Raw genomic sequence first — 57,671 nt, 5'->3', positions numbered from 1 at the left:
GTCATCTCTGTCAGATGAATAATACGGTATATCTGCTAAATTGAACATATTCAATATATTTGTGAATGACATTTCGTATTGCAATGTGAAGCCTAAAAAATCGAACTCGTGCATATTTGAGCGACTTTCAATGGAGAAGAGTTTGATGTTTTGTTTCCTCATCTCTTGTTCAAAGTCATCATTAGGTGCAAAAACTCTTTCGCACCAAGCATAGTCAAGTGAGTTTATCAGATTGTAAAGTATTTGCATACCCAAGTGGCTCATACCTATTTCGTATGTGTCTGGAAAAGCGAATGCAAATCTCACGTCAACGGAGTTTTTGTCCTTTATTACGGAGTTTTTTTCCTTGCCTATATATCTTCCGGGCTTTTCAACTTTGTTTAATATTTTATAAAATTGTTTATCCGTCATATTTATCCTTTCGGGTTAATACTATTATTTAATCCAACACGATACGGTATTTTAACTATAAATGCTGTTTAAATAAGGTATGTTAAAACATATTTATTCTTCTATATAGTGTTTTGCGTCTTCTAATTTTAAGCTGACTATATCAGATATACCTTTTTCCTGCATGGTTACACCATATATATAATCAGATGCTTCCATTGTTCCTCGTCTGTGGGTTATGGTTACGAACTGAGTTGTGTCTATGAGGGTGAGCAGGTATGAGATATATCTGTATATATTTGCGTCATCAAGCGGTGCATCTATTTCGTCAAGTATGCAAAAAGGTACTGGTTTTCTTGCTATTATTGCAAACAGTAATGCTATTGCAGACAGTGCCTTTTCTCCGCCTGAGAGCATGGATATACCTCTCAATTTTTTGCCGGGAGGCTGTACGGATATATCTATGTTTGTATTTAATATATCATCTTCATTTTCCAATATGAGCTTACCGCTTCCGCCACCAAACAAAATTTTGAATATATCGTCAAAGTTTTTGTTTATGATTTCAAAATTGGTTTTAAAATCTTCAATCATGCTCTTTTCCAAGCTCTTTATTACGGAGTTTATCTTTGATATGGATTGCTCTAAATCCTCTTTTTGTGATTTGTAAAAAATATATCTTTCGTTTACTTTGGCAAATTCTTCTATTGAGTCTATGTTTACATTGCCTAAGGCTGAAATTTGCTCTTTTAAAGCTTTGATAGTATTTTGGCTTATAATTACGGTTTTATCTTCATAGGCTTTTGCATCTTGCAGGCTCATAGAATATGATTGTTCCAAACTCTCTGATAGAAGTTGTATCTTGTAATTTACCTTGCTTTCTTCACTTTCAATCTTGATTATCTGTGCGTTTATATTGTTTTGTGAAGACAGTAGTTGTTCCTTTTTTTCTCTGAGCTTTTTCAAATTTTCAGATTTCTCTTTTTCTCCTGATGAAATTTTGCCAAGTTTCTCGATATTTTCAGATATTTTATTTTGTATATCGACATTTGCATTTTCAATAGAGTTTATGAGTTCTTTGTATTTGTCTATTTGAGATAGGTTGGATGTGATTTTGTTTTTGGATTGCTCTGTTTTTTTGCTATGTGATTTGATGGTTTCGCTTAATTCGTCTATTTGGAGCTTTGTATTTGATAAAGATTGCTCTATGAGGCTTTTTTTAAGCTCAAGTTCGTTTATGCTGTTTTGCAATTTATCAAGTTTTTCATTTTCTTGTCTTAATTTTTCATTTTGAAATGTCAATTTTGAATTCATTTCATTTTGTGTCTGATTTAGATTTTCTAATGTCTGTATGTCATTTTCGTAAGATTCGGTAGCTTTTTTATTTGTATATTCTACTGTTTTTCTTTCTTCGTTCAGATTTTCGAGCATTTGCTGTTGGTGTTCAAGCTTGGTTTTTAGAGTTGCAGTTTCGTTTTGTAAAGATATGTATACATCTTTACTTGACGATAGGGAGCAGTTATTTTTTTCGTTTTCTTGATTTAATACATCTACAGCTTTTTTATTGTCTTCAAATTCTGTTTTCAAATTTTGAACAGCTTGATTTAATTTTGCTATGTCTTCTTTATTTTGATTTATTGTGTTTCGTCTTGTGAATATCTCTTTTGAAAAATTACTTGAACCGCCTGTGATTGAACCGCCTATGTTGAATATTTCGCCTGTTTTCGTAGCTATTTTAAATGAGTTTGAATATTTTTTTGAAATTTTCAGCCCTGTGTCCATATCGTCTACTATGACCATTCTTCCGAGTAAATTGGATATGATATTTGCAAATTTGTTGTCATATTCTACAACGTCTATTGCTTTTACGCCTTCATCGTTGTAAGCGAATTGTGACGGTTTTATAGTATCTAATGGTAAAAATGTCGCTCTTCCCAGATTTTCTCTTTTTAAATAATCTATTGCGTCTTTGCTTTGGTGAGCTTTGTCTATTATGATGTTTTCAAGACGTCCTGCTAAGAGCTGTTCGATTGCTTTTTCATAGCCTTTTTTTACAGTAATCACATTTGCAACTACGTTTTGTATGCCTGTTAAGTTTTTGCTTCTAAGCAGAAATTTTACACCTTTTGAAAATCCTTGCATATCATTTTCCAAGTTTTCAAGCAGGTTTGTCTTTGCTGTAAGGTCTTTTATATGCAGGTTATTTTCGTTTATTTTATTTAACAACAAATTATTTTCTTTTTGGTATTTTTGCAGAGTTTCTTCATTTTTTGAAATCTTATCTTCTATACTTTTTAAGGTCTCGTTTATTTCATCAATTTTCTGATTTTTTTCTTGCAGTTTTGAATTAAGATTTTCGATTATATCATTATGATTTTTGAATTCTTGTTCATATTCTAAAAATTTTTGAGCAAAACTGTCTATATTTGTCTTTTGAAATTCTATTTTTGTTTCGATTTTGGCTATTTCATTTTCGGTATCTCTTGTTTTTTGCTCATAAGTTCGTATATTTAAAGATATTTCGTTTATTTGTGCATTTATATTATTTTTATCTTCAAGGTGAGCTGTGATTGAATTTGCTATATCGCTTTTTTGATGAGTTGTGTTATCAAATTCATTTTTTAAGTGTTCATATTTTTGTTTTATATTTTCAAGTTCTTCATCAGCGTCATCTATTTGACTTTTTAAAAGTTCGTTGGTGTCCAACATATTTTTAATATTTTCATTTTTTATTGATATTTCGGAGCTGTTTTTTGCAAGATTTGATTTGTTTTCGGATATTTCTGCGTTCAATTCTTCTTTTTTTCTTGTTATATAGTCGAGTTCGTCTTGTGTTGAAGATAATATATCGCTTGTATTTTTTAGCTCCAGTTCATTTTTTGAAAGTTCATCTTTTATTTGAGAGCTTTGAATTTGTATTTTTTCTATGTCTTTTTTCAACTCTTGCTCATTTTTCAGTATCTTATTGATTTCTTGTACTTTAAGCTCTTTTGAGTATTGAAGATATTTTTCGGCCTTTTCTTTTTGGAGTTTAAGTGGTTTTATTTGATTTTCTATCTCAATAAATATATCATTTATTCTTTCCAAGTTTTCTGTTGCTGAGGCTAAGTTTTTTTCGCCTTCTTCTTTTTTATAGCGATATTTTGTAATGCCGGATGCTTCTTCAAGCAGTGCTCTTTTTTGATTGCCTGTGGAATTTATTATTTCATCTACTCTGCCTTGTGAAATTATGGAGTAGCCTTCTTTGCCTATGCCGGTATCGAGCAGAATTTCTTTGATGTCTTTTAATCGGCATTTTTTTCCGTTTATGAAAAACTGGCTTTCTCCTGAACGATAGGCTTTTCTTTTTATGGAGAGCTCTGTGTAATCTATATCCACTTTTTTGTCTTCGTTGTCCAAGATGAGAGTAACTTCACAATATCCGAGCGCATTTCTGGTCTGTGTGCCTGAAAATATTACGTCTTCAAGCTTGTCGCCACGAAGCGATTTGATACTTTGTTCTCCGAGTACCCATCTTATGGCATCGAGGATATTGCTTTTACCGCTTCCGTTAGGTCCTACTATGGATATCATACCTTTTGGGAAGGTTATTGAAGTTTTATCAAGAAAGGATTTAAAACCTTTTATTTCTATACCTTTTAAATACATGATTATTCCTTAAAATTAAATTGTGTATCAGCTTATAATAATCTCAAATTAAATAATTTTACCAAAAAAAACTTTACTGTAAATAAATATATTTTAAATAAAAATTATACTGTTATTTGATGGAGTATATCTTATTATTAAATCTTAATATAACAATAGATAATTTATATGATAAATATATAAATTTTATTAAGTTTACGCAATACTGTTTTTGTACAGTGCTATTCAGTTTTAGTATTAATTTAAATATTGTAGTATTGCTATAATATTTTTTTATTCTGAAATTATGTGTAATCATAAATATAGATTTCTCTATAATATTCAGCATTAATTATAAAGAAATCTATATTTAAAATCAAGTTCATATATTATGCTTTTAATTTAAAACATTTTTTATAAATAAAATTGTATTTTAAAAGCCGTGCATAAACATTGCTTCTAAAACACCGCCTGCTATGGATTTTGCTTTGTCTGAAATAGTAAAACAGTTTTCATATTCATCTAAACGTGGGTCTATATCTGCTATTTTCATACCTTTAAATACTTCGTATCCGTCTCTTATAAGTCCTCTTAATAGACCGTCTATACTTGCTCTTATATTGAAGTTGTTTACGGTTGCGATTATATCATCAGCTTTTACTATATCGCCTATTTGTTTTATATTTTTTATTACTCCGCTTTCAGGAGAATGTATCACTCTTTCACCGCTTTTTCCTGCAATAAGTCCGGGAACTCCTGTGTTTTTCAATGCAAAGCCTTTTTCTATAACTCGTCCGAGATTATGTCCACGCATAGTTTCTATTACATAATCTACATCAACTCCGGCCTCAAAACCGGGACCAAGAGCTATTGTTAGCTTTGACATAGACATATTTGTGCCAAGATTTTTTTTTTGCAATTATTGCATCAATAAGCACATCTTGAGTGAGGGATTTTAATATGTCGCATTTTTCATCTACCATTACAGGAATAAGTCCGTTTTTATGTGCATTGTTCATTTCATCTATACAAGATACTTTTACGGCAGTGGTATTTTCTATGGTAGTTTTTCCGCTGTATACAGCCTCGCTATATGCAACGGTCCTTCTTATTGCAGACGGCTTTGCAGTTTCAAGGCATAATACTTTAAAATGGCATTTATATAATCTGTTTATAGTGCCTGTAGCTATATCGCCGGCACCACGAATTATTATAAGTTTATCTTCAAACATAACAAACTCCTAAATAAAAAATAATATGGCAAATTTATGTTGAACACTGTTCAAAAATATCTATGTTTAATAATACATACAAACAAAATATTTTATTATATATATGAAGACAATGAAGGTTTAAATTTTGTTCATAAAACACAGATAAAATGTTTTATTGTATAATTTTTTGTCGCATTTATACAAGCTTTACTTAAAACGTAGGCGATATAAGTGTAAATTGTCATAAAATTATATCATTGTGATAAAAAATCTTCAAGTATTATAAAAATGGATATAAAAAATAGCTTATTACAATAATTGCGCTATATGAAAAACTTATATATCATTAAACTGAATATAATATTAAAACTAAAACAATAATGTTTAAAATAAAACTCCAAAAAAATAAAATAAAATAAAATAAAATTTCAAAAATATATTGATTTATTTTTTTTATATGATATAATGAGCTTGTATCAGACAGATACATATATACTTTAGGGAGGCAGTGATTATGAATTATAATATGCTCATTGACTCTTATTATCCTTCCCTTTCTAAAAGTGAGAAAAAAGTTGCAAACCTCATAAAAAAGCAGGGAGAAAAATTCATATATCAAAGTATACAGGAAGTAGCACAGGATGCTAAAGTAGGAGAGGCTACCGTACTGAGATTTTGCAGAACCATAGGTTTTGACGGTTTTAGAGATATGAAGCTTCATATTGCAAAAGAAAATACTCCCATTCGTGCAAAGAGGAAAGACAACTATGTGGAAGAAATAGTTAGAAATTTTGAAGATAGTATACAAGAAACTTATTCTGCAATAGTTCAGGAAAATCTTGAAAAAGTGGCATCTTTAATCAAAAAATCAGACAGAGTATTTTTATTCGGTATAGGTGCAAGTGCAAATGCTGTTTTTGATATGTGCTCAAGGTTGCTTAGATATGGCAAGACGGTATATACGGTTACAGATTCACACTATCAGATGATGAATTCGGCTATACTCGATGAAAAAGATCTTGTTATTGCATTTTCTATATCAGGTGTAACCGAGGATATAATCGATTCTATAGAGCTTGCCAAGAAAAATAATGCGAGTTTGGTGGTCATAACCAATCATATTTTGTCTCCTTTGGCATCGCTCGGAGATATATGCTTGCTTACAGCGGGCAAGGAGTCTCCAATAGACGGAGGCAGTCTTACGGGCAGGGTATCACAAATGTTGGTGACAGATTTGTTGTGTACAACATATGCACTTATAGATGAGGATATGTCTGAATTAATGAGAGAAAAGACAGCAAACTCCGTGCTTAGAAAAAGCGTTGAGTATAAGAAAAAGAAAAAATGATTGTGTAGTTTAGGCAAACGATATTTTTAAATGAAAAACATTTTCAATGTAAGAATACAACTATGATTAATTAGATATTGGGTTTAATATTCGTTAATCAATAATTAATCGGTTTTCAAAAACTTTAATGTTTTGAATAAATTTTTAATTAACTTTAAAATTATTTAGGAGGGCAAAATGAAGAAAAAATCATTAATAGCATCACTTGTTTCATGTATGCTTTTATTGACTGCTTGTGGTGGCGGCACAGAAAAACCTGCTGATACGGACAAGAAAAATGAAACTACATCTGCTCAAAATACAGATGAAAAAGCGTTGTACACAATATTCAGTAAACAAGGTGAAGGTACTAATTTTGACACACCTTGGTGGAATCGTGGCGACTTATACAAGGTTATAACATTCAGAAGCTTATTTAAAGCAAATAACACTCTTACAGAGTTCAATCCTGATCTTATATCTGAATATAAGCCTGCTGATGACGGCTTATCTTATGAATTTACATTAAAAGACGGGCTTAAATGGTCAGACGGTAAAGATTTAACAGCTGATGACGTTAAATTTTCTATCGAAGGAGCTTTAAGAGGAGCAAAAGTAAACGGTATATACTCAGCAACATTCTCTAAAATAGAAGGTGCAAAAGAGTATAAAGAAAAAACTGCAGAAACAGTTAGCGGACTTACAGTAGACGGCAATAAAATAACTATGAAATTAACTCAACCTGTAGGAAATTTAATTCCAATATTATCACAATTTGCCATACTTCCAAAACATGGTTTTGAAGGCGTTGATATGCTACAATACAACACAGCAGATTTCTGGAAAAATCCTATAACAAACGGAATGTATAAAGTAGAAGAAATAGTAACAGATTCTTATATAACATTGGTACCTAATGAAAATTATGAAGGTACAGCACCTAAAATACAAAAAGTTGTTGTAAACATAGTTCCTTCAGAAAGTATATTGACAGCAGTTGCAGATGGACAAGCTGATTTCTTCAACTCAAAAGTTCCGGCAGAAATAAGCAAATTAAGCGAAAATGCTGCTTGGGAAAAATCAGCGGTAGATACATTATTCTACTATTATTTAGTATTCAACTTGACAGGAAATGACACTCGTCCTGCTAACAAAGCATTGCAAGATCCTAAAGTAAGAGAAGCTATATACTATGCAATAGATAGAGAAAGTTTAGCTAAAAGCATATATCCTGAAATAGGAGATGTCGCAGGATTAGGAGTACCTACAAGAGATACAGCTAATTATAATGATACAATAAACAAATTTGCTTATGCTCCTGAAAAAGCAAAATCACTTTTAGCAGAAGCAGGATATGACACTAATCAAACATTAGAATTCCGTTATTATATGGCAGACCAATCATCAGTGAGCTTATATGAAGCTATAGTTGCCAATTTGGAAGCAGTTGGAATAAAAGTAAATCTTCAAAAATTTGCAGGAGATGCAACTCAAGAATTATTTGACATAAGAAACTACGACATAGCATTAAAAGGATTATCAGCATTCGGTTATGATGAATGGTATGGAGAATATTCAGCAACACATGGAAACTTCCCTAAATTGATAGGACATAATGAATCTTATGACAAACCTTATAATGAATTGATACAAGCTACAGATGCAAATGCAAAAGCATCAGCATTAAAAGAATTACAATCAATAGAACAAACAGATTTAACAAAAATGCCTGTATTTATGCTTAAAAATATGATATTTGTAAATGGTGAAAAAGTTGACACTAAAGGGGCTCAATTTGGTAATCCTTGGTTTGCGTATGACTTAGGATTTGAAAACTGGGAAATGAAATAAAAAACTTTGACGGATAGGGTATGTAAAATATATAAACGGAAAATGGTACATATTTATGTACCATTTTCATTATTAAATATAATTTAAAAATTGTTTTTTAATGAATTGAAACTAAACTATATAGTATTCAGACAATATGAATTATAATATTTTTTATGGTATTTTTTTCTGCTTGAGTAAAAGATTATTACTAAATATGGAAAGGAGTAAAAACGGTGTTTAAGTTTATTTTGAAAAAATTATTATTTATGATACCTATGCTTTTAGTGATATCCTTTCTGATTTTTTTCGCTTTAAAATCAATGCCGATTGATCCTATAAACTATTTGTTGCCTCCGGAAGCATCTCAAGATGCAACGTTAAAAGAGCAGTTAAGAGAGGCATACGGCCTTAATAAACCGTTTTTGGTACAATATGGTAACTGGATTGGCAATATTTTAAAAGGAGATTTCGGATATAGTATATTGAACGGGCAACCGATAAAAGAAATATTGAAACAAAAACTTCCGGCAACTTTACAATTGGCAACTACTGCACTTGTAATATCATCAGTGCTTGGAATATTACTTGGAATATTATCAGCTGTAAATCAAAACAGCATTATAGATTATATAGGTAGAGTTATAGGTGTACTTGGTCAGTCAATACCGCAATTTTTATTCGGTATTATACTTATAACTGTATTTGCTTTACAATTGAAAATTTTACCTGCAGGAGGAAGAAATCTCTATGGTAAGAATGATTTATTAAGTCAGTTTAAAGCCATAATTTTACCTGCCTGTGCTCTTTCAATAGGTATGATTGCTACAGTATTAAGATATACTCGTAATTCAATGCTTGATGTAATAAACAAAGAGTATATAAAAACAGCAAGAAGTAAAGGTGTATCAGAAGCGGTAGTGTATTTTAAACACGCATTCAGAAACTCTATGGGGCCCATACTTGTAACAATAATGTTTCGTATACCGGGGCTTATAGGAGGGTCAGTTGTTATAGAAACTGTGTTCAACTGGCCTGGAATAGGTTCTACACTCATGGGCTCTGTAACTTCTGGAGATTATCCTGTTATTATGGTTACTACATTATTGCTTGCGGTAGTAATGCTTACAATAAGCTTCTTGGTAGACGTATTAAGTGCATTACTTGATCCGAGAATAAGATTGGATGCGTAGGAGGTAGAAATGACAAATTTAGCAATGGAAAAAAATAAAAATCGTTCTGCCTTGGCAAAACGCTCTTTGCAAAAGATGATAAATAATAAACTCGGTATGATTGGAGCTATAATTGTTGTAATTATGAGTTTGATGTCTATAATGGCACCGCTTTTAACATCATTTGATCCGGGTGCAACAGATATGGCTATGATAAATCAGGCTCCTGGAGGAGGACATATATTCGGAACTGACAGTATAGGCAGAGATTTGTTTGCAAGACTTTTATACGGTGGAAGAATATCAATATTTATAGGTCTTGTCAGTGCGCTTTCCACGTCATTTATAGGTACGGTACTCGGTCTTACAGCGGGATATTTTAGAGGTAAAATAGACTCTGTGCTTGTCAGAATGTCTGAGATAATTCAGACGGTTCCTATGATAATATTGGTAATGGTGCTTGTAACTATAATAGGCCCCGGAGTAAAAAATATGATACTTGTATTCAGCTTTACCGGTTGGATGACAGTTTTTCGTATAGTAAGAAATGAAGTTCTAAGAATAAGAGAAGAGACATATATAGAAGTAAATAAGGCTTTTGGTATTTCAGATTCTTCTATTATGTTCGGACAGATACTACCTAACACTTTAAGTCCAATAATAGTTGCAACTACAATAAACGTAGCGTTTTTTATATTGCAGGAAACAGAGCTTTCATTTTTGGGGCTCGGAGTGCCTACTAATATATCTACTTGGGGAACTATAATAAATGCTGCAAAAAATCTTACTGTCATAGAACATCAATGGTGGTTATGGATAATACCCGGTGCTGTAATATCGCTGTTTATTATGAGTGTAAACTTTTTTGGAGATGCACTTAGAGATGTACTTGACCCTAAGAATTAATGGAGGAAACTTATGGAAAATTTATTAGAAGCAAGAAATCTTTGCACAGAATTTAAAGTGGGTAAGGACTCTATAAAAATAGTAAAAGATGTTTCTTTTGATGTAAAAAAAGGCAAAATATTATCGATAGTAGGCGAATCCGGATGTGGTAAATCTGTCACAGTACACAGCATGATAAATCTTCTTCCAAAAGCCGGTAGAGTTGCAAACGGAACATCTATTTTTGAAACTTCAAGTGGAGAAAAAGTAGATCTTGTAAATCTCAAGCCATATTCAAAAGAGATAAGAGCACTTCGTGGAAAAGAAATAGGGATGATATTTCAAGATCCGATGCAATCATTAAACCCCGTTTATACAATAGGTAATCAAATAATGGAAAATATTTTGCAACACAACAAAGTTTCCAAAAAAGATGCAGAAGAGATAGGAATAGAGATGCTCAAAAAATTAGGCATACCTGAGCCTAAAAAGAGATTTTACGATTTTCCCCATCAATTTTCAGGCGGCATGAAACAAAGAGTTATGATAGCTATAGCAATGGTTAACAATCCTAATCTTTTGATAGCCGATGAGCCTACAACGGCATTAGACGTTACTATACAAGCGCAGATAATGGATTTGATGAAGGGTATGCGTGATGAATATGGCAAATCTGTAATACTTATCACACATAATATGGGGCTTGTTGCAGAAGTTGCAAATCAGGTTGCAGTTATGTACATGGGACGCATCATAGAATACGGAGATGTAAAAGACGTATTTGAAAATCCTATGCATCCTTACACGAGAGCACTTTTAAAATCAGTGCCGGTACCCGGAATGGCAAAAAATCAAAAATTAGCTACAATACCTGGAGAAACACCTGATCCTAAGAAATATAAAATAGGCTGTGAATTTGCAAATCGCTGTAGTTTTGCAAAAGAAGAATGTAAAAATCAAGATATACCTACTTATGTGATAGACGGCACACATATAGCGAAGTGTATATTGTTAAAAGGGAATAAGGAGGCATAATATGACAAATACAAATAATGAAGTAATATTTGAAATTAAGAATTTGCAGACATATTTCCCTATATATGAAGGCTTTATTAAGAAGAAAAAAGTTGCAGATGTAAAAGCAGTTGATAATGTATCCTTTACAGTAAAAAGAGGAGAGACACTTGGAATAGTAGGCGAGTCAGGTTGCGGAAAAACAACACTTGGAAAAAGCATAATGATGCTTCAAAAACCTACAGGCGGAGAAGCAAAGTTTAACATGAACGGTGAAATGAAGGACATCAGAAAATTCAGTCAAGAAGAACTGTTCAAGTTTAAAAAGCAAGTTCAAATGGTCTTTCAAGATCCATACAGCTCTTTAAATCCTATGAAAACAATATATGATGCTTTTGATGAACCTCTAAAAGCACATGGTTATACATCAAAAGAAGAACGTGAGCAGATAATGATTGACAGACTTAAAACTGTAAATCTTCAATCAGAGTATATATATCGCTATCCGCATGAATTTTCAGGCGGACAAAGACAGAGAATTTGTATAGCAAGAGCCTTATGTGTAGAACCTCAAGTAGTTGTGTTGGACGAGCCGGTATCGGCATTGGATGTGTCTATTCAGGCACAAGTGCTAAATCTTATGCAAGACATACAAAAACAGTTCAATTTGACATATATATTTATAGCACATGACTTATCAGTTGTAGAATATATAAGTGATAGAATAATAGTTATGTATCTCGGAAATATAGTGGAAATATCAAAAGCGGAAGGATTGTATAAAAATCCGTTGCATCCATATACACAGGCTTTGTTATCGGCAATACCGATACCTGTTGTAGGAGCGGATAAGAACAGAATAGTGTTGGAAGGAGATGTTCCGTCGCCTATAAATAAACCTTCAGGCTGTGCTTTTCATACGAGATGTAAAAAAGCTATGGATATATGTAAAACACAAACACCTTTAATAAAAAATATAGATAGCGAACATATGGTAGCCTGTCATCTGTATTAAATAAATTTAATGATTAAAATATATGAATTTAGGAGTAAAAGATGATTTATAATAAATTCTCTTATAAAAAATTTGAAGAAGAGTTTTTGCAAAAAATATTTGAATTTTTAGAAAAAAATGATGTATCTAAATTTGAAAACGGAAGATATGATATAGATAAAGACAATTTATTTTTAAATATAGCAACTTACAATACAACTACACCTGAAAACAGAGTTTGGGAAGCTCATAAAGAATATATTGACGTGCACATGATGATAAAAGGAAAAGAAAAAATGTGTACAGCTTTCATAGAAAATGTGAATATCACAGAATATCACGAAGACAGCGATTATGTAGAGATATCCGATATAAAAGGCGATATATCTCAGATAGTCTTAAATGAGGGAGAGTATCTTGTGTGCTATCCGCAAGATGTTCACAAGACAGCTTGTATAGTGGAAAAAGAAGAAGAAGTGAAAAAGGCTATATTTAAAGTGAGAGTATAAGAAATGGATCCTGATTTTAAACAAATAACAAGAGATTATGTTGAAGAAATCATAGATAAATATATAGCATTTAGAGAAGAAGAAGACGAAAAATGGGAATATGAAGATGCAAAAATGAGAATAGAACAGCTTGTTTTCGTTTTAGGTTCATATTGTATAATGATTATTAAAAATGATGAAATAATAGGTTTTGCTCTTGGATTTTTTAAACAATTCGATACAGTGAAAATATATTATTTGGAAGAAATATTGATAGGGAAAAAATTTCGTAATCATGGTTATGGAACCATACTTTTAAAAAAAATGGAGCAAGATTTAAAATCAAGCGGTTGCAATAAGATAACATTATTGACTACACACAGTGATGAACACAGGAGATTCTATGAAAGACTTGGATTTGTAGACAATGATTTTTTAAGACCGTTGAAAAAAGATATATAATAGATGTTAAATCTAAACAGTTATCGTAATCGGAGGGGGATTATGGGAGCAGTAGAACAGATAAAAGGAGAGCTTATAGTATCTTGTCAGGCTTTGCCTGAAGAACCGTTACATTCTTCGTTTATAATGGGAAGAATGGCGCGTGCTGCCAAAGAAGGTGGAGCTAAAGGGATTCGTGCCAATTCAGTAGAAGATATAACAGAAATAAAAGAAACAGTAGACTTGCCTATAATAGGAATTATTAAAAAAGATTATGAAGGCTGTGATGTATATATAACACCTACTATGGAGCAAGTAGACGAGCTTGTAAAAACGGGTTGTGAAATAATAGCTATGCAAGCGACTGACAATATAAGACCTAATGGAGAAAATACAGAGCAGTTTTTTAAAAAAGTCAGAGAAAAATATCCTACACAAAAGTTTATGGCGGATTGCTCAACTCTTTCAGAGGCTATTCTTGCAGATAAGATAGGCTTTGATTTCATAGGAACTACTATGGTAGGATATACTAAGCAGAGTAAAAATTTAAAAATAGAAAATAATGATTTTGAACTTATGAAAGAAATAATAAAAAATGTAAAACATCCTGTAATAGCAGAAGGAAATATAGATACACCTCAAAAAGCAAAAAGAGTGTTGGAGCTTGGATGTTATAGCGTTGTTGTAGGTTCAATAATAACAAGACCTAAGGTTATTACAGAGAGATTTGTAAAAGCTATAAATGAAAACAAATAATTTTTTTTAATAAATGGAAAAATAATTTTATGAATCATATTTTTTAAAAGTATTTTGAATAATTTTCAAATATTTGTTTATTTTTTATTAGCAAAATATTAGACTTGTTAGATAATATTGTAAAAAACGAATTATATTACAATTTAAGTATTTAAGATAATTTTCTTTATATGGTTGTTTAATTTGTGATAATTACTATTACAGGCTATGAGTAATTAAATCAAGTCTATTATAAATAAAAATTTTAATTATTGAGGAGAATAGCGATGAAAAACGAAGATTTAAAAGGTTTATACAGTGCATTATTGATATCATTCAACGAAGACGGAAGTATAAATGAGCAAGGAATAAGAGAGATTATACGTCACAACATAGACAAGATGAAAGTGGACGGATTATATGTAGGAGGAAGTACGGGAGAAAACTTCCTGCTTTCAACAGATGAGAAAAAAAGAATATTTGAAATTGCAAAAGATGAAGCGAAAAGTGATATAAAACTAATTGCACAAGTAGGCTCTATGAATGTATATGAAGCCATAGAACTTGCAAAATTTACGACAGATTTAGGCTATGATGCAATATCTGCAGTAACACCTTTTTATTATAAATTCTCTTTTGAAGAAATAAAAGAATATTATGAAATGATAATAAACAGTGTAGACAACAGACTTATAGTTTATTCTATACCGTTCCTTACAGGAGTAAACATAAATGTAGAACAATTCGGCGAATTGTTTAAAAATGAAAAAATAATAGGCGTTAAATTTACAGCCGCAGATTTTTATTTGCTTGAAAGAGTTAGAAAAGCATATCCTGAGCATCTTATATATGCAGGATTTGATGAAATGATGTTGTCGGCATCAGTATTAAACGTAGACGGAGCGATAGGTTCAACATTTAATTTGAACGGTATAAGAGCAAGAAAAATAGTAGAACTTGTAAAAGAAGGTAAAATAGACGAAGCAAGAGAATTACAACACATAACAAATGATTTTATAACAGATGTGCTAAACAACGGATTGTATTCAACACTTAAAACTTGCTTAGAATTACAAGGAGTACATGCAGGATACAGCAGAAGACCTATGAAAAGTGCAAGTGAATCTCAAAAACAAAGAGCTAAAGAGATATATGAAAAATATCTAAAATAAGGGACAGTATTATGAAAAAATATATTGCAATAGATATAGGCGGAACATCTATAAAATATGGGCTTATTGCAAATGAACAGATACTTTTTAGCTGTGATACAGATACTATGGCAAAAAAAGGTGGGGGGCATATAGTATCTCTCGTGAAAAATATAGTGAGAAAATATCTTGAAGAGCAAGAAGATATAGCAGGCGTGTGTATATCTACAGCAGGTATGGTAGACACGAAAAAGGGAGAGATAATATATGCTGGTAAACAGATTCCACAGTATATAGGTGTAAATTGGAAAAAAGAGATTAAAGACGAATTTAATTTGCCATGTGAAGTTGAAAATGACGTAAATTGTGCCGGATTGAGTGAAGCTGTAAGCGGAGCCGGAAAAGGAAAACAAAGCGTATTATGTCTGACTATAGGTACAGGAATAGGCGCTTGTATGGTAGAAAACGGAAAAGTATATAACGGGCACAGCTACAGTGCATTTGAAGTAGGCTATTTAAAACTTAAAGACGGAGATTTTCAAGATTTGGCATCAACGACAGCTCTTATAGAAAGTTATAAAAAAGAAAAAAATGACTGTGAGAAAGACATAAACGGTAAACTTATATTCGATTTGGCTAAAAACGGTGATGAAATTGCAATAAAACAAATAGATAAGCTTATAGACTATATGTGCATAGGTATATCAAACATATGCTATATAATAAATCCTTCCATTGTAGTATTGGGTGGAGGGATAATGGAGCAAAAAGAATATATGTTGCCTAAGATAAAAGAATGTATGAAAAAATATTTGCTTAAAAACATATATGACAATACAAAATTTGATTGTGCAAAGCACAAAAACAAAGCAGGTATGCTCGGAGCATATTATCACTTTTTAAATGAGCAAAAAAGTAAATAGATAGTTATAATACTGATATTCTTTTGATATAACCAACTCCAAAATAAAAAATATACAAAAAATAGATACCGTAATTTAGGTATCTATTTTTTTGTGCGTTTATTTTTTTATAATGCTTATCTTCTTACTTCAAAATATGCTTGTGGATGTTTACATGCAGGACATAGTTTAGGTGCTTCTTTTCCTTCGAATATAAATCCGCAGTTTCTACACTTCCAAGCAACAATTTCTTCTTTTTTGAATACAGTGCCGTTTTTTACGTCATCAGCTAATCTTCTGTATCTTTCTTCGTGTTCTTTTTCTACTTTTGCGATTAATCTGAATGATGCTGCTATATCGTTGAAACCTTCTTGTTCAGCTATTTCAGCGAATTTAGGATAAGCCTCTGTCCATTCTTCATTTTCGCCGGCAGCAGCAGCCATAAGGTTATCGTAAGTGTTTGACATAATGCATGGGAAAGTTCCTGTTATTTCTGTAGTTACAGGGAATTCTTCTCCCTCCATTTTTTCAACAACATATTTGTAGAATAATTTTGCGTGTTCTTTTTCGTTTTCAGCAGTTTCCATAAATATAGCTGATATTTCTTCGAATCCTTCTTTTTTAGCAACGCTTGAGAAAAAAGTATATCTTGTTCTTGCTTGTGATTCACCTGCAAAAGATGTCATCAAATTTACTAAAGTTTGTGTTCCTTTTAAAGATTTTGCCATTTTAATTTCCTCCATTTTTCTTTCAAATGAAAATTGCTTTCATAGATTTTTTTAAACTTTTATTTATCGATAAATAAATTATACCATAGAAAAGTTTTTTAAAACAGACATTTTGAAAGATTTTAAAAAAATACAAATTTGATATATGAAAGTATGTATTTTGTTTCAATTGAGTTTATAATAAATACAATTTTATAATTATTATAATATTGATAGCTTTTATAAAAATGCTTTTTAATAAAAAATATAATATAAGTATTTTTATAAAGGAATGTATAATCATCATTAAATATATACAAAATGACTAAAAAAATGTATAATATTAAATATGTTGATGAAAATTTATAATTATCGAAGTAAAAAATATATTTGAAAAAATGGAGAGTTATATGGATTTGAAAAGATTTATTAAGATACTGCCGTTTATTTTAGGACTTTTAATAATACCTGTAACTATGAGAATGGTTGAGGTACAGATACCTTTTGAGGTGCAAATGCATTGGAGAGGTGTAGGTGTGGATAATGACATAGTGTCGTATGCAAAATCCGTTATGCTTATAATAAGCGGAGTTGTTGTTGCGGGGATATTATTTTTTACGATTTCCAATGAAAGTATTATAAAAATAAAATCTGCAAAACCTTTTATAATTGCTTTTGCAGTGTTGCTTTTTATGGCTATAATATCTGCAATATTTGGAGGTAACGGTGTTATTGCATATGGAGGTGCTCCGTCAAGATATGAAGGATTGTATGCATATATAGGATATTTCATATTGTTTTTTTATGCTCTTACAGTTGAATATGACAAAAAAACAGAGCATTCAATAATTATAGTAATGGCTGTGTTTACAGTTTTATGCAGTATAGTCGGTTTTACTCAATATATAGGAAAGGATATATTTTTGACACCGTTTGCGACAAGCCTATATATACCTGAGGCTCTTAAAGAATATAGAAGCGCTATGACTGTAACTCAGTTTTCTTTTAAAAATATGTATTTGTTTACGACACATTACAACTATTCTTCTATGCTTATGTCTGTTGTGTCAATGTTCTGGTGTTTATATTTCGTGTGCGTTAAAGAAAAAAAATATAAGATAATATCAGGGCTTATGTCTTTACTTTCTGTGCTGATGTTACTCGGTGCAAATGCAAGATCAGGTATAATGGCTGTTTTTATAGCTGGCGTAATATTATGTATAACATTTATATCTAAGATATTATCCAATAAAAAAATGAGTATTGTTGCATTAGCTGTTATTGTTATATTCGTAGGTATTGCAGCAAAATTGGGTATGATGTCGAGATTTACGTCTTTAGTTGAAGATATAAAGAAAATAAGCGCTTCCGGTAAACAGGAGGAGGTTTATATAAGAGAACAAATACCTCTAAAAGATATAAAAACTGACGATACTTCTTATACTATAATCTATAATGATGTTACACTTAAATTTGATAACAGACAAAATTCTTTTTATGATGAAAATGGTAACATTTTGGCTTTTGAAACTCCTGAACAGGGCAGCGTCGTATTCAAAGATGGAAGATATGCCAATTTTTCTATAGGAGTGGCAAAAAGACAGAGCAACATAGATGAAACCGAACATTTATATCATTCAGTTAAAATAGATGGTAACTTATTTAATTTTGATGTAACTGATAAGGTTCAGCTTGTAAATCATTTAGGTATACCTATGTATCCGGAAAAAGCGGAAAGAATAGGATTTAAGGGTATGGAAAGATTAGGATCAGGTAGAGGATTTATAACTGCTTCTACAATTCCTCTAATTTTGAAATCTCCTCTAATCGGCTATGGACCTGACGCATTTTTGCAAATATTTAATCAAGATGACATATATACGAAGATGTATGTATATGGCAATCCTAATGAATTGGTCGATAAACCTCATAATTTGTATTTACTGTATGCAATAAATTTTGGAGTTATCGGTTTAGGAGCGTTTTTATTCATAATAATATTGCTCATAGTTAAAATGAAAAGAAAATATAAGGAAAATATGTTATCTGAAAATGCTATATATATAGGTGCATTTGCAGGTGTGCTTGCGTACATGGGCAGCGGATTTTTTAATGACTCTGTTGTTGCAGTATCACCGATATTTTGGATATTGCTCGGCATAGCTGTGTCGGGAGTAGATTTTAAGATTAAGAATAAATTTGGGGTTAATAAAAAATGATAGATACGATTATTTTTGATTTCGGAAATGTTATTGTAGATTACAATGCCGATTATATAGTCAGGTGCTTTGCAGATAAAGATGAAGATATAAAATTGTTATGTGATGCTGTAAATCATAATTGGTCAGCACTTGATGAGGGCATAATAGAGTACGATGAATATATAAATCAGACGAAAGCTATGTTACCTGAAAGACTTTATGATAATGTTGACAGGCTTTTTGTAGATTGGTATAAATGTATGCCTTATATAGACGGTGTTAAAGAAATAATAAAGTCCCTTAAACAAAACGGATATAAATTGATAATACTATCGAACGCTCCTGATTATTTTGCCGATGTTATAGATTATTTTGAAGTTGTACAAAACTTTGATGCAATAGTAATATCAGGCAAGATAAAAATGTTTAAACCCAATAAAGACATATATGAATATGTACTTAAAAAATATGGCTTGACAGACGAAAATACACTTTTTATAGATGACAAAACGGAAAATGTAAATTCAGCTAAATTTTGCAATATAAACGGTTTAGTTTTTAATCAAGATGCAGAAAAACTAAAAACGGATTTAAAAGAACTGTTCGGCATTAATTTGTAATATTGTGAAATTATGATTATGGAGTTGACGATTTGATTAAAGAAAATCAGAAGATATTAAACTTTATAAATATAATGATAGATGCACTAATAATAGCATTTACCTATATGCTTGCATATCGTATGAGAGCGACAAGCGATTTGATATTGTATGTACAATCCGTAACATTTTCTCAGTATATGCAATATGTTGTAATTGTTGTGCCTTTATATCTATTTTCATATTATTTGTTTAAAGTATATACTGCGCAAAGACTTAAAAGCCTTGTTGAAGAAATCTCCAAGATTGTAAAAGCCAATATAGTTGCAACAATAGCATTTTTCACCGTATTGTTTATTTTAAAAGATGTCAATTATTCAAGATATATGACGCTCATATTTATATTTTGGAATATGTTGCTTACAGCTATATCGAGAATAGTGCTCAGATATATGCTAAGACGTATAAGACGTAAAGGTTTCAATATAAAACGAGCGGTGCTCATAGGTAATAGCGATACAGCTATGGATTTTTTGCAAAAGACACAGCAAAATTTACAATGGGGATATAAAATAGTAGCTATATTTGAAGAAAAAGTAAATATAAATAGACAAAAAAGATTGAAAGAAAAATATAAACTGTCCTATATACCGAGATATGATTATAATATGATTGAAGCATATCTTGCAGACAAACGAGTTGACGAAGTGGTAATAGGCATAAAATTAAAAGAATATGAGCATCTTGACAAAATAATAAGAGTATGCGAAAAATCAGGTATAAAAACACAGATAATACCGGATTACATTAAATATATACCTTCAAAACCGGTAGTTGAACAGATAGATGACATAACTATAATAAATATAAGACATGTACCGCTTGAAAATCCTATAAATAAAGTTATAAAAAGGCTATCTGATATAATATTATCCATAATAGCAATAGTGCTAACATCTCCGATAATGCTTGTGACAGCTATAGCAATAAAGATAGAAAGCTCTGGGAAAATAATATTTAAACAAGAGAGAGTCGGATATAACAGAAAAAAATTTTATATGTATAAATTTCGCTCAATGAGAGAGCAGACAAAAGAAGAAGAAAAAGATAAATGGACAACAAAAGATGACAACAGAAAAACAAAAGTAGGTAAGTTTATAAGGCGGATGAATATAGACGAATTTCCACAATTTTTCAATGTATTAAAAGGAGAAATGTCATTTATAGGTCCAAGACCGGAAAGACCTTTTTTTGTAGAAAAGTTTAAAGAAGAAATACCGAAATATATGGTAAAACACCAAGTAAGACCCGGAATCACAGGATGGGCACAAGCTAACGGTCTAAGAGGAGATACATCAATTAAAAAAAGAATAGAATATGATATTTTCTATATAGAAAACTGGAGTATATCATTAGATTTGAAAATAATAGTGCTTACAATAAAAAACGGTTTTAAAAATGCGTATTGATATTATTTACTAAAAATACTGTTTAGATTAAGGTATGCTTAATATATTTTTAATTTATACAACTTTTTATAAATACTTGAAGGTGAATATTTATAAAAGCATTAGCAAGTTTGCTCGCAAAATAGTTTTTGCATTGTTTATAAGAAATATAATATATATTTAATTATGGGAAAGTATCAGTGTAATATATAATCACATTAAATAAAAAGGAGATTGTATGAAATCTGTTATAGAACAACTGTTTGAATTGCAAGACTTATCGTACAAAGATTTTCACAAAAAACTCATACCCAATATAGATGAAGACAATATAATCGGGGTAAGAACACCAGTTCTTCGCAAATTTGCTAAAGAGTTTGCAAAAAGCGAATTGAAAGACGAATTTTTAAATTCATTACCCCATAAGTATTATGATGAAAACAATCTACACGCTTTTGTAATAGAAGCTGTAAAAGACTATGATGAGTGCATAAATAAAATAGATGAGTTTTTGCCATATATAGACAACTGGGCAACTTGCGACTCATTATCTCCTAAAATCTTCAAAAAATATAAAAAAGAAGTCTATGACAAGATAAAGATATGGATTAAAAGCGATAAAACTTATACAGTTAGATTTGCAATAGTTACACTGCTTGCGAACTATCTTGATGACGACTTTGAAGAAGAAATGCTGACTCTTGTTACAGATATTAAAAGTGAAGAATACTATATAAATATGGCTATTGCTTGGTATGTGAGTATGGCACTCGTAAAACAGTATGATTCTACAATAAAATTGATACAAAGTAAAAAATTGGATAAATTCACTCATAATAAGAGTATACAAAAAGCCATAGAGAGCTATAGAGTAGATGATGATAAAAAGAAGTATCTAAGAACACTTAAAATTAAATGATAACAAAAAAGTACAACATAATTTTTGAAAATATCAAAAAACTGTGTTGTACTTTTTTATATTTTATACTTATTTTTAATAGAATAACAGATATTTTTATTTTCAATAATTTATCGGCTAAGCAAAATCAAGAGTATTTAAAGTAAACAATTTATATAAATTTTATCTATTAATCAAATACAAGCTGATTTGCCTAAGCAATAACAGGCAGACCGTAAACATCGAAACAATGAGAAACCATAAGGCAAGATATAGTATCTACTGCATTTAAAGTGCTGTATAAGTCATTTTCATAAGATACTCCCTTGCTTTCATATTCTGTGTGCATTTCATCTATGATAGATTTTATGTTTTCATAATTTATAGTGTCAACCCTCGGTATATCCAAAAGATGTACATCTCTTTGTTTTTTAAACAATAAATGAAGCTTTGCTTCAAATTGCATATGCTCTTTTATATGATTGTGATAATATGCTCTATCGTTGTGTGGAGTACAAAAAAAATCTGAAACATAATGTGTGATTATGCCGAGCCTTATAGAAAACTCCTTCATGCTTATATTATTACTGTCATTATACAGTTTTTCAATCATGTTTAGTATATAATCATAAGATACACTGAAAAAATGTTTTTGTTTCATATATTTCGGCATCAAATCAGGGAGGACCGATCCCCAAATAAGCCATCTTTTATCAAGGCGTATTTTGTTGTTGAGAAGTACGCTTTTATATATGTTTTCTCCGATTAATCTGTGAGTAGGAATTATCATTATAACCTTTCTTAGACGCTACTACGCCATTAAAATACCAATGCCTTTAAATTAAAATATGAGCATATCTTAACTTAAATGGGCTTTAGCATAAAAATAAATAATTATCAGTTTTTAAAACGTAAAATTTATTTTACTATAAAATACAAAAAAATTAAATAGTATTTATAAATTTTACAATTAAAAAATTAATTTAGTAATATATTTTTATTTTGTATAAAATATGTTATAATTTTAATTAATAATTAAACAAAATATTTTTGACAGGGGGGATTGAAGATTAAGCTGACTATTGAGATTGAAGAGCATATGATGTCAAGACTTCATACTATAAGCAAATTGAAAGATGTGCCTGTTGAAGAACTTTTACAGACCTTTATACAAAGACAAGTAATATTTGAAGAAGACAGACAAATTACAAAAAGAATTCAAGATATGCCGATTGAATTTCAGTTGGAAAATTTTGATGCTTAATGTGTTGTTTTTTTTACATAAAACTAAAAGGAGAATAAAATGCCTGCATATAAAAGAGTTTTACTTAAAATTAGTGGTGAGGCACTATCAGGAGATAAAGGTTTCGGATTTGACGAAGAAATGCTGAAAAGTGTAGCCATATCTATCAAAAAAATATTGAATGAAGGCGTGGAAGTGGCTATAGTAGTAGGTGGAGGTAATTTTTTTAGAGGAAGAACAGGTAAAAATATGGACAGAGCACAGGCTGATTACATAGGTATGCTTGCAACAGTTATGAATTCACTTGCTCTACAATCATATCTTGAAGCGGAAGGAGTAAGTACAAGAGTACAGACTTCAATCGAAATGCGTCAAGTTGCAGAACCATATATAAGAAGAAGAGCTATAAGACACCTTTCAAGAAAAAGAGTAGTTATATTTTCTGCCGGAACAGGCAGTCCGTTTTTCTCTACAGATACGGCAGCGGCATTAAGAGCTGTTGAAATTGGTGCGGATGTCTTATTGCTTGCAAAAAATGTTGACGGTGTATATGACAGCGACCCTGCAATAAATCCGAATGCAAAAAAATACGATAAGCTGACATATATGGATGTGTTATCACAAAATTTGAAAGTTATGGATTTAAGTGCAATAACCTTATGTATGGATAATAAACTCCCGCTTTATGTATTTTCTTTAAAAAATACTGATAATATGGTGAGAGTTATAGAAGGCGCCAATATGGGAACAGTTATAAGTTAAGAGATTGCTATGAGAAAATGTATAAGATGTGGTACAGCTATGGTAGAAGATTGTGAACTCGTTATATGGGGTTTTGGAAGCGAGTACATTCAAATAAAATATGATAAAAAGAAAAGAGCATTTTCAGGAGATTTGGGCACACCTAAAGCGGCAGTTTGTCCAAACTGCGGAGAAGTATCAATGTATGTAGAAAATACAAGTAAATTAAAAGAGTAATGTAAATAATAAAATCAACAATATTATTTTAAATATATAAAAAAATTTGAGGAGAATAAAAATGTCAAAAGAAATATACAATCATGCAAAAGAAAAAATGGAAAAAACTATATCAGTTTTGAAAGAAGATTTAAATACTATAAGAACAGGTAGAGCAAATCCTAAAATGCTTGACAAAGTACAAGTGGATTATTATGGAAGTATGACACCTATAAAACAAATATCAACAATATCTTCACCTGAGCCAAGAACATTACAAATACAACCTTGGGACAAAGGTTCATTACATTTGATAGAAAAAGCTATACAATTGGCAGATTTGGGGCTTAATCCGACAAATGACGGAAATATGATTAGAATAAACATACCACAGCTTACAGAAGAAAGAAGAAAAGAGCTTATAAAACAAGCTCAAAAAATGGGAGAACACGCAAAAGTTGCAGTCAGAAATCTAAGACGTGATGCAAATGACTTGATTAAAAAAGCGGAAAAAGACGCACAATTGGCAGAAGATGAAGCAAAAAAAGAATTGGACAACATTCAAAAATTGACAGATGAATTTGTAAAACACGTAGAAACAGCGATAGTACAAAAAGAAAAAGATATAAAAGAAATATAATTAAAAGTTTTTATGGCAATCTGAATTATGAATGATTTAATGAATAAGTATTTAGGTAAAAATGTAGAAGATGTAAAACAAGCACTTATTAATGAAGGATATGAAGTCATAATTGAAAGGTTAGAACCTAAAAAAGACAAAGATATATTAAGTGATGAGCTTGTTATACAAATAAAAAAACAAGAAAACCGTATTTTGTTGATAACGTCAATGTTTAAAAAATATATATGATTTTTCATATATATTTTTTGACATTTTACAGCAATTAGATTAGAGTGATTTGTATTTAATATGGTATATATATATTTAATATAATGCTCAAATATATTTTGCTCAGGGCACTTTTTTTATAAATACCTGCAAAGCAGATATTTATAAAAGCGTTAGCAATCCCTATCGCAAAACAATTTGAACATATCTTTAATTTAATGATTTCAGATAAACAGGGTAACGATATTGACTTTTAATACTTTTACTTATTATTGTTATATTAATTGTTTAACGCCTTAACAGTATTAAAGTTGAAAGAAGGTGATAATATATGTCTGTTAAAATAGTTGCTACAAACAGAAAAGCAAGGTTTAACTATGATATAAAAGAAAAGTATGAGGCAGGTATAGAGCTTAAAGGAACAGAAGTAAAATCAATAAGAAAAGGTAAAATAAACATAAGTGACGGCTTTGCATCAATCGACTCAGGAGAATGCTACTTAAAACAGGTGCATATATCTCCGTATGAGCAAGGCAATATATTCAACGTAGATCCTATGAGAGTAAGAAAGTTATTGCTTCATAAAAGTGAGATAAATTACCTCATAGGTCAAACAATGCAAAAAGGATTTTCTCTTATACCGCTTTCAGTATATTTTAAAAATGGCAGAGTAAAAGTTGAAATAGGGCTTTGCCAAGGTAAGAAAAATTATGATAAGCGACATGATATGGCTAAAAAAGATGCGGATATGAAGATAAAAAGAGCGATTAAAGAGTTTAATAACAGATAATTAAGAGGAAGGAAATAAATTATGGATACCGGCGAAATAAGTGCAGAAAATAAGATGGGTATAATGCAGATAGATAAATTGCTTATAAGTATGTCTGCGCCTATGATGGTATCAATGTTGGTACAGGCATTATACAATATAGTGGACTCTATATTTGTTGCGAAGATAAGCGAAGCGGCATTAACTGCCGTATCGCTTTGCTTTCCGATACAGAACTTTATGATAGCCGTATTGGTAGGCACTAATGTTGGTGTAAATTCTATATTATCCAGAAGACTTGGCGAAAAAAATCAGAAAGAAGTCGATAAAATAGCCAATGTTGCAATTTTTTTAGCCATATGTTCAGGAATAATATTTATGATGATAGGTTTTTTTGGAACAGAATCATTTTTTGCAGGTCAAAACACCAGTGATGAAATAAAAAATTACGGTATGCAGTATATGAGAATAGTATGTATATATTCAATGCCACTATCATTGCTCATATGCTTTGAGAAAATGTTAAGTTCAACAGGCAGAACGGTATATAATATGATTACTCAGATGACCGGTGCCATAATAAATATAATATTGGATCCGATATTCATATTTGTCTTAAATATGGGAGTTGAGGGAGCAGCTATAGCTACCGTATTAGGACAATTTGGCGGGCTTATAGTAGGAATATATTTGAACATTACTAAAAATGATGATGTTCATCTCAATGTTAGAAAGATAAGACCGGATTTTAAGATAATTAAAAGCATATTTTCCGTTGGCTTGCCTTCGATAGTTATGCAAAGTATAGGCTCTTTTACAATATTCGGAATGAATAATATACTTATGACATTTTCTACTACTGCAATCGCATTTTTCGGAGTATATTTCAAACTTCAAACTTTTATAATATTACCTATGGTAGGGCTTGCCAACGGACTTATACCGATAGTGGCGTATAATTACGGAGCAAGAAAAAAAGACAGGGTTATATCTGCTATGAAGTGTTCGTTTAAATACTCTGCTATTATGATGATAATAGGAATACTTATAATGCAGTTATTTCCGGCTAATTTATTAAAACTCTTTGATGCATCTGATATGATGATTGATTTGGGGGTTAAAGCTATAAGAATAATATGTTTTGCCTATGTTTTTGCAAGTATGTCCATAATAATGTCATCTGTATTTCAGGCGCTTGGAAGTGGAGTCACTTCAATGGTAGTATCACTCACAAGGCAAGTTATATTTTTATTACCTTTGGCATATTTCTTTTCATTACAAAAAAACATAAATATGGTTTGGGCTTCCTTTATTATTTCGGAAGCAGTTGCATTTGTTATGTGCGTGATGTTTTCAAGAGTTATATTAAAAAGACTGGATTTTTAAAAATAGACAAGTTATTTTTTGTTGTAAAATATTTAATACAGATATTTGTTTAAATAATGGATAGGAGATATTTTAAATGGATATAAATAATTACGCTCAATATCTGTATAATTATAGTATTGATGTCAATGATAAGGTGATAATATGAAGAAGATAGATATATCAGAAATAAAAAATAATTTTCATAAATTTGCTGAACTTAACTTTAGAAATTCAGAAAATTTTGAATACTATATATTGGATAAGGAATATATATCAAAATTGGAACCTTTTTTTGATGCAGTTCAAAAAGACATATTGAATAAAGAAATATTTTTTAGAAATACTTTGCAAGAAAATTTGGACATACTTGAAAGAGGAGGTTTTTTTGTAGCAGCTTTTTCAAATATGGAATTAGCAGGAGTTATATCTGTAGATATGGCGCATGGAGAAAAATCTCTGCCGACTTTTATGCATCTTTCTCCTACAGATATTTTGAAATCTGTTATCATTGATACGATATGCACACTTCCTAAATATAGAGGAAATTCGTTGCAAGAAAAACTTATGTGCATATGTGAATATATATGCTTGCAAAAAGGGCACAAATATGCTTTTATGACCATATCTCCGAATAACTATTATTCTGTAAACAATTCCTTTAAACAGGAGTATACAATATTTGCGATAGAAGAGCTTTATGGAGATAATCAAAAGACAGCTCTTACAAGATATATATTGAGCTTACCGCTTGGCAAGAGACTGGCAAAGGTAAAAGAACAGTACAGTGTCATAAATTCAAATATAGATATGCAAAAAGAAGTTATAGATTTGGGCTTCGTAGGAATGAAAGCAATAAATTTCACATCTGTTGATAAATTTTTTGTAAGCTATTCAAAAGCATTTTATGATTAATGTAAAAATATTTGAGTTTTATATAGAAAACAAAAAAGCACCTATAATTATTATTGAAATTATAAGTGCTTTTTTGTTTGAATGTTATTTTACCACTGTATGTTATATAGAGTTATATCAAAATTAAATATTTTATAAGAATGAAATATTTTTAAAAGTATATTTGATCTACTGAGAAACTTTCAGATATTCTTAAATAAAAGTCTAAGATATCTCTTAGTGCATATATAGGTACAGGTCCTACTAATTCAGTATCTACTATATTCGTATTGTATCGGCTTGCTTCTGACTTTATAGTTTCAAATACTCTGTGTATAGGAGTCTTTTCGTAGTTTATCATATTCATTGATACTTGTACTTGTTTTTTTTCTTCAAGAGGAAGTGCTATTGCTCTTATGCAAGTATATCCGCCTGCAGCAGCTCGCACAGCAGATACTATTTTTTTGCCTATATCTATATTTTGTGTATCCAAATTTATATTGAACGCTACTAATGGGAATCTCGCTCCTGTTACAGTAGCACCTGATTTAGCATTGAATTGTTTAGGACCTTCATCGCTTTGCCACATTTCATCTTTCATTCTTTCTTCCAAAGCTTCATATTGTCCTTTTCTTATATTTGGAAGTGCTTTTCTATATTCTTTTTCCTGTGCATCTTCATAATAATATACGGGAACTCCCAAATCACCTAAGAATTTACCGAATTGTTTTGCAATATCTACTGCTTCGGCTGTTGTAACATCTCTTACGGGTATAAAAGGAACAACATCGACTGCACCTATTCTTGGATGTGAACCTTTGTGCGTTGTCATATCTATTAACTCTACAGCTTTTTTAGCAAGTTTTTTTGTAGCTTCCAATACGTTTTGAGGTTCACCTTTATATGTGAATACAGTTCTGTTATGGTCTGCATTTGAATCTATATCTATAAGGTCTATACCTTCAACGCTCATAAATTCTTTTTTTACTTTTTCAACAAGTTCTAAATCTTTGCCTTCACTTATATTTACTTCAGCCATTAAAACTTTTGCCATTGGTATCCTCCTTAATTATATATAAATTTTTGAAATTATTTTTTATTTTAATTCTCCTATTTCATTTTCTACAGCCTTCAACATTTCTTCACTTTTTACCAAATCAAATGCTTTATCCATATCAGGATAGAATATAACGTCATTTTCCATAAAATCTACTTTTTCTCTTAATTTTTTATATGCTATTTTTGTTCCTTTACCCAATTTATCAGGATCTCCAAAATCTACTGCTTGGCTTGCTGTAAGTAATTCTATGCTTATAACGTGTTGTGCATGGTCTAAGATTTGTCTTGCTTTTCTTGCACCTATTGTACCCATGCTAACATGGTCTTCCTGATTTGCAGATGTAGGGATAGAATCAACTGATGCAGGATGTGCTAATACTTTGTTTTCTGATACCAAAGCGGCAGCTACATATTGAGGTATCATAAAACCGTCGTTTATTCCACCATTTTTTACTAAGAATGCAGGAAGATTACTCAAAGACGGATTTACTAATCTTTCAATTCTTCTTTCTGATATGTTGGCAATTTCAGATACTAATATTCCTAATGTATCCATTGCTATAGCAACTGGTTGCCCGTGGAAATTACCGCCTGATATACAAGCGCCGTTTTCTCCTCTGAAGATAAGCGGATTATCTGTAACAGAATTAATTTCTGTTTCTATAACACTTTTGACATAATCGAATGCTAATCTTGATGCTCCGTGAACTTGAGGGATGCATCTTAAAGAATATCCATCCTGCATTCTTTTTTCACCTTGCTTTGTAACCAACTTGCTACCGGCAAGGATTGCTCTCATATTTTCAGCAGAATCCAATTGACCTTTATGTGGTCTTACTTTATGAACTCTTTCATCATATGCGTCTATGATTCCTTGTAATGCTTCTACAGTAAGTGCACCTATTACATCGGCTTGTTTTAATAATTTTTCGGTATCATATACAGCGAGTACAGCATTACCCATCATAGCTTGTGTTCCGTTTATTAGAGCTAAGCCTTCCTTTGCTCTTAATTTTACAGTTTGTACACCTGCTTTTTCCATAGCGTCTTTACCTGGCATAACTTGTCCCTTGTATTCAGCTTCACCTTCGCCTATCATAGGCAGAACCATATGAGCAAGCGGACACAAGTCCCCTGATGAACCTACGGAACCTTTTGAACGAACTATTGGATGTACACCTTTATTTAACATATTTATAAGACATTCTATAGTTTCCACTAACACTCCTGAAAAACCTTTTGCTATAGCGTTTGCTCTAAGCAACATCATGGCACGAACAACTTCTGTTTCAAATGGTTCTCCAACCCCGCAAGCATCTGAATATATTAGATTTTTTTGCAATAAATCCAATTCTTCATCAGATATTGCAACGTCAGAAAATTTACCGAAACCTGTATTTATTCCATATATAGCTTGACCATTTTTGATTGCATTTTCAACAAATTCTCTACATAATAATACTTCTTTTTTTTGATTTTCGTCTAATTCAACTTTTACGTTATATCTTGCAACTGCTATAACATCTTCAATAGTTAAATTACTTCCATTAATTTTTATAACTTTTTCCATGATTATCTCCTTTACCAGCCTTGAATTTTTTCTAAAACTGAATCTAAAATTTTACCATCTTCATATTCTAAAAAGACTTCTTGAATAATATCCATGGCTTTTTTTGCCTCTTCATCAGTCATGATAAGAGGTGGCTGTACTCTTAGAGTATTTCCTCCCAAGTATATTAAAATAAGCCCTTTTTCAAAACATCTGTAACATATTTTTTTAGCAATATCTGATGATTTTACTATATGTTTATCATCTCTTAACTCTATTCCTATTGATAGTCCAAGTCCTCTTATATCATATATAATTTTTGACTTTTCAGATATCTTTTTAAATCTTTCTTTTATATAATTACTAAGTTTATTTGCTCTGTCCAAAAGATTTTCATTTTTTATTATTTTTATTGTTTCAAGAGCGGAACTTGCACATACAGCGTTACCCTGCAATGTGAATAATTGTCCGGGCATAGCTATAGCATCTATCATATCTGCTCTTCCTACAACAGCGCTCATAGGAAAACCTGATGCCATGGCCTTTCCCATTACAACTAAATCAGGCACTATGTCAAAATGCTCTATGCTGAACCATTTTCCTGTTCTTCCAAAACCTTGCTGAATTTCATCTACTACAAATAAAATTCCATGTTCAGTACAAAAATCTCTTATTAGTTTAAGAAAAGTCTTAGGATAAGGAACTAAACCTAAATCGCCTGCGATAGGCTCTATAAATATTGCGGCAACTTCTTCAGGCGGTATATACATATTAAAGGGTTCTTTAAATTCCGTAAATTTTCTATTTGAAAATTCTACTTCGCTTTCATTTTCTTTCATATCCTTAATATTTGGAAAAGAAAAATGAAATATTTCCGGCAAAAATGGACCTATTTTTCTTCTCATATTTAAATCTATGGCACTCACTGATATGGCTCCGTATGTAGAACCATGATATGCTCCTGCGAAGGATATTATCTTGGTTCTTTGCGTATATGCTCTTGATACTTTGATTGCAGAATCTACGGAATCTGAGCCTGAAAATCCGAAGATTACTTTCTTCTCATAATCTCCGGGAACTATACTCACCAGTTCTTTTGCTAAGTCAATCTGTGCTTTTGAATAGAAATAGTCATTTGAAAAATGAATGAAATTGTTCATCTGCTTTTCTACTGCTTCTAATATTTTGTCATGGTTATATCCTGTATTCAGACTACAAGCCGAGCTTATCATATCAATATACTTATTACCGTCCATATCTTCAACAATTACGCCCTTTGCTCGTTTGGCGACTATAGGGAAATATGGAGCTCTACTGCATTTTGCAATATATAGTTTGTCTTCATTTATCAATGCTTGATTTGTAGTTTTCATAGCAATACCTTTATATTTGAGCTAATTGTGCTTTAAAATCGTTTGCTATTTTTTCATCTTTTATTAGAGGTATGTTTGCATGAACATTAGCAATGCCTGCATCTATACCTACTTTTGATAAATCTACTCCTGTTTGTAAATCAGTTATACAATTAGGATTTGATTTATCCAGTAAGTCAGTTCCTATCTTGTTTACTTTTGCATTTAGTTGTGCGTTGAATAGCGGTACTTTTGCGGCTTCGATACCTGCATTTTGTATAGCAGCTTTTCTTAGTTCTTTTTGTTCGTCAGTATCCTTTGGTAGTTTGTAGGCATCTCTTATCATTAGATATGCCTTATTATCCTCTACACAGCTTTGTAGAAATTTAGCTTTGTATTCATTGAGTTTAGCTATAATTGTATCATATTCTTCGTCTGTCTTGCCATATTCCTTGCCTTTTGACAAATTGGCAACCATTCCAATAAGACCGCAAGCCATAGCTCCTGCCATTGCAGATGAAGAACCTCCACCTACAGTAAAATCATTTTCGTCCAGTATTAAATCGAAAATATCTTTATAGTTCATTTCATTCTCCTATTAAATTCAATTTATATTCTCCTCTAACTACATCAGACTTCATATAAAGGTTAAAGCGTATAGTTTTTAGTATACTATATCAACTTTAGTTTGTATGTCTGGTTATCCAAATTCTAAATTTAAATTATTATCATCAAATCTAATTTTATTATTTAAAAAAAATCTGTTTCATATTACTATACTGCCGGTTTTAATTACGGTCTCCACAAGGTTAACCGCTAATTTATACACTATATCTCTATAATCATCAGTATTAATTATCTGTATATCGGCATATTTGCCTTCTTTTATTGAGCCATACATATCTTCTATTCTTAATGCTTGAGCACCGCCCATTGTAGCTGAATAAATTGCTTCTTCTGTAGACATGGAATGATTTCTGCAAGCGAGTTGCATAGAAAAAGCCATTGATTCAGCCCAGTTTCCCGGATTAAGATTGGTAGCTATTGCCATTTTCATATTGGCATTTCTTAATATTTCAATATTAAACGGTTTAGGATGTCTTACTGAAAAATCAGTTGTAGGTATAAGTATTCCTACAACACCGGCTTTTGACATGAGTTTTGCATCTTCTAAGCTAAGGTAGTTAAGATGCCCTGCATTGGCTGCTTTTACTTTTGCTGCAACTCTTGCGCCACCTATTGCGGAATAACATTCTGTATGAAGTGTAGGAATCATTCCATATTTTTTTGCTGTTTCTAATATGGTTTCTGATTCTTCTGCAGTATAATAACCGTCATCACACCAAACATCTGAAAATTGTGCTAAATTTTCATCTTTGATAATTGGCATAACTTCTTTTATCATAAATTCTATATATTTTTGCTTTCCCATATTTGTATCCCAATAATGAGCACCTAAATATGTAGAAAATATTGTCTGTTTTGATATATCTTTAAGCTTTTTTATGAGTCTAAGTTGTTTCAGCTCTGTATTTTTATCTATACCATAGCCTGATTTTATCTCTATGGTTGTAGTACCATTTTTTAACATCCTATTTAACTTTTCCGTTGAGGAAGTTATCAGTTCTTCATCACTTGCGTTTTTTGTGTAATACATTGATAAAGCAAGACCTGTTCTTGGTAAAATTTTCTTTATATCTTGACTTGTTTTTGTAAAACCTAAGCAATACTCTTCCACCCTTGATTTTCCAAAAATAAGATGTGTGTGTGCATCTACATATCCGGGCATTACAACTTTTGATGAACAGTCTATTATATTACAATCTTTCTGAATATCTTCAGATAGATTTTGAAATTTATCTATTTTTTTTATTTTTTCATTTTCTATTAACACACTCATACATTCTTTTAATCCGATTAAACTTTGACAATCACTTTCCATAGTTAATAATTGCTTGCAGTTTTTTAAAAGAATTTGTTGCATTTTTTATATTCTCCTAATTTAAAAGTTTCGTTATAAACAATTTTATGGGTATTAGTATTATTAATGCTAATGTGAAAAATTTAAGTAAATTACATAAGTTATAGCTGACCTATATAAAGCAGGTCAGCTATTTAACAATATTTTATGAAAGATTATATCCTTTTTAAGTTTGTAACTATATGAACAAAGGCCATATTATTCCGGCAATTATTAAAGGTATGTCATAACATATAAATTGAGGAACGCATGTATCCCATATGTGGTCGTGTTGACCGTCGGCATTAAGACCTGCTGTCGGTCCAAGTGTAGTATCCGATGCCGGTGAACCTGCATCACCAAGTGCCGCAGCAACAGATATCATAAATATTATAGCTGCAGGAGAAAATCCTAATTTTTGAGCAAGTGGTACATATATGGCTGCTATTACAGGAACAGTTCCGAATGATGTTCCTATACCCATTGTTATAAGTAGACCCAACATTGCCATTGCAAATGAACCTGCTATTTTTGAACCGCCAAGTGCACTAAATGCGGCATCTACCAATGCTTCTACAGCGCCGGATTGTTTTATAACTGTTGCATATCCTGATGCTATGAGCATTACAAATGCTATAAAGCCCATCAATTGTATACCACCGTCCAACATCTCTTGTATTTCAGACCATTTAACCGTTCTTGTAACAACCATAAATGTAAGAGCTGCTAATGCTCCAAGCGGTAAAGATTCGGTTTTTAATTGAATTACCAAAGCTATTAATCCGGCAACAAGAGTAAGCCAATGTTTTCTTTCAATAACGATTTCTTCATCTAAATTAAATTTCTTTTCATCTTCATTATCTTTGTATATCCTGTCTTTTGAAAATACTATTAATCCAAAGATAAGACCGAGTAACATAACTACTCCTGCCATCCAGTTTGCATGCCATATATCCGACATTTCTACAGGAAGTCCAGCAGTAGCCATAGAATCTTTTACTATACCGTGAAATATTGCTCCATAAGCTATAGGGATAGTTATATAAGGAGCTTTTAATCCAAAACCGAAACATATGGCAAGCATTCTTCTATCCATTTTCATCTTATTCATAAGCATTAGAAGAGGCGGTATAAGTATAGGGATGAATGCAATATGTATAGGGACTATAGTTCCGGATGCCATTGCTACAAGAACTATTATAAGTGATAGAGTGAATTTATTTCCTTTTACAAGTTGGGCTATTTTTTTAGCTAAGATAGTTGCGGCTCCTGTTTTATTTATAGTGTAAGCAAGTGCTCCCAATAATATGTAACTTAGTGCTGTATTTGCATTTCCGCCCATTCCGCCTACAAATACAGATATTGTATCTGATATACTGCTTCCGGACGCGACACCGGCTGTAAGCGCAGCTATAAGTAATGCGATAAGTACAGGGAGTCTAAACAAGCATAAAACGGAAAGAACCAATACTGATATAACTATGGGATTAAATAAAATCATAAATTAACTACCTCCTTTACAATTTACTCTTTAATAGATATAAAATATATATTATATTTTACCAAAAAATTAAATATGATAAAATAATTCATTTTTCAGGAGTTACATTGGTGTAAACTTTATATTATTTTTTTAAGTAAAATTAGGGTATTTTATTAAAAATATATTCAAAAATATTATGGTATTAAATCATATATAAAATTAAATTTGCTTTTCTTAAATAAAAAAGCCGTAAATAATAATTTGTAAAAGTAGTGCAAGATTTAATAAAGCTTGCACTACAGTTATTGATACTTACAGATTAACGATACATTCCTTTTGGACCGAATGTAACCTTATCAGCTGTTTGCCACCACAAAGGCACTTTTATTGAATCTGTTGTATATTTTCCTTTTCCATTTGCTACGTCTTTAGCAGTTTGGTATCCAGCTTGAGCATGACGAATAACACCTATACCGGAGTCAGTTGTAAGTGCAACTGCTAATCTTTCATCAGCTTCATCTGTACCGTCAGCTATCATAGTAACACCTGTATGAACCGCTTCACCCATTGAATAGTTAGCCTGTATTGCTATAAGATCGCAACCGCCTGCACAATCAAGAAGGGCATTTAGATATGGCCAATCAGAGATGTAATCTCCACCATCAGGCATATTTTCTGATTCAAATGTTGGATTTACTATTGAACCTGAGTCAAGATTATCTCTTGAGAAAGCAACTGTTCCTTTTATTCTTCCTTCTTTTATAGCTTTATTTATAGCAAGACCGAATCTCTTTCTTTCTCCAAATCCCATATAGCATATTCTTGCAGGCATACCTTCTATAGGAAGGTTCTTTCTTGCGAGATTTATCCATCTTTCTACTAATTTATCGCCTTTGCATATTTCAAGAGCTAAATCATCAGCTACTTTTAAATCTTCAGGGTCTCTTGACAGACAAGTCCATCTGAAAGGTCCTCTTCCTTCGCAGAACAAAGGTCTTATATATTCAGCTACGAAACCGTTTATTTGCATAGCTTCTTCTCTTGGCATTCCTGCATCTATACATTCTTTTCTTATACTTGTACCATATTCAAATACTTCTACGCCGTCTTTTTTAAGCGCTATCATGGCTCTTAATTGTCTAAGCATAGTTTTTCTTGCAAGTTCAAGATATTTTTCTCTATCTTCAATTCTTAGAGCATCTGCTTGCTCAGCGCTATATCCTGATGGAATATAAGAGATAGGGTCATGGCAAGGGCACATTTCTGAGCAGATATCAGGTCTAAAATCAGTTTTTAATACTTCTTCATATACATCAGCAGCATTACCCACAAGTCCTATAGCTATAGGTTTTTTAGCTTTAGAATGTTCTTTTGCAAGTTTTATAGCTTCATCAAGGCTATAAACTACTATATCCATATAATCTTTACCTATTCTCTTTTTAAGCATTTTTTCACTTACATCAACAACTATAGCAACTCCACCATGCATTTTCATTGCCCAGCTTTGATTTGTTCCCATACCGCCTGCTCCGGCTGTAAGATATATTCTTCCTGTTAAGTCATCATTATATCTCTTAATAGCTATAGCTGATAGTGTTTCAAATGTTCCTTCTATAACGCCTTGTGTTCCTATGTATTCCCAAGGAGCAGCTGTATATTGTGCAAATATAGTAAGATTTTTGTCTTGTAAATCATAAAATCTTTCCCAAGTAGCTTTCATTATATTTGTAGTTGCCATAACTACAACAGGTGCTCTGTCATGAGTTTTAAAGATAGCAACAGGCATACCTGATTGAACAACTAAAGTTTCATCATTTTCCAAATTTTTAAGAGCATCTACTATTGCCCAATATGATTCCCAGTTTCTTGCACATTTACCATTTCCACCGTAGATTACAAGTAATTCAGGTATTTCAGCATTTTCCATATTAAATTCAAGCATTCTAAGTATAGTTTCTTGTCTCCAGCCCTTGCATCTCAATGTATTAGTGTCTTTTAATCCGCCACCTTGTGCTTTCACTTCATAAAGTATTTCGGGGTTTTCTCTAAAATATAATCCTTTTTCTCCATTCATAATTAGTGCCTCCTAATAAAAAATATGTTTAAAAATTAAATATATGTCTGTAAACATTAAAGACATATTAGCAAGTTTTTATTTTAGCTGATTATCATTTTAACCGAATCAAGAAGTATTTATAAAAACTATTTATAATATGAAAATATTAATATCAGTAATCAATAAAAATATATTAAAAATCGTTTTTTTAATAACTGTATATTTGGTCAAAATAAAAATTTGATATGTATAAAAACTTTTTATTTCTATAATTATTATATTTTTTTGCCGTTAATATAACGTTAATTTAACTATGATTAAAAAAATAACGCTAAATTTTTTGATAAAAAAAAGATATGATTTTTCAACAATCATACCCTTTTTTGAAATTTATTGTAAAAATAATTTTTCAAATTTGTAATTTTAACGCAAATATAAGTTTAATTTATTATGCTCTTCAAATATTCTATTTCCATTGTATCTCTGTAACTGTCAAGATATTTTAGAGATTTATAAAAATATAACTCAGGAGGCTCGTTTAAAAATAATTTTATATCTCCAAAATTTTCTTTTGATTTTTCCATATAAGATGCCATTATGGTCTGAATGAAGTAGACAACACCTATATCCCTCGGATTATTTATAGTTTTAACGCTATTAAGACTTTTATTAAGCATATTCATAGCTGTATCATATCTGTTTTCCAAAAATGAAAATAGTGATAAAAATGCGTCTATAACTACATTTTTCCAGTATGAATCGAATTCTGTGGCTATTTCTTTTGCCATAAGGAAGTATTTTTTTGAATTTTCCATGTCTTTTTTTAAAAACAGAGTTTTGCCTGCATTTATATAGAATATAGCTAAGCACATAACACCGTTTTTTTTGCACAAATCTATTGATTTTTCAAAATATTCCATAGCTTCTTTGTACATGCGTTGAGTTTTGCGTATTTCTCCCAAATAATTGTAGCTTGCGGCGATGCTTATAGAATTGAAATTGGTTATGTTATATGAATCAGAGAATATGTCGATGGCTCTTAGAAATAATTCTTCTGCTTGTTTTATGTTTCCTTTCATAAGATGGTAAAGACCGTATAATCTGTTAAAAACTCCCAAATCTGCATGAGCGTTAGCTGATTTACAAACTTTCATAGCGGGGACTATATATTTTACCATAAGCGCTGCATCATTTATTTGTATTCCATATATAACCATTTGTTTATACCCTGCTATAATCATATTTTGTTTGTTTAATGCTTTAGCTAATGATATAACTCTTTCCATTGTCATAATACCATCTGTGTATACTCCTCCTCTTATGAGGTATCGACCTTTGCAGTAAAGAAACATTAGCTCTATATCATCCATTTCGGCTCTGTCATAATTATTTTTTATTTGATTTTTTACTTTTATTATGTTGTTTTCTAATTCTGACAAGAGTCTCATAGCTTTGTCATTTTTTATATATGTTTTTACTTGTCTGTTCAAATCGTCATCATCTAAATTCGGAAATATCTCATGATTATAGTTGAGGTGATAGTTTAAGATAGATACATCATATTTGAGCGTTTTCATTTCATTTCCTGCTTGCTCGTAGTGATATTTTAGTTTTATAAATTCAGTAAGGTCACTTTTTGGTAACATCTCCTGTTCAAATATATTCGCTATTTTTGCATTCAATATTTGTTTTTCTGACATAGATAAGGTTTTATATATATAGTCTTTATATACATTGTGAACAAATCTTAGATATGTTTGATTTTTAGATTTGTATTCTTCTATTATATTTATATTTTGCAGAGAATTTAGTGTTTTTAATATTGTAAAAGCATTGTTATCTTCTAAAAGCTTTAGTAATATATCTAAGGATATATCTTTGTAAAATATAGATAGAATTTTTACTAATTGCCATTCTTCTGCATTCAAAAAAGAAAATTTTTCAGCTAATAGATCGCTTAATTTTCTCGTAAGTAATTGTTCTTTATTATTGTTTTTATATAAATTTATGTATTCGTTTAAAAATAAAGCGTTTCCACCTGATTTTTCATATATGTCGGCTATTTCCTTTGCGTTTACAAAGTCTTCTCCGAGAGCTTTTTTCACTATTATAAATACATCTTGTTTACTGAATCTTTCTATATCTAAGAGCAGCATTTTTTCGGCAGCTTTTAAGCTTATAATCAAGTTCTCTATTTTTTCTCGCTTTTCTTTTGAGGTTGTGAGGAGAAATATTACATTTTCGCTGAAATGCAATATCAAATTTATTATAAAGTTAAGACTTTGCTCATCGGCATAACATATGTCTTCCATTACTATGATTGTTTTTTTGTACTTACCAAGCTCATTGATTGCATTTACAAGTACGTTATTTATAAATTCTACATTAAAATTTTCTCTGTTCTCAAGTATATTGCTTGACGGTAAATTTTTATTTTCTGAACTTTGGAATAATTTTAGTGTCACATCTTCCCAAAATACAGGTATTTTACTTTTATCTTTTTTTAATTCATGGTCTATTGCAGAGATTATTTTCATCCAAGGAGATAGAGTAAAATCTCTTTCTATCTGATAGCAATTTGTTTCAAATATATAAAATTTATTTTTATTATTTTGTATTATTCGTTTTTTTAAGGTACTCTTGCCTATACCGTTTTCACCACGAAGTAAGATGGATTTTACTTTTTTCCCGCTTTCAAAGTCATCTAATACTTGTTGCATTGTAGATAACTCATAATCTCTATTATAAAATATATCTGAAATTTCAAATTTTTCTTTTTGATTTTCACCTGCTTTTTTTAAAGCCTCTTTGTATAACTTAGTAACTTCATAGCTTATTTGTGAACCGAGGTCATCTTCAAGCATTTTTTTGAAATTATGGTATTCATTTATTATTTTATCATAACGTCCTTTTTCTTTATAATATTGCATTATCAATATATGGGCTGTTTCATTATAGCTGTCTACAGCTAATAAATTACTTATTTTTAATTCAATGTCATCTGTTTTATTTGATATTAAATCTTGTTTTATACTATCTATAGATGATTGTATAAATATATCTTCATAGTGTGAGCGATTCTTGGTTATAAAATAATCGAATTCTACGCTGTCTTTTACATAAAAACCTTTTAAAAAATCTCCTTTATATAGATATAAATTGTCTATAGGATTTTTTTCAAATTCTTCTATGTCCAAAATAAGTCCAACATCAGGATTTAATATAAGGGTTGTTTTATTTGGAGCTAATATTATATCGGATGAGAAAAGTTTTTTTGCTTTGTGAAGTGCGTTTCTTAAACTTATTCTTGCTCTTTCATCATCTGAATCACCCCAAAATATACCGGCAACTTCATCTCTGCTGACAAATTTTTTTACAAACAAATAATATAAAAATGCACTAATCTTACCATTTGGAACAAAGATGGTTTTTCCATCTTCAACGATAGTGGGTGAACCTAATAAGCAACAATTTATCATATATTATATTATCCCCCTCTTTGTGTGAGTAATTTAAGTAATATAGCACAAATTAAATTATAGTTTAAAATTGTATATTCTTGTAATATAAATATAATGTTAATATAGAAATCAATATAATATTACTTTTAATGGACATAGATATTTTAATATTTTGTAAAGCGTATATTTATAAAAGTGTTAGTAGTTTAACTCGCAAAACTATTTTAGTATATATTAAATCAGATAGGTTTTAGTATAAAATATAAGGAACAACATTAAAGATATCTTTTGACTGTAAAATCATAATTAAATCGTTGTTTAACTCTTCCATTTCCAAAGGTTTGTCTATAAAAAAACATTTTCCATATATTTGCTTGCCGACCTCTATAGATTTTTTTATATTTTTCGGATAAGGCATAATTGCATAATCAAAAGTATCTATAAGAGATATCATTATATCATCTTTTATTAAACCTTTTGGAGTACTGATTTTATAATAGTCTAAAAAATAGTCATGTATTTTGGCAAGCATATTTAAATAAGCAATGGAACACCAAGATGGGATATAATCATTCCAATTATCTATATTTTTATTTTTTAAAGCAACTTCATCTATGTATATAGGAAGTATGTAGCGCTTGTTTTCAGATAATCTCTTTTCTTTTATAAATTCATTTTCGATTAAATCTGCTTTTAAAGTTTCTTTTATATCTTTAAGAGATTTTTTTTCATATGTTAAAAAGTACTCTATATTTTTTATCTCGGAAATATCATCACAAAAACTTAAAGATTCATTATATATTATATCAATATTTGTGTAAAATGTTGTTAAAAATTTTAAAATATTGTGCAAGAATTCTTCACCTTTATTATTCGATAAATTTTTGTTTTCTACATATAATGAACCGTTACAGTTATCGGAGATATATATAGATATGTTGTTAAGTATTATATAATTAAATAATGGCAAAAATTGTTCTTTTATGATTTGTATATCGTCTATATCTAATTTGCTTATTATATTGGAGAAAATCTTATTTTCATTGATATTATTGCAAAGAGATTCATAATCATCAAAATTGAGCAGTAAAACTGATTTTTCATTCGTTAAAAAATATAGGTTGTTATTTTTTTCATATAAACAGTTGTTTTTTATACTCATATGTCACCTCCTGAAAATATTAAATTATAGTATTAATTCGATAGTTTATCTAAAAATATATTTTAGATTTATATTATATATGGTATCATATTAGCGTTAATTAATCGTTAATTATTTATTTCATATATTGAATTATTAACGCAATATATTTATTTAAGTGAATTTTTTCAGTATATAAATAAATTGATAAGTAATCATATTTTTGAGTAATATTTAAAAAATATTTAATTTCTATGGTGTATATTTTAAAAATGTGATAAACTATCTCTGTTGTATAATAGATTTGAAAAAATTTTATACATATATGATTCAAATTTTTTATTGGAGGTGGTGACTTTTGATAATAAAATCATCTAAGCTGAAAATAAGTGCAGTAAATCCGTCATCATATCCTGATGATGATTTGCCTTGTATAGCATTTGCAGGACGCTCTAATGTAGGAAAATCTTCGCTTGTAAATTCAGTATTAAAGAGAAAAACACTTGCAAGAGTATCACAAATGCCGGGGAAGACGAGAACTATAAATTTTTATTTGATAAATGATGACTTTTACATTGTAGATTTGCCTGGATATGGATATGCAAAATTGTCAAAAGAGGAAAAAGACAGCTGGGGGAAGACTATGGAGCTATATTTTGCTGAAAGTAAAAATTTGAAGCATTTGTTTTTGCTGTTAGATATAAGGCATGAGCCGAAAGAAACTGACAGACAGATGTATGAATATTGTAAATACTATAATATACCTGTAGACATAATAGCTACAAAGTCGGATAAAATATCAAGAGGACAATATCAGAAGTCTTTTTCAGTTATAAAAAAATTTTTAAATATAAAAGGAGATGAGGTAAAGATATTTCCTATATCTTCTTTGAAAAAGACAGGTATTGAAGAAGTGTCGGATTATATGGAAGAGATACTTAAAAATTGATTTTTTGAGATTAATATTTACAATACTGAAAGTTGGTGGAATTATTTATATTCTTGTTTTCAAGAAATTTATAATCCAAGTAAAATCAGTATATTCAGAATAACTTATATATATTTTATCCACTAATTAAAAGAATATTAATATAAATTTAAAATAAGTTTATTTTTTAACTTCGTTAGTAATAGTTTAATTTTAGATTTAATAATTAATTATCTGTAAATTTCACTATAAGCTGAAGTGATTTATAAATCATTCGGCAGGAGATAACAAACATATGTTTATACAAATAACTAATATATTTGTCGGTATAATGATAATACTTATACCGTTTATGCTTTTATTCGTCTTAGTCAAAAAAATTTTTGTCAAAAGACAAGGAAAAAGAAAATTTGGAACTTAGGGTAGAGATACTTGAACATGAAATTCAGCGAATAAAAGAACATATAAATTACATTGATGAACTGTAAAATCATTTTTATTTAAAATAATGATATATAACTATGATTCATTTGTATATTAAAATAGTATTATATAAGATTATTTTAAAAAATTAATGATTTTGATTTTATATATTTTTTAACAGTTTAAATAAGTTTTATATATTGGAAATTTGAAATTTTTAATGAATTTATTTGGAGGAACAATAATATGTCTTTTTTTTATGATGCAGAGAGAATTATAAGAAAATATCAACACAGAATAGTGTTGCCTGAAGGAACTGATAAGAGAATAGTCGGAGCAGCGTCAAGACTTAAAAACAACAACTTATTGGAGCCGATTGTACTTGGAAAACCAGAAGAAGTTCAGAGAGTTGCAGATGAAAACGGGTTTGATATAAGCAGAGTTCAAATTATAGATCCGTTGACATATCCTGAAATAGATGATCTTGTTAAAGCTTTTGTGGAGAGAAGAAAAGGGAAGATAACAGAAGAAGAAGCAAGAGAAACTTTAAAGGACGAGAATTATTTTGGAACATTGCTTGTGTATACAGGCAGAGCTGACGGTTTGGTATCAGGGGCTATCCATACTACTGCAGCCACTGTAAAACCGGCACTTCAAATAATAAAAGTAAATCCTATGTATTCAAAAGTTTCCGGAGGATATTTGCTGATAAGAGACAAAGAGTTGTATGTCTTTGGAGACTGTGCAATAAACATAGAGCCTACATCAGAAGATTTGGCTGAAATAGCTAAACAATCAGCAGAAACAGCAAAAAATTATGGACTTGACCCTAAGATAGCAATGCTTAGTTATTCTACAAAAGGCTCAGGAAAAGGAGAATTAGTAGATAAAGTTAGATATGGCTTTGAAATTGCAAAAGAAAAATATCCTGAATTGGTAATAGACGGAGAATTACAATTCGATGCCGCTTTTGTACCTGAAGTTGCAGCAAAAAAATTAGGAGATTCACCTGTTGCAGGAAAAGCAAATGTATTTATATTCCCTGATATACAAGCAGGAAATATAGGATACAAAATGGTGCAGAGATTAGGTAACTTCGAAGCGATAGGACCTATACTTCAAGGATTAAATGCTCCTGTAAATGACTTATCAAGAGGTTGCAATGAAGAAGATGTGTATAAATTATGTATAATATCTTCAATGGAAGCAATAAAGATAACAGAAGAAAGACAACGTAAAAACAACGCTTAAAAAATAAAATATATTATGTAACGGATTAAATGTATGCGATACAATTATAAATATAATCTTGTTTATACTAATTTCCAATAGATAATTTATATGAAAAGTCTATGAATATGGATGTGTTTATTAAATTTGTGAAACGCTATTTTATATGACTCTATTGGATTTTAGGATAAATTAAATTCTTTATAATTTATTTTTAATGCTGAGCATAGATATAGTAGACAATTTATACGGGAAGTCTATAAATAGTGTTATATTTTTATTAAATGTACACATATTTTTCTATGCTTCCATTGAGCTTCAGTATAAATTTGGCTTAACTGTATATAAATACATCAAAGGGAGCAAAGGTTATGAAAGAAATAACACAAATAGTACAAGAGATGATAAGTGCACATAGTTGCTATCAGGGACTAAAAGATGCAGGACAAGCATATTTGGACAGTATAGGTACAGATATGGAAAAGCAGGCTGCAAAAAAACTTATAGAAGTAACTGAAGACAGTGTTCAGAGCATTGATGAAGTGCTTGAATTTTTCCAATCTGAAAGAGGTAAACAGGTTTTTGGCGAAGAAACGGCAGCAAATCTCACAAAACAAGCAAAAGAAGTAAAAGCAAAAGATGGAAAATATTGTTTTTGTCCGGCTTGTACAGCAGGAGTGGAATTATTAAAAAGAAAAGCAGAAATATTATAGAGAATTAGGATCGGTTAATGCCGGTCCTTTTTATATTTATAAAAGTTTTATACTATAAAGTTAATATAATAATTGATATTTCTGTTTTTAAAAATTTATTAGCTAAGTAAAATAAGCATATTTAAAATATAAATATATTCAATAATTAGACAGACCGCAATCAATGAGTTTATCAGTAAAATCGTAGTGCATGAGCGAGGTGTCAAAATAGCAATATATACCATTCAGTTAATATAAGTCTATTTTAACTATATCAGCAGATTTGAAAATGAACTAACAAAATAAATAGAAAAGGTAAAAAATAAATGATACAGATGAGGGAAGGAAATCTGATAGTGGAAAAAATGGCTTAAAAATGTTATAATATTAGACAAAATATGCCTGTGAGGGGGTGTTTTTGTGTCAGTAATTAAAATTGAAAACCTTACTTTCTCATATTATGGATATGTAAAACCTGTATTTGAAAATGTATCATTTTCTTTTGACACCAACTGGAAAACAGGACTTATAGGTAGAAACGGAATTGGCAAGTCAACTCTATTCAAACTACTTTTAAACCAAGAAACTTATCAAGGAAAAATTACAAAAAGTGTTGACTTTATTAAATTTCCACCAAATATAATTGATACTTCAAAATTAGGGATTGAGTTATATAAAGAACTAATATCAGAAGAGGAAGAGTGGAAATTATTTAGAGAACTTAATTTGCTAAATGTAGATGACAATCTTATTTACAGAGAGTTTGAAACGCTCTCTAAAGGAGAACAAACAAAAGTCCTTTTAGCTATTTTATTTACAAAGGAAGATGGGTTTTTACTTATTGATGAACCAACAAACCATTTAGATATGGATGGAAGAAAACTTGTAAGCGAATATCTGAAAAGTAAAAAAGGTTTTTTTGCTTATATCTCATGATAGAGATTTTTTAGATGGGTGTATTAATCATGTTATTTCTATTAACAGAAGCTCTATTGATGTTCAATCAGGTAATTTTACATCGTGGTATGAAAATAAAGTGATGAAAGACCAATTTGAAATCAGTCAAAATGAGAAATTAAGAAAAGATATTAAACGGTTAAAAGAAGCTGCAAGACAAAGTCAAATTTGGTCTGATAAAATTGAAAATACTAAAAATGGTGTAAAAGTATCCGGTGTAAAACCAGACAAGGGACATATTGGACATCAGTCAGCCAAAATGATGAAAAAGTCAAAGAATTTAGAGAATAGACAAAATAAGGCAATAGAGAAAAAACAAAGCCTATTAAAAGATATCGAAACAAAGGAAAGCCTATTAGTACATTCATTACATCATCATAAGGGCAGTTTAATAGCAGTTAATAATTTATCATCATATTATGGAGAAAAGCAGATATTAAACACTTTAAGTTTTGAAATAAAACAAGGCGATATAGTAGCTATATATGGTCGAAATGGTAGTGGAAAATCGACATTGATTAAAATTTTGTTAGGCTTACATCGTGAGTATATTGGTGAAATAAAATTAGCAAATAATTTGAAAATATCTTATATACCTCAAGATATATCTAATTTAACAGGGAGTTTGAATGAGTATATTCATAAGCAAAATGTTGATGAAACATTGTGTAAAACAATTCTTAGAAAATTAGACTTTGTAAGAGAATTATTTGAGATGGATATGAAAAATTATAGCGATGGACAAAAAAAGAAAGTTTTAATTGCTGTAAGTTTATCAAAATCGGCTCATTTATTTGTTTGGGATGAACCACTAAATTATATAGATGTAATATCGAGAATACAGATTGAGGAAATTATAAAAGAAGCAAAACCTACACTAATATTTGTGGAACACGATAAGCGATTTGTAGAAGATATAGCCAATAAAATCATACAATTATAAACGAAATAAACAATCAAAAAATTAGAAAAAGACTAATACAAAAAGGAATAATGTCAGGAGATACAAACAGTATTAGAAAACAAAATATTCACACAAGACGAAAAAGGCAATTTCAGACCTGAAAGTAAAATAACAAGGGCAGAATTGTTCGTAGTAATAGCAAAATTAAAAGACATAAAACCGTTAGATAATACGAGAGCAAAAGAAGTATTGTCAAAATACACAGATTTAGGCTCCATACCATCTTGGGCAATAGGATACGCATCAGCATTGGTAGAAAAAGGGATAGTAAGCGGAGAAGATAATAAAATAAATGCAAATGATATGCCTACAAGAGAGCAACTTGCAACAATATTTGCCAATATAATAGAATAACATCTTTAAAAAAATAATAATGAAACTATGATAACGTAAGAAAAACATCATACATGAAAAATACCACTGTCATTTAAACCGGCAGTGGTATTTTTTTAAAAAATTTATAAATTTTTTTCACAGAAATATATTATTTTTTCCAACTATGTACTATAATTAAAAGTGATAATTACTTTTATACAATATTGTGTATGAAATTTTGTCTGATTGGATTGATATTTGTCTATTTAGAGTTGATAAAACTGAGTATTTGAAATAGTATTTATATATAGTTATAAAATATAATATTACATAATTGAACTGTAAATAATAAAAATGATAAATGGAATATATTTTGTATTTATTGGTACATATTTATTTAATACTTATACTTAAATCTTATAGAATAATGAAAATTTATAATAATTAATTTTTAAAATAAAGCATTTATATTGGTGTTGTATTATATTCTTTATCCATAATTTTATTAGATAGTAGTATAAAACTTAATATAATAATAGATATTTCTGTTTTTAAGAACTTATTGGCTAAGTAAGATTAAGCATATTTAAAATAAATAATGTATATAAATATATCCGTTTATTAAACAGATATTAGTATTAAATGAAGTTTTAAATGTTTTTAGTATAAAATATGAGGTAATGATATGGACGTACTTATAAGAGGAAATAATTTGTTTAAAACTTATGATATGGGCGAAACGAAAATAGACGCATTGTCAGGGATAGATTTTGAGATTTATTCCAATGAGTTTCTTGTAATACTTGGACCGTCAGGCTCGGGGAAAAGTACATTTTTAAATATATTGGGCGGAATGGATACTGCAACTTCAGGAGAAATATATTATAGAGATATGCCACTGCATGGAGCAAGCAGAAAAAAACTTACAAAATATCGCAAAGAGGCTGTAGGTTTTGTATTTCAATTTTATAATTTAATGCCCAATTTAACGGCTCTTGAAAATATAGATTTGGCAAGGGAAATATCGGACAGTCCTTTGGATGCGAGGCAAATGCTCAATAAAGTAGGGTTGTCGGACAGGGCTGACCACTTTCCGGCTGAATTATCAGGAGGACAACAGCAAAGGGTGGCAATCGCAAGGGCACTTTCAAAAAATCCTGATATTTTGCTTTGTGATGAGCCTACAGGAGCATTGGATTCAAAATCGAGCGATATGGTTTTGGATATATTGAAAGATTTTGCAAAGACTTATAAAAAAACTGTGGTGCTTATAACTCATAACGAATCTATTGCAAAGCTTGCAGACAGAGTTATGTATATAAAAGATGGGAAGATAGAAAAAATAGAGAAGGTGAAAAGTTGACTATAAATAAAAAGCTTTTCAGAGATTTGCTTGAACATAAAGGAGCAAATATTGCGGCAATAATAGTTATTGCAATAGGGATAATGATGTATAGCGGTGCTGCTATATCTATGGATACGCTTATATATTCAAAAGAAAATTTTTACGAAAAAGCAAATTTTCCAAATGCCTATGCAAAACTTATCTCAGTAAATGAAAAAGTGATTTATCCTTTGGAGGAGATAAAAGGCGTAAAAAAAGTGGAGCTTAGGCTTATACAAGACGTAAAAATACCGGATACGTCAAAGACTATACGACTTATAAGCCAAACTGACTCTATAGGAAAGTATATTATAAAACAAGGCAGAAAGCCTGTACAAAATAACTATGAGATTTTGCCTGACAGTATGTTTGCAAAAGCTAACGGATATAAAATAGGCGACAAGATAGAGGTTATATCATCAGGTAGAAAAAAAGAGCTTACTGTATGCGGAATTTCATCATCAGCTGAAAATATATACAGTCTAAAAGACATATCTCAGCTTATGCCTAATCCTGAAAAATTTGGAGTGGCATTTATAGATATAACTTCACTTCAAAATTTAACAGGAAAAAAATATTTTAATGAAATAATATTCGAATTTGAAAAAGGTGTAGAGTTTGAAGATGTAAAAAATGAAATAGAAAAAGAATTGCAAAGCTATGGACTTATAAGCTTGTATTCTATGAAAGATCAAAGCAGTAATTCTATGATTGAGGGTGAAATTGAAGAGCAAAAAGCCATGATGATTACAATGCCGATTATATTTTTGAGCGTTTCCGTTTTGGTTATGAGCATAATGATAAAAAGGATTATTCAGCAACAGCGTGGACAGATAGGAATACTAAAAGCGTTCGGTTACAGCGATTTTGAAGTAGGGCTTCACTATTCTTTGTATTGTATGATACTTGGAACATTGGGTGCAGTTATAGGCAGTTTCATGGGCATAACTTTTGCCGATTTGATGTTGGATCTTTATAAAGAAATGTTCAATATGGATTTTGTGAACAACTCATCATTTTTCAACTATTTTATTGTAGGAATACTAATATCTTGTGCATTTTCTATATTTGCAGGAGTAAGCTCCAGCTTAAACGCTGTAAAGATTGCTCCGTCAGAGGCTATGAGGCAGGAAGTTCCACAAGGAGGTAAAAAAGTTTTATTGGAATATCTTCCGTTTTTTGATGTAATTTTTAATTCTCGTGGTAAGATGTCCATAAGAAATATATTCCGTAACGGAAAGAGAAGTTTTTTTATAGTTATAGGTTTGGCACTTGCATTTTCAATATCTATCATGCCATGGACTATGCTTTCAATAATGAAAGAAATGGTATTTGACAGATATGAATATGTGGAAAAGTATGATGCAAAAATATTTTTATCAGATATAAGTTCAAAAAAAGAAGTTGAAAATGCTCTCAATTCTTTTGAAAACATAATATATAAACAGGCTCTGGCAGAAATACCGTCTACCGTAACTCATAAGGGTGTGAGTCAAGATGTTGCTATAGTAGGACTGCCAAAAGACAGCAAGCTCTATACAATTGTAGATGATAAAAAAAGACCTATACAGATTCAAGGCGGAATAATGCTGTCAGAAAAACTTGCAGAAAAATTGGGGGCGGATATAGGAGATGAAATAAATATTAAAAGCCCATATGCAAAATACAAAAAAGATAAAATATTTTTGAAAGTTACAAAAATTGTTGAGCAAGGTGTCGGTATGAACGGTTATATGGACATAGAGCAACTATCAAAAAAATTGGGTTATGATACAATATGCAACAGCATTTTGATAGATGTAAAATCACCTGAAGACATAGAAACAATAAGAGATAAATATCAAAATTCAGAAAAAGTTATAAGTGTTCAGTCAAAGACAGAAACCATTAACCAGTTAAATAAACGTATGAATTCTATGTATTCGGTTATGTATTTTATGGCTATAATTGCAAGTGCTATGACATTTGCAATAGTATACAACACTTTTGTAGTTGTATTGATGGAAAGAAAAAGAGAAATGTCTACTCTCATGGTGCTTGGAATGAAAGAAAAAGACGTATTATCAATAATATCGTTAGAGCAATGGATAACAAGCATTGTGGGTATGATACTCGGAATACCTTTAGCACAAGCACTTATTATATTTATGAGTAAAGAATTGACTACAGACAGCTTTACGATGCCTACTGATATGAAATCAGGTGCAATAATACTTGCTGTAATACTTATGATTGTATCAATAATTGCAGCGCAAGTACTTGCATCAAGAAAAGTAAATACCATAGACATAGTGGAAGTTCTTAAATCAGGAGAATAGAAAGAAGGTGTATCAATGAATAAAAAAGTCAGAATAATATTAATTTGTATTGTTATTTTAATTGTTACAGCGTATATAGTGATACAAAAAAATAAACCGCTTGAATTTGCCACAAAGACACTTACAGAAGAAACTCTTGTAAACGATTTTAAAGAAACAGGAAAAATTGAAGCAAATCAACAAATATATATAACACCTAAATATAGCAGTAAAATAATATTTATAAAGGAAGATGGAGATAAAGTTGCAAAAGGAGATTTAATATTAAAACTCGATACGAGCGACCTTGTTACAAAAAAAAGAGAACTTTCAGCCAATATAAGTGCATTATCAGGTCAAGAAGAAATGTCCATACCGACCTTATACGATTCGCAACTTCAATCGCTCAATATAGCTATACAATTGGCACAAAAACAGGTCGATGAATTATCACAAGATAACGACAAATATCTGGAGTTATATAAAAGCGGAGCAATATCTGAGTCGGAATATGAAAAAATAAACAGAGCCTATGAAGATGCAAAAAAAGCACTGTCATTAAAACAAAATGAAAAAAACGTATTAATAGACCAGTCACAAGAAAAAAGCGGCAGCAAAGAATTTTATTCAGCTCAAAAAACAGCATTGTCAGTGCAAATGTCAGATATAGACGATAAAATTTCTCAAAGCGAAGTATATGCACCGTTAAGCGGTATAGTGACAAATGTATCGGCAAAAAACGGAGGATTTGCAAATTCAACAATGCCGATAATGGAAATATCCGCCTCAGATGATATAATAGCAGTATGCGACGTGTTATCTTCAGACGCATTGGCACTCGAAGAAAATCAAAAAGTTGAAATACTTCAAAAAATAGGAGAAGACACAGTAAAAAAATCAGGAATAATAATAGAAATCGGCAAATACGCCAAGACAAAAATGTCATCCTTAGGTCTGGAAGAACAAAGAGTAGAAATAAAAATAAAACTTGATGATGTCAAAAATATAATTGTAGGCTCTGATATAGATATAATATTTGAAACCTTGAGATTGGATAATGTACTTATAGTGCCGAAATCAGCGGTATTTGAGTATGAAAATGACAAATATGTGTGGAAGGTGCAAGACGGTAAATTGGCAAAAGCAAAAATAGAAACAGGACATGAATCAGACTATGAATACGAAGTAATATCAGGCTTGTCACAAGATGATATAATCATAATAGAAGCAAATAATGCACAGCTTAAAGAAGGAATAAAAGTAAAATCAAAAGAAAGCAAATAAAATGAAAAATACCATAAAATCTTGATAATAAGATTATATGGTATTTTTTTGCTACATTTTTTCCAACAACCTGTCCAATTCGTCTTTTATCCTTGCCTTGTCGAAAAGTTCTTTTCTCTCTTTGTATATATGAAATCTTTTTTGAAACTCTTTTTCTCTTTCTATGGATTTGTCTATGATTTTAAAAAGCTCATCATCCAATAATTTTTTCTTTTCATCTATATTTTTAGTCGAACTCAATCTGTTTTCAAATTCCAAGTATTTTTTCAATTCATTTTCAATCATCTTTTCTGTAAGAGGCGTATTCCTGTTATGTTGCTGGTGATTTACTATAAAATCAAGTATTCTGTTAAAAGGTGATGTCCCTATTTTCTTGATTTTAGAACTGATATCAGAGTATGATTCTGTATTAAGAAGCATATCAAATTTTTCTTGGCTTTTGTAGAATATGGTATTTTCATTGATATCTGAAAAACTCATATTTCTTTCATCAGCTAATTTTGCGATTTTTTTGTCATATCCTTCGCCTCGATATTCTTTTGTAGGTATGTTGTATCCGTCAAGTTCAAAATATGTTATACCTGTGTAAGAGTCGGTTTTTACAGGTAATTGTTCTTCCCATTGTTCAAGGCTTTGTCCTTTATAAAATATAGCACCTCTTGAAACAAATGTAAGCCAATCGCCGTCAGGTTTAGCCAAACCTTGAAAACAGTTTTTTACTAAATTATAGTATTCTAATCCTAATTTGGCTGCGGCCTTTAAATCACCTTTTTTTATAGCTTTATGCAAATCAGGTATTATTTGATTAACTTTTTCTGTAAATTTTTTATTTTTTATATCATCTGCAATAATAATTTCTCTTTCAGATTCATCAGCACCGTAAGTTTTGTAATATTCGTTTATAGCATCTGAATAAGTTGAATTTTTGGTTTTGGCACTGAAATAATTCTTATTATTGAACATATGATTGAAATAGAACATTCCATTTGAAATCAGCATAAATTAACTCCTAAAATTATTTATAACTAACGAATGATTTATAACTAATAAGTTATTTCCTTACTGAAATAATTATCTTACATAATTTTTTGAAAATCAATAGGATTGACACAACTAACCAATTTTTTGACATAATTGGTATAAAAAAAACAGCCTATTTATGTTTTAGGTAAAATGACTGCTTTATATTTTTATATTGATACCTAAAATAGACATATAATAAAAATGTTAAATTGAACGTGTTTGATTAGGGTTGTTTGTATTTTTTTTAACAGGCTTTGGTATTAGCTTAATTTTTGTCTTTAATAAACATAACATATGATGTGAACTTTTTATCGTTATAATTAATTTTAAATATTCCGTCATATTTTTCAACACATTCTTTTACGCTATTAAGACCGAGCCCATGAGATGAACTGTCTTCTTTTTTTGATATAAGAATACCGTTTTTTTCTTTTATTTCGCCGTTGAATATGTTGTTGATTGTGATAGTAAATTTATTTTTTTCATCGACTATTTTTATATTTATTTTTCTATTGTCTTCATTTATTTTCATTTGGGCATCCATAGCATTATCTATTAAATTTCCAAGTATTATTGACATATCATAATCGCTGACAGGGAGATTTTTGTTTATTTTAATTTCTGTAGTTAGCTTGATTTTATTATCTTTCATCTTTTTAATTTTATAATTTAATAAGCTGTTTATCACTTTATTTTCTGTTTTTATAAACATATCTTCGGTTGAATAAATATCTAATAGATTTTCTATATATTTTAGTGCGTCTTTGCTTTCTTTTCCTTTCATCAATCCCATCAATACCAGTAAATGATTTTTTTCATCATGTTTATATTTTCTTAAATTTGTTATTTGTTCATCCATAAATTGTATATCTTTTTCATAAGACTTTGTTTTTTCTTTAAGTGATTCTATTTTAAATTGCTCGTTTAATGTGGTTGTTATTTGCTCATATCCCCACATAGAAAATAAATTGATAAATATAAGAGATACTGATACAAAAGTAAACGCTTCAGAATTTATGCTTGAGTTTGAAGCTAATATAAATGTTATGATGATTGTGAGAAATGATATAGCAAGGTTAAAAATTGGCAGTATTATGGTAGTTTTTTTATTATTTTTGTAATTGAAAAAATATTTTATTAAAATTGCTGATAACAAGAATAGTATATTGCCTAAAAATATAATTGATATATCCAAGTGTTTTTCACTTTTAAAAATTAGAAGAGTCTTAATATTTGCTATAGTAGATATAATTAATTCTTCAGTTGCCAAAATAGTATATATAATGATAGATATTTGCAAATTATTTAATATATGACTGCTGTATAAAAATGACAGCATGAAAAGACATATTAAATTTGCAAATAATGTTATAACGGGGATATTTATAAATGAGAATACAGTTGTCACTATTATATAGAATAGGCCATAACTAAGATTTTGTATGTTCTTGGAGTATGCAGATTCTTTTTTTTGGAATGTAGTCATAAGCAAATATATTGTATATATATAAATTATATTGGTAACATAATGAAGTACATTAAAATTTTTCAAATTTTTAACCTCTATTCATATCAAATTTTGCAATTTGCTCTATAAACTCGTTTCTTTTACTTCTGCTTATTTTTATGAAGCAACCGTTAGACATTTTTATTTTGTCTTTGTTATATTCTTCTATGTGCTCTATATTTACAATATAAGAGGCGTGGCACAAAGCAAAACCATAATCTGCAAGTTCATAATATACGTCAAAGATGGAAGAATAAAATTCAAAATCCTTATCTTTAGTGACTACTTTCATTTTATGTCGCATAGATTCAAAATATATAATTTCAGAAATTCTTTTCTTTATTTCTGTTCCTTTGATATTGAATGTGAATGTTTTTTCTTTATCATTTATAAGCCTTATTGCTGTAGATAATGTTTCTTCAACTTCTTCTTTTGAAAAAGGTTTTATAAGAAAGTTATTCGGTCTTACTTGGAAAAGATCCATTGCATAATCTTTTATAGCCGATATATATACTATTTGTATTTCGTCGTTGTATAATTCTTGTCTTATTTTTTTTCCGACTTCTATTCCGGTAAGATTTTTCATTTGTATATCTAAATAGAGTAGATCTATGTAATTATTTTCTAAGAAACTTATCAAGTCTTTTCCGTTCAAAAAAAAATGTATCAAGATTTTTATATTTATTAGAGTAGCATATTCTGATAATATATTTTCTATTTCTTTGATTGTTTTTATATCATCATCACAAATTGCTATATTTATCATTAATATCAACTTCTTTCATATTTAATACTAAAATTTAATAAACCTATGGGAAAATAACATTTTATAAATTTAATAAAATATAATATTATTTATGAGCTTCTTATATAAATTAGCTATTATCAGTATTAATAATATCGTAAAAATAATTAAAACTATAAATGGATTTATAAAAATTGATTAAAAAAAGATAATAATAAATTATTTTTTGTAATATATGAGAAAACAATGTAAATGCATCATACTTTAGCGCTTTTTCTATTGTGCTTTGTTAGGTTTTTGTGTATAATAGGTCAATTACAAATTTTAAGGTTAATGATTGGACGATTATATCAAGCTTTTTTAAGGAGGGTTGTTTATGAATTTGCAGGATAAGAAATATACTGTAGTCGGGCTTGGAATGGAAGGCGGTTCGTATGCACTTGCCATAAAGGAAAAGATAAATCCCGTAAAAATATATGGAATAGATATAGATAAAGATACACTCAAAAAAGCTGTAAACTTTGGCATAGACACTCAAAAGCCTAAGGAAGATATATTACATGATACAGATGTGCTTATATTAGCGGTATATCCTAAAATTGCGATCGATTTTTTGAAAGAAAATCAAAAATTTTTAAAATCAGGCTGTATAGTTACGGACGTGTGTGGTGTGAAGTCTTTTGTGATTGATGAGATACAGCATTTTTTGAGAGATGATTTGGATTATATAGCCGGTCATCCTATGGCGGGCAATCAATATAGCGGTTTTGACAATGCCGATATAAATATATTCAAGGATAAAAACTACATATTTGTACCTCAGACAAAAAATAAACAAGAAAATCTTGAATTTATGAAATCGCTCGCTCTTGCAATAGGTTTTAAAACAACATCCGATATAGATAAAGATGTTCATGATAAAAAAATAGCTTATGCTTCGCATATGATGCACTTTATATCTGTTTGTGTAACGAATTGTCCGGCATTTGAAAGCTCTCTTGGTAATTTTGCGGGAGGAAGTTTCAAGGATTTGACAAGAATTTCAGATTTAAACCCTTATCTGTGGAGTGAAACATTTTTTCTGAATAAGAAATTTCTGTTGGAAGAAGTAAAGGAGTTTAGGAAAAACATTGATTTTCTGTTAGATTCATTGAAGGATGATGATTATAAAGCTGTTTTTGATTTTTTGGAAAAATCAAGAAAAAGAAAAGGGGGGATATGATGCAAAAAATAGGATATCAAGGTGTTTATGGGGCTTATAGCTCTATAGCCTCATTAAATTATTTTGGTGAAGACAATGATTTTATAGGGTATGACGATTTTAAAACCATGGCTGATGATTTGCAAAGAGGTAAAATAGATTATGGTGTTTTTCCTGTTGAAAACTCTACCACAGGTCAAATTTATAGAACGCTTGATATATTAAAATATGAAAAAGATTTGTTTGCTATAGGTGAAACAATAGTAGAGGTAAATCATAATCTTATAGCTTTGCCAAATACGACTGTTGATGATTTAAAGTTCGTATATTCTCACCCTGAAGCGCTTAGCCAATGCCTTGAATTTTTTAAAAAACATCCTCATATAACTCCTGTTTCCTATGAGGATACGGCAAAGTCGGTTGTGTATATAAAAGAGCTTAACAATAAAGAAAATGGAGCGATAGCAAGTAGTTTAGCAGGAAAAACTCATAATATGAACATACTTTCTACCTCTATTCAAGATATGAGCGGAAATAAGACGAGATTTCTCATATTTAA

General features: G+C 30.1%; 48 protein-coding genes and 3 pseudogenes (2 of these 51 cut by a window edge). 34 read left to right on the top strand and 17 right to left on the bottom strand.

Annotation, left to right across the window (positions count from 1 at the left end; all coding sequences use genetic code 11):
* From HMPREF9629_RS04775 to yqeB, 3 genes and pseudogenes are all read right to left on the bottom strand, one after another.
* Nucleotides 1-411 carry the 5' portion of a TIGR03960 family B12-binding radical SAM protein gene (locus HMPREF9629_RS04775; RefSeq protein WP_009525227.1) on the bottom strand. The gene continues 1,437 nt to the left of window position 1, outside the view, so 411 of the gene's 1,848 nt are visible here — the first part of the coding sequence; its start codon is at nt 409-411; its stop codon lies off the left edge, out of view.
* A gap of 93 nt (nt 412-504) precedes the next feature.
* Nucleotides 505-4,038 carry a chromosome segregation protein SMC gene (gene smc / locus HMPREF9629_RS04770; protein WP_009525226.1) on the bottom strand — a complete coding sequence of 1,178 codons (3,534 nt, stop codon included), beginning with the start codon at nt 4,036-4,038 and terminating at the stop codon, nt 505-507.
* 412 nt (nt 4,039-4,450) lie between these two features.
* A pseudogene (yqeB, locus tag HMPREF9629_RS12660) lies at nt 4,451-5,249 on the bottom strand (selenium-dependent molybdenum cofactor biosynthesis protein YqeB).
* A 496-nt stretch (nt 5,250-5,745) separates the two neighbouring features.
* Between yqeB and HMPREF9629_RS04760 the strand changes: the two are divergent.
* The 11 genes from HMPREF9629_RS04760 (at nt 5,746) to HMPREF9629_RS04710 (ending at nt 16,191) form a co-directional block, all read left to right on the top strand.
* The gene (locus HMPREF9629_RS04760) at nt 5,746-6,579 is read left to right on the top strand and encodes a MurR/RpiR family transcriptional regulator (protein ID WP_009525223.1); all 834 of its coding nucleotides are present in this window, start codon (nt 5,746-5,748) and stop codon (nt 6,577-6,579) included.
* Between the two features lie 177 nt (nt 6,580-6,756).
* Nucleotides 6,757-8,409, top strand: coding sequence for an ABC transporter substrate-binding protein (locus HMPREF9629_RS04755; protein WP_009525222.1), 1,653 nt, complete (start codon nt 6,757-6,759; stop codon nt 8,407-8,409).
* A gap of 215 nt (nt 8,410-8,624) precedes the next feature.
* Entirely contained in the window at nt 8,625-9,581 is a 957-nt protein-coding gene (locus HMPREF9629_RS04750; RefSeq protein ID WP_009525221.1) for an ABC transporter permease, read from the top strand.
* Between the two features lie 9 nt (nt 9,582-9,590).
* Nucleotides 9,591-10,466, top strand: coding sequence for an ABC transporter permease (locus tag HMPREF9629_RS04745; RefSeq protein WP_009525220.1), 876 nt, complete (start codon nt 9,591-9,593; stop codon nt 10,464-10,466).
* Nucleotides 10,467-10,478: 12 nt separating this feature from the next.
* Entirely contained in the window at nt 10,479-11,480 is a 1,002-nt protein-coding gene (locus HMPREF9629_RS04740) for an ABC transporter ATP-binding protein (RefSeq protein ID WP_009525219.1), read from the top strand.
* Between the two features lies 1 nt (nt 11,481).
* Nucleotides 11,482-12,474, top strand: a complete 993-nt coding sequence (locus HMPREF9629_RS04735; protein WP_009525218.1) for an ABC transporter ATP-binding protein — start codon at nt 11,482-11,484, stop codon at nt 12,472-12,474.
* Nucleotides 12,475-12,515: 41 nt separating this feature from the next.
* Nucleotides 12,516-12,962, top strand: a complete 447-nt coding sequence (locus tag HMPREF9629_RS04730) for a YhcH/YjgK/YiaL family protein (RefSeq protein WP_009525217.1) — start codon at nt 12,516-12,518, stop codon at nt 12,960-12,962.
* Between the two features lie 3 nt (nt 12,963-12,965).
* The gene (locus tag HMPREF9629_RS04725) at nt 12,966-13,403 is read left to right on the top strand and encodes a GNAT family N-acetyltransferase (RefSeq protein WP_009525216.1); all 438 of its coding nucleotides are present in this window, start codon (nt 12,966-12,968) and stop codon (nt 13,401-13,403) included.
* Nucleotides 13,404-13,445: 42 nt separating this feature from the next.
* Nucleotides 13,446-14,138, top strand: coding sequence for an N-acetylmannosamine-6-phosphate 2-epimerase (locus tag HMPREF9629_RS04720; RefSeq protein ID WP_009525215.1), 693 nt, complete (start codon nt 13,446-13,448; stop codon nt 14,136-14,138).
* A gap of 266 nt (nt 14,139-14,404) precedes the next feature.
* Nucleotides 14,405-15,289, top strand: coding sequence for an N-acetylneuraminate lyase (locus HMPREF9629_RS04715; protein WP_009525214.1), 885 nt, complete (start codon nt 14,405-14,407; stop codon nt 15,287-15,289).
* An 11-nt stretch (nt 15,290-15,300) separates the two neighbouring features.
* Nucleotides 15,301-16,191, top strand: coding sequence for an ROK family protein (locus HMPREF9629_RS04710; protein WP_009525213.1), 891 nt, complete (start codon nt 15,301-15,303; stop codon nt 16,189-16,191).
* A 116-nt stretch (nt 16,192-16,307) separates the two neighbouring features.
* Here HMPREF9629_RS04710 and rbr read toward each other — a convergent pair whose 3' ends face one another.
* On the bottom strand, nt 16,308-16,898 hold the full coding sequence (gene rbr / locus HMPREF9629_RS04705; protein ID WP_009525212.1) for a rubrerythrin: 591 nt from the start codon (nt 16,896-16,898) through the stop codon (nt 16,308-16,310).
* 389 nt (nt 16,899-17,287) lie between these two features.
* On the opposite strand from rbr, the gene HMPREF9629_RS04700 reads away from it, so the two are divergent.
* From HMPREF9629_RS04700 to HMPREF9629_RS04685, 4 genes are all read left to right on the top strand, one after another.
* Nucleotides 17,288-19,096, top strand: a complete 1,809-nt coding sequence (locus tag HMPREF9629_RS04700) for an O-antigen ligase family protein (RefSeq protein ID WP_009525211.1) — start codon at nt 17,288-17,290, stop codon at nt 19,094-19,096.
* Nucleotides 19,093-19,698 carry an HAD family hydrolase gene (locus HMPREF9629_RS04695; protein ID WP_009525210.1) on the top strand — a complete coding sequence of 202 codons (606 nt, stop codon included), beginning with the start codon at nt 19,093-19,095 and terminating at the stop codon, nt 19,696-19,698. The genes HMPREF9629_RS04700 and HMPREF9629_RS04695 overlap by 4 nt, the downstream gene beginning before the upstream one ends.
* 32 nt (nt 19,699-19,730) lie before the next feature.
* Nucleotides 19,731-21,146, top strand: coding sequence for an undecaprenyl-phosphate glucose phosphotransferase (locus HMPREF9629_RS04690; RefSeq protein ID WP_009525209.1), 1,416 nt, complete (start codon nt 19,731-19,733; stop codon nt 21,144-21,146).
* Between the two features lie 217 nt (nt 21,147-21,363).
* Nucleotides 21,364-22,044: a DNA alkylation repair protein gene (locus HMPREF9629_RS04685; RefSeq protein ID WP_009525208.1), complete on the top strand. Its 681-nt coding sequence runs from the start codon at nt 21,364-21,366 to the stop codon at nt 22,042-22,044.
* Between the two features lie 193 nt (nt 22,045-22,237).
* On the opposite strand, the gene HMPREF9629_RS04680 is transcribed toward HMPREF9629_RS04685, so the two are convergent.
* Complete coding sequence (locus tag HMPREF9629_RS04680) at nt 22,238-22,813, bottom strand: zinc dependent phospholipase C family protein (RefSeq protein ID WP_009525207.1); 576 nt, start codon at nt 22,811-22,813, stop codon at nt 22,238-22,240.
* A gap of 273 nt (nt 22,814-23,086) precedes the next feature.
* On the opposite strand from HMPREF9629_RS04680, the gene HMPREF9629_RS04675 reads away from it, so the two are divergent.
* The 8 genes from HMPREF9629_RS04675 to HMPREF9629_RS04640 all read left to right on the top strand — a co-directional run bounded on the left by HMPREF9629_RS04675 (nt 23,087) and on the right by HMPREF9629_RS04640 (nt 28,122).
* Nucleotides 23,087-23,287, top strand: coding sequence for a hypothetical protein (locus tag HMPREF9629_RS04675; RefSeq protein ID WP_009525206.1), 201 nt, complete (start codon nt 23,087-23,089; stop codon nt 23,285-23,287).
* Between the two features lie 39 nt (nt 23,288-23,326).
* On the top strand, nt 23,327-24,028 hold the full coding sequence (gene pyrH / locus HMPREF9629_RS04670; RefSeq protein WP_009525205.1) for a UMP kinase: 702 nt from the start codon (nt 23,327-23,329) through the stop codon (nt 24,026-24,028).
* A gap of 9 nt (nt 24,029-24,037) precedes the next feature.
* Nucleotides 24,038-24,244 carry a hypothetical protein gene (locus HMPREF9629_RS04665; protein WP_009525204.1) on the top strand — a complete coding sequence of 69 codons (207 nt, stop codon included), beginning with the start codon at nt 24,038-24,040 and terminating at the stop codon, nt 24,242-24,244.
* Between the two features lie 61 nt (nt 24,245-24,305).
* Complete coding sequence (gene frr, locus HMPREF9629_RS04660) at nt 24,306-24,863, top strand: ribosome recycling factor (protein WP_009525203.1); 558 nt, start codon at nt 24,306-24,308, stop codon at nt 24,861-24,863.
* Nucleotides 24,864-24,890: 27 nt separating this feature from the next.
* Entirely contained in the window at nt 24,891-25,094 is a 204-nt protein-coding gene (locus HMPREF9629_RS04655; RefSeq protein WP_009525202.1) for a hypothetical protein, read from the top strand.
* Nucleotides 25,095-25,404: 310 nt separating this feature from the next.
* Nucleotides 25,405-25,863 carry an SsrA-binding protein SmpB gene (smpB, locus tag HMPREF9629_RS04650; RefSeq protein WP_009525201.1) on the top strand — a complete coding sequence of 153 codons (459 nt, stop codon included), beginning with the start codon at nt 25,405-25,407 and terminating at the stop codon, nt 25,861-25,863.
* Nucleotides 25,864-25,884: 21 nt separating this feature from the next.
* Nucleotides 25,885-27,228 (top strand): MATE family efflux transporter, encoded by a 1,344-nt coding sequence (locus HMPREF9629_RS04645; protein WP_009525200.1) that lies wholly within the window; start codon nt 25,885-25,887, stop codon nt 27,226-27,228.
* Between the two features lie 144 nt (nt 27,229-27,372).
* Nucleotides 27,373-28,122 carry a hypothetical protein gene (locus HMPREF9629_RS04640; protein ID WP_009525199.1) on the top strand — a complete coding sequence of 250 codons (750 nt, stop codon included), beginning with the start codon at nt 27,373-27,375 and terminating at the stop codon, nt 28,120-28,122.
* A 151-nt stretch (nt 28,123-28,273) separates the two neighbouring features.
* Here the strand turns inward: HMPREF9629_RS04640 and ftcD are convergent, their stop codons facing one another.
* From ftcD to HMPREF9629_RS04595, 9 genes are all read right to left on the bottom strand, one after another.
* Nucleotides 28,274-29,155: a glutamate formimidoyltransferase gene (gene ftcD, locus HMPREF9629_RS04635; protein WP_009525198.1), complete on the bottom strand. Its 882-nt coding sequence runs from the start codon at nt 29,153-29,155 to the stop codon at nt 28,274-28,276.
* Nucleotides 29,156-29,197: 42 nt separating this feature from the next.
* Complete coding sequence (hutH, locus tag HMPREF9629_RS04630; protein WP_009525197.1) at nt 29,198-30,730, bottom strand: histidine ammonia-lyase; 1,533 nt, start codon at nt 30,728-30,730, stop codon at nt 29,198-29,200.
* Nucleotides 30,731-30,741: 11 nt separating this feature from the next.
* Complete coding sequence (locus HMPREF9629_RS04625; RefSeq protein WP_009525196.1) at nt 30,742-32,082, bottom strand: aminotransferase class III-fold pyridoxal phosphate-dependent enzyme; 1,341 nt, start codon at nt 32,080-32,082, stop codon at nt 30,742-30,744.
* A 10-nt stretch (nt 32,083-32,092) separates the two neighbouring features.
* A complete protein-coding gene (locus HMPREF9629_RS04620; protein WP_009525195.1) occupies nt 32,093-32,647 on the bottom strand; it encodes a cyclodeaminase/cyclohydrolase family protein in 555 nt (184 codons plus the stop codon).
* A 180-nt stretch (nt 32,648-32,827) separates the two neighbouring features.
* The gene (gene hutI, locus HMPREF9629_RS04615; protein ID WP_009525194.1) at nt 32,828-34,045 is read right to left on the bottom strand and encodes an imidazolonepropionase; all 1,218 of its coding nucleotides are present in this window, start codon (nt 34,043-34,045) and stop codon (nt 32,828-32,830) included.
* A gap of 175 nt (nt 34,046-34,220) precedes the next feature.
* On the bottom strand, nt 34,221-35,522 hold the full coding sequence (locus HMPREF9629_RS04610; RefSeq protein WP_009525193.1) for a Na+/H+ antiporter family protein: 1,302 nt from the start codon (nt 35,520-35,522) through the stop codon (nt 34,221-34,223).
* Between the two features lie 301 nt (nt 35,523-35,823).
* Nucleotides 35,824-37,578, bottom strand: a complete 1,755-nt coding sequence (locus HMPREF9629_RS04605) for a urocanate hydratase (protein WP_009525192.1) — start codon at nt 37,576-37,578, stop codon at nt 35,824-35,826.
* A 422-nt stretch (nt 37,579-38,000) separates the two neighbouring features.
* Nucleotides 38,001-41,039, bottom strand: coding sequence for an AAA family ATPase (locus HMPREF9629_RS04600; RefSeq protein ID WP_009525191.1), 3,039 nt, complete (start codon nt 41,037-41,039; stop codon nt 38,001-38,003).
* A gap of 232 nt (nt 41,040-41,271) precedes the next feature.
* Nucleotides 41,272-42,183, bottom strand: coding sequence for a hypothetical protein (locus HMPREF9629_RS04595; protein WP_009525190.1), 912 nt, complete (start codon nt 42,181-42,183; stop codon nt 41,272-41,274).
* 337 nt (nt 42,184-42,520) lie between these two features.
* Here HMPREF9629_RS04595 and yihA point away from each other — a divergent pair, with 337 nt between their 5' ends.
* The 9 genes and pseudogenes from yihA (at nt 42,521) to HMPREF9629_RS04550 (ending at nt 52,636) form a co-directional block, all read left to right on the top strand.
* A complete protein-coding gene (yihA, locus tag HMPREF9629_RS04590) occupies nt 42,521-43,111 on the top strand; it encodes a ribosome biogenesis GTP-binding protein YihA/YsxC (protein WP_009525189.1) in 591 nt (196 codons plus the stop codon).
* Nucleotides 43,112-43,385: 274 nt separating this feature from the next.
* The gene (locus tag HMPREF9629_RS12440) at nt 43,386-43,511 is read left to right on the top strand and encodes a hypothetical protein (protein WP_009525188.1); all 126 of its coding nucleotides are present in this window, start codon (nt 43,386-43,388) and stop codon (nt 43,509-43,511) included.
* Between the two features lie 248 nt (nt 43,512-43,759).
* Nucleotides 43,760-44,764: a phosphate acetyltransferase gene (gene pta, locus HMPREF9629_RS04580; RefSeq protein WP_009525187.1), complete on the top strand. Its 1,005-nt coding sequence runs from the start codon at nt 43,760-43,762 to the stop codon at nt 44,762-44,764.
* A 350-nt stretch (nt 44,765-45,114) separates the two neighbouring features.
* Nucleotides 45,115-45,456, top strand: a complete 342-nt coding sequence (locus HMPREF9629_RS04575) for a hypothetical protein (protein WP_009525186.1) — start codon at nt 45,115-45,117, stop codon at nt 45,454-45,456.
* A 399-nt stretch (nt 45,457-45,855) separates the two neighbouring features.
* Nucleotides 45,856-47,335, top strand: a pseudogene (locus tag HMPREF9629_RS04570) (Lsa family ABC-F type ribosomal protection protein).
* A gap of 60 nt (nt 47,336-47,395) precedes the next feature.
* Nucleotides 47,396-47,710: pseudogene (locus HMPREF9629_RS04565) on the top strand (S-layer homology domain-containing protein); the annotation flags it as partial.
* Between the two features lie 646 nt (nt 47,711-48,356).
* Nucleotides 48,357-49,034, top strand: a complete 678-nt coding sequence (locus HMPREF9629_RS04560; protein WP_009525182.1) for an ABC transporter ATP-binding protein — start codon at nt 48,357-48,359, stop codon at nt 49,032-49,034.
* The gene (locus tag HMPREF9629_RS04555) at nt 49,031-51,373 is read left to right on the top strand and encodes an ABC transporter permease (RefSeq protein WP_009525181.1); all 2,343 of its coding nucleotides are present in this window, start codon (nt 49,031-49,033) and stop codon (nt 51,371-51,373) included. Before HMPREF9629_RS04560 ends, HMPREF9629_RS04555 begins: the two co-directional genes overlap by 4 nt.
* A gap of 15 nt (nt 51,374-51,388) precedes the next feature.
* Nucleotides 51,389-52,636 carry an efflux RND transporter periplasmic adaptor subunit gene (locus HMPREF9629_RS04550; RefSeq protein ID WP_009525180.1) on the top strand — a complete coding sequence of 416 codons (1,248 nt, stop codon included), beginning with the start codon at nt 51,389-51,391 and terminating at the stop codon, nt 52,634-52,636.
* A gap of 51 nt (nt 52,637-52,687) precedes the next feature.
* Here HMPREF9629_RS04550 and HMPREF9629_RS04545 read toward each other — a convergent pair whose 3' ends face one another.
* From HMPREF9629_RS04545 to HMPREF9629_RS04535, 3 genes are all read right to left on the bottom strand, one after another.
* On the bottom strand, nt 52,688-53,635 hold the full coding sequence (locus tag HMPREF9629_RS04545) for a hypothetical protein (protein ID WP_009525179.1): 948 nt from the start codon (nt 53,633-53,635) through the stop codon (nt 52,688-52,690).
* A gap of 289 nt (nt 53,636-53,924) precedes the next feature.
* Nucleotides 53,925-55,211 (bottom strand): sensor histidine kinase, encoded by a 1,287-nt coding sequence (locus tag HMPREF9629_RS04540; RefSeq protein WP_009525178.1) that lies wholly within the window; start codon nt 55,209-55,211, stop codon nt 53,925-53,927.
* Nucleotides 55,212-55,215: 4 nt separating this feature from the next.
* Nucleotides 55,216-55,932 (bottom strand): LytR/AlgR family response regulator transcription factor, encoded by a 717-nt coding sequence (locus HMPREF9629_RS04535; protein WP_009525177.1) that lies wholly within the window; start codon nt 55,930-55,932, stop codon nt 55,216-55,218.
* Between the two features lie 355 nt (nt 55,933-56,287).
* Here HMPREF9629_RS04535 and HMPREF9629_RS04530 point away from each other — a divergent pair, with 355 nt between their 5' ends.
* Together HMPREF9629_RS04530 and HMPREF9629_RS04525 are read left to right on the top strand one after the other, a co-directional pair.
* A complete protein-coding gene (locus HMPREF9629_RS04530; protein WP_009525176.1) occupies nt 56,288-57,133 on the top strand; it encodes a prephenate dehydrogenase in 846 nt (281 codons plus the stop codon).
* A protein-coding gene (locus HMPREF9629_RS04525) for a prephenate dehydratase (protein WP_009525175.1) crosses the window boundary here: on the top strand, nt 57,133-57,671 show its 5' portion. It continues 313 nt past the right edge of the window; only the first 539 of its 852 coding nucleotides appear in the window; the start codon lies at nt 57,133-57,135; its stop codon lies off the right edge, out of view. The genes HMPREF9629_RS04530 and HMPREF9629_RS04525 overlap by 1 nt, the downstream gene beginning before the upstream one ends.

This window comes from Peptoanaerobacter stomatis (genome assembly GCF_000238115.1).
Taxonomy (GTDB): domain Bacteria; phylum Bacillota; class Clostridia; order Peptostreptococcales; family Filifactoraceae; genus Peptoanaerobacter; species Peptoanaerobacter stomatis.
Note: the sequence above shows the minus strand (reverse complement) of the source record. Positions and strands in the feature narration are given on the sequence as shown.

What these genes read in the sequence shown, in the direction of transcription:
- smc (WP_009525226.1), bottom strand. Translation starts at nt 4,038, where the DNA reads ATGTATTTAAAAGGTATAGAAATAAAAGGTTTTAAATCCTTTCTTGAT.
- HMPREF9629_RS04760 (WP_009525223.1), top strand. Translation starts at nt 5,746, where the DNA reads ATGAATTATAATATGCTCATTGACTCTTATTATCCTTCCCTTTCTAAA.
- HMPREF9629_RS04755 (WP_009525222.1), top strand. Translation starts at nt 6,757, where the DNA reads ATGAAGAAAAAATCATTAATAGCATCACTTGTTTCATGTATGCTTTTA.
- HMPREF9629_RS04745 (WP_009525220.1), top strand. Translation starts at nt 9,591, where the DNA reads ATGACAAATTTAGCAATGGAAAAAAATAAAAATCGTTCTGCCTTGGCA.
- HMPREF9629_RS04740 (WP_009525219.1), top strand. Translation starts at nt 10,479, where the DNA reads ATGGAAAATTTATTAGAAGCAAGAAATCTTTGCACAGAATTTAAAGTG.
- HMPREF9629_RS04735 (WP_009525218.1), top strand. Translation starts at nt 11,482, where the DNA reads ATGACAAATACAAATAATGAAGTAATATTTGAAATTAAGAATTTGCAG.
- HMPREF9629_RS04730 (WP_009525217.1), top strand. Translation starts at nt 12,516, where the DNA reads ATGATTTATAATAAATTCTCTTATAAAAAATTTGAAGAAGAGTTTTTG.
- HMPREF9629_RS04725 (WP_009525216.1), top strand. Translation starts at nt 12,966, where the DNA reads ATGGATCCTGATTTTAAACAAATAACAAGAGATTATGTTGAAGAAATC.
- HMPREF9629_RS04720 (WP_009525215.1), top strand. Translation starts at nt 13,446, where the DNA reads ATGGGAGCAGTAGAACAGATAAAAGGAGAGCTTATAGTATCTTGTCAG.
- HMPREF9629_RS04715 (WP_009525214.1), top strand. Translation starts at nt 14,405, where the DNA reads ATGAAAAACGAAGATTTAAAAGGTTTATACAGTGCATTATTGATATCA.
- HMPREF9629_RS04710 (WP_009525213.1), top strand. Translation starts at nt 15,301, where the DNA reads ATGAAAAAATATATTGCAATAGATATAGGCGGAACATCTATAAAATAT.
- rbr (WP_009525212.1), bottom strand. Translation starts at nt 16,898, where the DNA reads ATGGCAAAATCTTTAAAAGGAACACAAACTTTAGTAAATTTGATGACA.
- HMPREF9629_RS04700 (WP_009525211.1), top strand. Translation starts at nt 17,288, where the DNA reads ATGGATTTGAAAAGATTTATTAAGATACTGCCGTTTATTTTAGGACTT.
- HMPREF9629_RS04695 (WP_009525210.1), top strand. Translation starts at nt 19,093, where the DNA reads ATGATAGATACGATTATTTTTGATTTCGGAAATGTTATTGTAGATTAC.
- HMPREF9629_RS04685 (WP_009525208.1), top strand. Translation starts at nt 21,364, where the DNA reads ATGAAATCTGTTATAGAACAACTGTTTGAATTGCAAGACTTATCGTAC.
- HMPREF9629_RS04680 (WP_009525207.1), bottom strand. Translation starts at nt 22,813, where the DNA reads ATGATAATTCCTACTCACAGATTAATCGGAGAAAACATATATAAAAGC.
- pyrH (WP_009525205.1), top strand. Translation starts at nt 23,327, where the DNA reads ATGCCTGCATATAAAAGAGTTTTACTTAAAATTAGTGGTGAGGCACTA.
- HMPREF9629_RS04665 (WP_009525204.1), top strand. Translation starts at nt 24,038, where the DNA reads ATGAGAAAATGTATAAGATGTGGTACAGCTATGGTAGAAGATTGTGAA.
- frr (WP_009525203.1), top strand. Translation starts at nt 24,306, where the DNA reads ATGTCAAAAGAAATATACAATCATGCAAAAGAAAAAATGGAAAAAACT.
- HMPREF9629_RS04655 (WP_009525202.1), top strand. Translation starts at nt 24,891, where the DNA reads ATGAATGATTTAATGAATAAGTATTTAGGTAAAAATGTAGAAGATGTA.
- smpB (WP_009525201.1), top strand. Translation starts at nt 25,405, where the DNA reads ATGTCTGTTAAAATAGTTGCTACAAACAGAAAAGCAAGGTTTAACTAT.
- HMPREF9629_RS04645 (WP_009525200.1), top strand. Translation starts at nt 25,885, where the DNA reads ATGGATACCGGCGAAATAAGTGCAGAAAATAAGATGGGTATAATGCAG.
- HMPREF9629_RS04640 (WP_009525199.1), top strand. Translation starts at nt 27,373, where the DNA reads ATGAAGAAGATAGATATATCAGAAATAAAAAATAATTTTCATAAATTT.
- ftcD (WP_009525198.1), bottom strand. Translation starts at nt 29,155, where the DNA reads ATGGCAAAAGTTTTAATGGCTGAAGTAAATATAAGTGAAGGCAAAGAT.
- hutH (WP_009525197.1), bottom strand. Translation starts at nt 30,730, where the DNA reads ATGGAAAAAGTTATAAAAATTAATGGAAGTAATTTAACTATTGAAGAT.
- HMPREF9629_RS04625 (WP_009525196.1), bottom strand. Translation starts at nt 32,082, where the DNA reads ATGAAAACTACAAATCAAGCATTGATAAATGAAGACAAACTATATATT.
- HMPREF9629_RS04620 (WP_009525195.1), bottom strand. Translation starts at nt 32,647, where the DNA reads ATGAACTATAAAGATATTTTCGATTTAATACTGGACGAAAATGATTTT.
- hutI (WP_009525194.1), bottom strand. Translation starts at nt 34,045, where the DNA reads ATGCAACAAATTCTTTTAAAAAACTGCAAGCAATTATTAACTATGGAA.
- HMPREF9629_RS04610 (WP_009525193.1), bottom strand. Translation starts at nt 35,522, where the DNA reads ATGATTTTATTTAATCCCATAGTTATATCAGTATTGGTTCTTTCCGTT.
- HMPREF9629_RS04605 (WP_009525192.1), bottom strand. Translation starts at nt 37,578, where the DNA reads ATGAATGGAGAAAAAGGATTATATTTTAGAGAAAACCCCGAAATACTT.
- HMPREF9629_RS04600 (WP_009525191.1), bottom strand. Translation starts at nt 41,039, where the DNA reads ATGATAAATTGTTGCTTATTAGGTTCACCCACTATCGTTGAAGATGGA.
- HMPREF9629_RS04595 (WP_009525190.1), bottom strand. Translation starts at nt 42,183, where the DNA reads ATGAGTATAAAAAACAACTGTTTATATGAAAAAAATAACAACCTATAT.
- HMPREF9629_RS12440 (WP_009525188.1), top strand. Translation starts at nt 43,386, where the DNA reads ATGTTTATACAAATAACTAATATATTTGTCGGTATAATGATAATACTT.
- pta (WP_009525187.1), top strand. Translation starts at nt 43,760, where the DNA reads ATGTCTTTTTTTTATGATGCAGAGAGAATTATAAGAAAATATCAACAC.
- HMPREF9629_RS04575 (WP_009525186.1), top strand. Translation starts at nt 45,115, where the DNA reads ATGAAAGAAATAACACAAATAGTACAAGAGATGATAAGTGCACATAGT.
- HMPREF9629_RS04560 (WP_009525182.1), top strand. Translation starts at nt 48,357, where the DNA reads ATGGACGTACTTATAAGAGGAAATAATTTGTTTAAAACTTATGATATG.
- HMPREF9629_RS04550 (WP_009525180.1), top strand. Translation starts at nt 51,389, where the DNA reads ATGAATAAAAAAGTCAGAATAATATTAATTTGTATTGTTATTTTAATT.
- HMPREF9629_RS04545 (WP_009525179.1), bottom strand. Translation starts at nt 53,635, where the DNA reads ATGCTGATTTCAAATGGAATGTTCTATTTCAATCATATGTTCAATAAT.
- HMPREF9629_RS04535 (WP_009525177.1), bottom strand. Translation starts at nt 55,932, where the DNA reads ATGATAAATATAGCAATTTGTGATGATGATATAAAAACAATCAAAGAA.
- HMPREF9629_RS04530 (WP_009525176.1), top strand. Translation starts at nt 56,288, where the DNA reads ATGAATTTGCAGGATAAGAAATATACTGTAGTCGGGCTTGGAATGGAA.